This is a genomic window from Armatimonadota bacterium (assembly GCA_039679645.1).
Classification (GTDB): Bacteria; Armatimonadota; UBA5829; order UBA5829; family UBA5829; genus UBA5829.
This window is the reverse complement of sequence record JBDKUO010000025.1, coordinates 1-57,671: the sequence shown is the minus strand read 5'-3', so window position 1 is coordinate 57,671 and position 57,671 is coordinate 1. Positions and strand designations below refer to the sequence as shown.

The window sequence follows — 57,671 nt, the reverse complement described above, 5'->3', positions numbered from 1 at the left end:
ACCCTTTTCAGCAATTATATCAGCCGCTCCAAGAGCTGTCCCTACTTCCGAACCGGTAGCGATCAGCACAACATCGATCTTATCGGCATCGCGCACAACATATGCGCCTTTGGCAAGCTGCTTGGCCTTTGCAGGGTCGTCGTTTACCGGGCTGAGGTTCTGTCTGGTGAGAGCGAGCACTGTCGGGCCGTCCCTGTGCTCCAGCGCCCATGTCCATGCCATCGCAGTCTCGGCTGTGTCGGCAGGCCGGATCACTGTGACGTTCGGGATCATTCTCATGGAAGCTATCTGCTCGATAGGCTCATGAGTCGGGCCGTCCTCACCGACAAAGATGCTGTCGTGAGTAAATACATAGACCACCTGCTGCTTCATAAGGGCGGCCAGGCGGATTGTCGGGCGCATATAGTCACAGAAAACCAGGAATGTTCCGCCGTAGGGGATTACGCCGCCGTATACGGCCATTCCGTTCATCGCCGAACCCATAGCGTGCTCACGGACACCGAAGTGAATGTTTTTGCCGAGCGGGTTCTCTTTTGAAAAGTCTCCGCCGCCTTTGACATCCGTCTTGTTGCTTGGGCAGAGGTCAGCCGATCCGCCCCAAAGTGATGGGACCAGCTTGGCGAGTTCCTGAATCGCTGAACCGGATGAAGCGCGGGTTGCGGTAGGCTTTACACAGTCGAGCTTACCCAGAAGCTGGTCAGCAAGGTCAGCGGGAACTTCTTTGCTCATCATCTTATTCCAGAGGTCGGCAAGTTCCGGGAATTCCTGTTTATATTTCTTGAACATCTCCTGCCATGCGTCATAATCGGGTAAAAGCTCCTTGGCGCGAGCGGCGAAGAGTTCTTTTACTTCATCGGGGATATAAAACGGCTTGTCTGTGGGCCATCCGGCGCATTCCTTGGCAGCTTTTGCCTCATCGGGTCCGAGAGGTTCACCGTGAGCGCATGCTTTTCCACACTTGTTGGGAGCGCCGTTGCCGATCTTGGTTCGAGCAATAATCAGGCTCGGTTTATCGGTTACTGCCTTAGCCTTGGCAAGAGCTTCGGATGCGGCGCACCTGTCGTGACCGTCAATCATCTGCACATGCCAGCCGTAGGACTCAAAGCGCATCTTTACATCATCCGAATATGTCAGGCAGGTAGAGCCTTCTATACAGATCTGGTTGTCATCATATATCGCTATGATATTTCCCAGGCCGAGATGTCCAGCCAGACTGCACGTTTCGTGGCTGAGGCCTTCCATCATGTCGCCGTCACCAAGGATCACATAAATCCAATGGTTGATCACGTCATAGCCGGGCTTGTTGAATATTGCCGACAATCGGCTTGCTGCCATGCCCATACCAACGGCATTGGCAATTCCCTGGCCAAGCGGGCCGGTTGTAGTTTCGATTCCTCTGTCAAGATCGAACTCAGGGTGGCCTGGTGTGGCGCTGCCCCACTGTCTAAACTGCTGCAGCTCTTCGTAAGGTATATTAAAACCGGCAAGATGAAGCAGCGAATACAGCAGCATAGAGCCATGGCCGCCGGAAAGGACAAACCTGTCTCTGTTCGGCCATTTTGGGTCCTTTGGGTTGTAGCGCAGAAACTTTGTCCATAGCACATAGGCATAGTCTGCCGCGCCCATTGGCAGACCTGGATGGCCGCTCTTAGCCTTTTCGATGCCGTCGACCGCCAGGAACTTAATTGTGTTTACGGCGAGGTCGTCGAGCCTCGCGTCTATAATCGCTTGCGACATTAATTCACTCCAGAGTATGTTTTTGTCTAAACCTCATATATTGTAGCGCGTATTGGCCGAAGTGTCGATGGAGGCGCTAAGCGAAAAGTGCTATAATAATTTTGGAAAAATGGAGCAGCATACACTCAAAGTTCTTGAGTTCGAAAAAATAATAACGAAACTGCAGAGCCAGGCGGCCTGCGCCCTGGGGCGGGAGGTCGCCAGCCTTTCGTACCCGACCACTCATCTGGATATTGCCAGGCGCAAGCAGCAGGAGACGAGTGAAGCCCGCGCAATACTTCAATACGAGGGCAATATACCATTCGGCGGGATCGAAGATGTGCGGAACTATGTCGAGCGAGCGTCTGTCGAAGCGCTGTTGCAGCCTTCAGACCTGCTCGCGATTCTCAACACTCTGCAGGGCACCAAGCGCCTCGGCACATTTCTGCGCAGACAGGGTGAGAAATACCCTATCATGGGCGGGCTCGGCAGTGAGATCGAGTTCTTCGTGCCGATTGAGAACGCTATCTCCGGCTCAATTGCGCAGAGCGGGGATGTGCTCGACTCCGCGAGCGCCTCTCTTGGTCGTGTACGCTCAGAGCTTCGGACGGTCCAGTCACGCCTTACTGAGAAGATGAACTCATATCTCCAGGGCAGCGCTTATAAGACAATTATTCAAGAGCCGGTCATAACAATCCGCAGTGACCGCTATTGCATCCCGATCAAATCCGACCACAGGGGCCAGTTCCCAGGAATAGTGCACGATGCCAGCGCATCCGGCGCTACACTCTTCATAGAACCGGCGGCTGTAGTCGAACTCGGAAACAAACGCAAGCAGCTTGTCGTGAAAGAGCGCGAAGAGGTCGAAAAAGTACTTGCAGGGCTTACATCTCGTGTTGGCGAGTATGGCAGTCGAATTCTAGCCACGCTAAATGTAGTCGGCCTGATCGACGCCATCGCAGCCCGAGCTAAACTCAGTATCGAACAGCGCGCGACTTCACCATTTTTGAATGACACCGGCATGATCGATCTGATGTCGGCGCGCCACCCCCTGCTTGAGGGCGAGGTTGTCCCTATTGATATGAGCCTGGGCAAAGATTTCAATGCGCTGCTCATTACCGGCCCCAACACGGGCGGTAAGACGGTTGCTTTGAAGACTGTCGGCCTGCTTACCCTTATGGCTGCCAGCGGAATGCATGTTCCGGCTGAACCGGGCACAGAGCTTGCGATCTTTGAAAATGTTTACGCAGATATTGGTGACGAGCAGAGCATCGAGCAGTCCTTGTCGACCTTTTCTTCGCACATGAACAATATCGTGCGCATCACAGGCGGATCCAATAGAAATACGCTGGTGCTGATGGACGAAGTAGGTGCGGGGACTGACCCAGCCGAAGGTGCGGCGCTTGCAAAGTCTATTGTCGATTATCTGCTTAACAAAGGCTCGCGTGTTATAGCGACGACTCACTACGGCGAGCTTAAGGAATATGCGTATCTGCGCGATGGTGTTGAAAACGCATGTGTCGAGTTCGACCCTGAAAGTCTGCGGCCCACATACAGGCTGATGATAGGTATTCCTGGCAGCAGCAATGCGTTTGCTATTGCCGGGCGTCTTGGCCTGGATAAGTTGATAATAGATGCCGCAAAAGAGAGCATCGGCAATCAAGAGCAGGCATCAGAAGAGCTTATCCGCCAGATTGAGGAGAGCCACAAGGCGGCAGCAGAGCAGAGAAAAGCCGCGGAGCGCCATGCCCGTGATGCCGAACTTCTGCGTCAGCGCTATGAGCAGCAGCTCGGCGGAATAGAGAGCATAAAGAGCCGCGTCGAGACCAAGACCAAGCAGCGCGCCGAAAGCATTATCGAAGCCTATTCCAGAAAACTCGAAAACACTCTCGAACAGCTCGCAGCGCAAAAGGCGGATACAAAACGCGCCCAGGATCTCAAGAAGAAAGCCGAGAAACTTATAGACCAGCTCGATGAGCAGACAGTCAAACGCGTAGAAGTTGCCGAGCAAAAAGAAGAGAAACTGGATAATGGCACGGCTCTATCGCCCGGGACCCGCGTAGGAATAGCCGGAGTAAACCAGGACGGTGAGATAGTGGAGCCGCCGGAAGCCGGTAAGGTCGTAGTTATGATCGGCGCTATGCGGGTAAGTGTCCCGCTATCGTCACTGCGCAAGCCGCGCTCGCAGTCCGTGCAAGAGATTCGTCCGCAGAGATCACAGGAAAGTATCAGTCTGCAAAAGGCACGGGATTTTCATTCCGAGATTCATCTGCGGGGCATGCGTGTCGAGCCTGCTCTGATCGAGCTGGACAAATATATTGACGATGCGCTGGCGGCGGGAGCGATGTCCGTTCGCATAGTGCACGGCAAAGGGACCGGCCAGATGCGCCAGGCCGTCTGGGAGTATCTGCGGACTCATAAGGGAGTGGGCTCATACCGTCTCGGCGAGCAGGAAGAGGGCGGTTCCGGGGTCACGATTGCAGAGATGAAAAGGTAGTTTATTATTATGAAACACAAATTCGTTCTGGCGATATTGATTCTGTTGTATGTTATCGCTAGTCCGACCGCCTGTCTGGCAGCAGGCAGCGCGAGCGCATCGCCCGATCATGTCACACTGACCTGGGCAGACAACCCGGCAACCACGATGACAGTCACATGGCGGACCGATAATACTACAGCAACAGGCTCAGTTGAGTATCAGAAATATCAAAAGTCAGCAGCGTTTACTGCCAATGCCAAGTATGCAACCTCTCACTCAGCGGACTTCACTACCGACCTTCAGGCGACCCATCTCTTTACAGCCACACTTAAAGGTCTCGAACCCAACACCAAGTATCTGTATCGAGTCGGAAATCAAGGCCATTGGAGCGCCAACCATTCATTTACAACCGCTAACCCGAGTTCCAAGAGTTTCAAATTTCTTGTCTTTGGTGACAGCCAGAGTGTTGCCGACGGCAATTTTCCGTATGGAGTCTGGAGCAAGACTCTGCACAATGCCTATAGCGCAAATCCTGACGCCAGGTTCTTTGTAAATATGGGAGACCTCGTCGACACGGGTCAGAGCGGTGCGCACTGGAATGCATGGTTTAGCGCTGCAGCCGGGGTTATCGACACAATCCCGATAATGCCTGTGGTAGGCAACCATGAAACGCGCGGTTCTTTGGATACGAGAAGACCTGCATACTGGAAAGCCCAGTTTTATCTGCCGCAAAATGGCCCGTCGGACCTGAAAGACCAGGCTTATTCGTACGATTATGGCCCCGTCCATTTTGTGGTTCTCGATAGCCAGCAGAGTGAAGAAAAGCAGTATGGCGACATACTTACTCCGCAGAAGAAATGGCTTGCCGCCGACCTTGCCGCATCCAAATCGCCCTGGAAGATTGTCTTCCTGCACAAAAGCGCTTACTCGCTTATGGTCGGCCGAGAGAACAAAGACATTCGGAATGCATTTTGTCCTGTATATGACCGATATCATGTCGATGTCGTATTCAACGGACACGATCATTCAGTAGGGCGCACATTTCCGATTAAGAATGAGGCCTATATGTCAAAGCCGTCGCAGGGGACTATATATTACAGCGCCGGGCGCAGCGGCACTAAATATTACAATCAAGTATGTAAAAGAGACTGGAGCAAGTTCTTTTATAATCCGACGGATCAGCCGGACTATCTGGTCGTAGAAGTGGCCGGCGCTAAGCTCACAATCACAGCGTTAAAGACTGACGGCGCCATAATAGATGAGTTTTTTATCGATAAAAAGAAAGATATCAATTCGGATACTTCGCATAGTTTGGGGAAGAGGTAAAATGCCAGTTTCCCGGGAAGACATACGAGGATTATTAACAGCGGCGCGAGAAGCTCGTGAGAACGCATATGCGCCGTATTCTGGTTTCAAAGTCGGCGCTGCCGTCTTGTGCGATTCGGGCAAAGTATATGCGGGCTGCAATGTCGAGAATGCGTCATACGGTCTGACTGTCTGTGCGGAGCGCATCGCCATCCTGAAAGCTGTGTCAGAAGGCGAGAGACATATAAAAGCGGTCGCGATAGTGACGGACGGCCCTGAGATTGCGCGCCCATGCGGAGCGTGCTTGCAGGTGATCGCCGAGTTTAGTGATGAGAATGATCCTGTTGTCATTGCATCGGGTAATGTGAGATTGGATTATGATATCTTCGATCTGGCGGATTACCTGCCCAGGCCGTTTCATCTAAATAAATGTGAGGATTGAAAGTCGATCGTCGGGGATTTGAATCCCAGACGCCTGTTACCGGAACTTTAGTCCCTTAGTCAATGTAGAAAGATGCAGGACTAAGAGGGGATGTATATCCCCCATACATAGGTCCAGGATTCAAATCCTGGACCATCAAAAAAACAGCTGACTGAGCGGTTACGAGTCAGGACTCTTAGCTCTCCACTCTCCACTCTCAGCTATCTTGGGAGAGTATTGTGAGAAAGGCAATTCAGTTCGGAGCCGGCAATATCGGGCGAGGTTTTGCAGGGCAATTATTCAGCGAGTCCGGCTTCGAGGTAGTGTTCGTAGATGTCGTGAAGGACTTGGTCGATCTTATAAATGAGCGCAGGTCATACCCGATCAGAATGGCATGTGATCAGCCGTGGACAGTAACTATCAACAATGTCCGGGCAGTGAGCGGGCTGGATATCCCTGCAGTGGCAGAAGAGATAAAGACAGCCGACCTTATGTGCACTGCAGTAGGTGTAAATGTCCTACCTAAGATTGCCCCGACTATAGCAGCCGGCGTTAAGGCGCGGGCCGAAGCGGGTATCGATAAACCGATCAACATAATCATCTGCGAAAACCTGCAGAATATGGGTCCGTTCCTTAAGGGTGAGGTCAAAAAGGCTCTGCCCGAGGAGTATCATGCCTATCTTGAGGATAAGATAGGCTTTGTTGAGAGCGTGGTCGGGCGGATGGTTCCGGTTATGAGCGCAGAGCAGAAGAGTGAAGATCCGCTGCTGGTCATAGTCGAGCCTTATAAGCATCTGCCAATATCCAAAGCAGCCATCAAGGGCGAGTGGTTTGATATAGCGAACATAGAGCCTGCGGACAATTTCCAGAGTTTTGTGGACCGCAAGCTTTATGCGCATAACGCCGGTCATGCGACAGCCGCCTACCTGGGCTATCTCAAGGGCCATAAATTTGTTTGGGAAGCTATGGGAGATGAGCAGATAGCCAAAGAGGTCAGAGCCGCTATGGAAGAGACGGGCAGAGCGCTGGTAAAGAAACACAATCTCGACCCAAAGGCTCACCAGGCACATGTAGACGATCTGCTCAGCCGGTTCGCCAATGCAGCGCTGGGCGACCAGGTCGCAAGGGTAGGGGGCGATCCTATGCGTAAACTCGGTCCAAATGACCGTCTTGTGGGCGGCGCGAAACTTGTTGAGGAGTGCGGCATGTTCCCTGAGCATATGTGCAGAGCGATCGCTGCAGCGCTTCATTTCGACTTGCCGACCGACCCTACAGCCCCAAAGGTTCAGCAAATCGTTAAAGAACGTGGTGTGGCAGGAGCGCTCAGCGAGATCAGCAAACTGTCGGAAGACTCACAGATAACCAATGAGGTCGTAAGGCAATACGACCTGGTGCATAAGCAATAAACGCCATTGAACGCGGTTTAATGGTGTGAAGTAAAGAAAGAGGAAAGTAATATGTCGTACATGTTCGATGAAGTCCATGCCCAGCCCGGTATCGTAAACAAGCTTGCGAAAGAAGAGCTGGAAGCGGCTGCCAAATTGGCTGCCGAAATCAAGGCAAAGGACGTAGACAAGATTTTGATTGCCGCCCGCGGCACATCGGATCACGCAGCGATCTACGGCAAGTATCTGTTCGAGATCAATAATGGTCTGACTACAGCGCTTGCAGATTGCTCGTCGTTTACTCTCTATCACGCCAAGATGAAGCTAGACAAGGCGCTTGTCATCGGTATTTCGCAGTCCGGTGAAGCTACCGATGTCGCCGAATACCTAGAAGATTCAAAAAAAATGGGTGCGATCACTCTCACGATCACTAACGAGCCCGGCTCCAAGTTGACCAAGGTTGCTGATCATACTCTGCTTTGCCATGCCGGCAAGGAATTGGCGGTTGCAGCAACAAAAACTTATACTTCCACACTGGCAGTGCTCTATCTGTTGAGTGCATCACTCCGCGATGATAAATCAGAAGTTGAAAAGCTATCTGCTGCTGCGTCTGCAATGCAGGCTGCATTTGAAACTGAAGAGCAGATTAAGGACCATGCCGAGCGTTTTAGATATATGGGAAACGGCTATGTGATTTCTCGTGGCCTCAACTACTGTAATGCAAAGGAAATGTCTCTGAAGCTGGCTGAGACCTGCTATGTAGGTATGCTCGGCTATTCATCTGCTGATTTCCAGCATGGCCCGATTGCTGCAGTCCAGGAAGACCAACCGTGCTTCCTGATTGCGCCTCCAGGCAAGGCCTTCGAAAACATGAAAGAGATTGCTCAGAAGTTGAAAGAGCGACATGCGGAGACCATTATAATCAGCAGTGAAGATGAAATCTTGGAGCTGGCCACAAGGCCGATCAAGATGCCTTTTACCGTCGATGAAGAACTCAGCCCGCTGGCATATATCATACCGGGACAGTTGATTGCATACTATCTTGCAAACGCAAAGGGTTACGACCCGGACCGACCGAGAGGACTGAGCAAAGTAACGCTTACCATGTAAAAAGCAATAAACATAAGAAGCACCAGCCTGTGCTACACATCCTGCCCTGTTTCAGATCCCGCATATTCTGGGAAAAAAGCAGTTAATGCAGGGTGGGAGGTTGTTGTAATGGCGACTATTGCAGTTGTTTTGTTGAGCGGGCTGGTGCTTCTTACGGGCATTTCTATATACAGCGCATTGATGCTGTCCAAGCGCACTGATGAGATAGTAACAAACAAGGATGATGAGGATGAGTCGCCATCGCCCCTAATTGTCCACTTTCCGGATTCTGTAATGCGTACTGGTGACCTTGGCTAGCTACTTCTTTCGCCTTCCACGACCTTCTTTGATAATCATTACGGCGCTGATAAGTGCGCAAGCGTACGCCAGCCAGTCTCCTGAGCGTGTGTATGGGGTGAGATCAGTCAGCGGCTCGATCTTGCCGGATACGATTCCCCGCTTGAATATGCCGAGGTCGGTTCGCACTCGCCCGTATGGGTCGATTATAGCCGAGATGCCGGTTGCAGCTCCCCGCACGACATAGCGCCTGTTTTCGACAGCTCTCAACTGTGACATCATCAGGTGTCCCTGCGCAGCCGAAGTGCGCTCAAACCAGGCGTCATTGGTTATCACAAACAGGGCATGCGCGCCGTTTTTCGTTTCGTTGCGCGATATATCGGCAAACAAAGACTCAAAGCAGATGCTGACACCGATCCTGCCGATACTTGTTTCTACCAGATGGTGAGATCTTCCAGGCAATACATCCTGATCGCGAATGCCGTAGTATTTCAAAAACGGCAGGTAATTCCTCAAGGGCACAAACTCGCCAAACGGCACCAGACGCACCTTGTGGTATGTCCCCATATTCTCTCCATCTGGGCCATAGCACATAGCGCTGTTATAGTTCAGCGGATTGTGCGGATCGGACGATGGAGTGTAGCAGCCTATGATATAAGTCGCCTTGCTTTTATATGCGAGGCCGGAGAGGATACTTCCCCAGGCGGAGTCGGTTATTGTTGTAGGAAGAGTAGTCTCGGGCCACACTATAATTTTTGCGCCCTTATCGACTGCATCACTGCTCATTGTGGAGTATGTGACGTATGTGTCGGCGAGATAGTCCATATCAGGCACCACATCCTGATCGACATCGCCCTGGATTATCGCGACTTTTGTGTCCGGATGCATGCGGGGCGCCATCCGTATTATGGCGGTTCCGGCGCTCCATGCCGTCAGCAGTGAAATAAGTGCAATTGCTGCTGCGCATACTCGTCTTTTAGATTTGGATAATATACTTTCCGCCAGTGACAGGCTTACAAGGCAGACGAGAAAGTCTATAACCCAGGGCCCGGCCAGTGAGGCAAGCTGCAGTATGGGAAGATTAGCGGCCTGTGTGTGTGCGAAGCTTCCCCAATTGAATGCGTATGGGCCCAGTGAGCGCAGCCACTGCAGAGTTGTCCATACGGCTGGCACTACAATGTATCCTATTGGTCCTATTCTTCGAGGCGCGAATTTGGTTACGGCAGCAGCAAATGCAGCAAAAATCGCTGCTTCTATTATAGCGACCAAAATCCACGGCAGATATCCGAATATTGATATCCAGTATAGTATCGCGCCGAAGTAAATCAGTCCCGTAATAAGGCCGCAGAAAGCAGCCTGACGCATTCTTTTATTGTTGATCGCTATAAGCAGAGGCGCAAGTCCTATCCATGCCAGGGGCCATATTCCCGGCCTGGGCATGGACAGCGCCAAAATCAGTCCCGATATGATTGCTAATAAGAGATTACGTTTTTGCATTCTTTGCGTTATAATGGCTCCATAAGCTCATGAGTAGACTTCGTATCGCATCATTAATAATAAGCATTACTATTATATTATATACGCTGACAGGCTGTGCAAAGTATCCCACCACGGCTGTGACAACCGGCAGGCAGCTCATAATAACCCTGAAAGTCCGTGGAAGCATATCTACCACAGATTCTGTATATCCTGGACTGGTGCACCACTATTTCGTTGCAATCGATAATGACAACGACTCCACCACAGGGCCTCTGGGGGCATTTTATTCGCCTTACGGCGGCACGGGTTGGGTTACCTCGTCAGACGCCGCACACAGCGTCGGTATGACCTCATTCATCGAATATGACGCCGACAATCCTGATGGTTATATATACGGCGTGCTTTCCGGCAGTTATTTTTTGAACCGCACTTCTCCGCAGCCTCTCATCAGCCATGATCTTCAGGACGGCGGTTCCACGATCAGGCTTGTAATCGACTTCAGCCAGATTGGGACGACTGCCATTCCAGCGGACAAGATCACACAGCTCGATATTAACTTTATCACAGCCAATGCGCTTCCCACAAATGCCGGGCAGGTGATTAATGGCCGTGAGATCGATGGCCTTGGTTCCGCCGGGCAGGATTATATCACAATTTCCACCACAACGGACCAGACATATTCGGGTGATGATACCGACTCATCGAATCTCGTTCCATCAGACGCCGATCTTGACATCGAGTCCTGGCGGATAGAAGTGCAGACAGTCTCATCGCGATAGACTTTTGGTTGACTGTCCCCTCACGTTTTAGATATAATGCTACGGTCGATGGAACGGGAGCATTGCGGCGGTAATATGAGCAAGAATGATCTCAAAGAGGCTTATGTTGAAAGCCTCTTTTCGTCTATTGCGTCCAAGTATGATCTGCTCAACAGCGTATTGAGCCTGACCAGGCACAGGGCGTGGCGGCGGTTTGCAGTATCGAAGTCCGGGATAGAGCAGGGCGGTCATGCGCTGGATGTATGCTGCGGGACAGGAGACTTTGCGTTCGAGCTTGCACGAGAAGTGGGCCATAATGGCAGTGTTATCGGAGTGGACTTTTCAGTCCCAATGCTTGAGATCGCAAAGAAAAAGGCACAGCGTATCGGGCTTACGAATGTGGATTTCTTCGCGGCAAATGCATGCGCGCTGCCTTTTGCAGACAATTCGTTTGACTGCGCGACAGTGGGCTTCGGCCTGCGCAACGTTGCGGATCTATCAAAGGCGCTTGACGAGATGACACGGGTGGTGAAACCCGGGGGCAGAGTGGTTAACCTGGAGATCAGCCGCGTTCGTTCGCCTCTGCTGCGGCCATTATGGAAGCTTTATTTCTATTATTTGACGCCGCGCACTGCATCGTTGTTTCGCGCGAAGCGAAGCGCTTATGAGTATTTGCCGGAGTCCGTGCGAGGGTTTATCTCACGCGAGGAACTGGCGAAGCGCATGGAGTCGAGCGGGCTGCGAGATGTGAGGTTTTATGACCTCATGTTCGGCGCCGTGTGTGTGCATGTCGGCAAAATGCCATAAACAGGTGCAAAAGATAACGCTTCACATTTAGTCATTCCGAACGAATGTGAGGAATTTGCTTTGAACCTGACGCTGTAAAATACAGGTTTTTCGCTGTACTTGAAATGGCGAGTTTGTAATTACTCCCATGATAAAAGTACGGCTGCAAGATTTTTGGAGTTGCTGATGAACGCTCGTGTTCTTAGTTCGAGAAGCGAAGATATATGCTGCCCTTGGGCTGTGCCAATTGCTACTGAGATGGACCAGGTCGAACGGATAATAGAATCCGCGATAAGGTCCGAAGTCTCAGTGGCATTTGACCTTTCCATGCATCTTTATTCGGCGGGCGGCAAACGAATTCGGCCCACGCTTGTATTGCTCAGCGCATTGGCCTGCAATGCAAATGCGGATATGGACAGGGCCGGCAGTCTAGCCGCCGCCACAGAGCTTGTCCATATGGCCTCGCTCGTGCATGATGATGTTGTAGATGAGACGCATGAGCGTAGAGGTGAAAGCACTGCAAACAGCGTCTGGGGCAACAAGATGAGCGTGCTGGGCGGTGACTTCATGCTCTCGAAGGCATTCTCTCTGCTTGGTGCAAATGGCGACATAGAGATATTGCAAGCGCTTTCTGGGATGGCTGTTGGCATGGCGGAAAGCGAAATGCTCCAGGCTCAGAGTGAAGGCAGCATTGAGGCGTGGCAGGAAAACTATGACAGGATAATCCATGGCAAGACCGCCTCTTTTATGCGCGCATGCTGCGAGTGCGGCGCGATGCTGGGAGGGGCGGATGTCGAGGCGCGGCAGGCGCTTGCCGAATATGGCCTGCTGCTCGGTCAGGCTTTTCAGATCACGGATGATGTTCTGGATATCGTTGGCGACCCTGCGCAGACAGGCAAGGATGTGGGGTCGGACATCATCAACGGCAAGTTCACGCTTCCGGTGCTGCTTGCTATAAAGAAGCCTGCGTTCGGACCAGTTAAGCCGCTTCTGCTGGAAAAGCCCGCAGTATATGAAAACGCGGCATTTATCGCGCGTCGGATTATAGAGTGCGGGGCAGTAGACGAAGCGCTTCAATCGGCACGCCGGCTCGCATCCGACGCCTGCACTCGACTCAAAAAGCTGCCTGTATCCGATTACACCTTGGCGCTGGAATCGCTGGCTGAGTTCGTTATCAGCCGTAGAGTATAAACCTCAAATCCCTATGTGTGCTATAATGTAAGTGCATTGTTACGTTGGTTTGGCACTGGCCTGGTTGTTCGCGAAAAAATCGGTCCCACTGGTTCACTCGTTTCAAGCCTCGAATACAATAGTATAACAACCGACCAGGAGTATATTGATTGAACTATCAGGACAAAATCTGCGTCTGCCGCGATTGCGGGCAGGAGTTCACGTTCAGCGTGAAGGAGCAGAAAGAATTCGCCAGACTGGGTTTTAACCCGCCGACCAGATGCGTGGACTGTCACGAGCGGCGCAGCGCCAGGCGCAGGCACAGCCGTGGAGGCGATTGCACAACACATGTAGTACAGTGCTCAATCTGTGGAAAAGATGCCATTCTTCCTTTCAAGCCGTCAGATGATAAACCCGCATATTGTGCCGACTGCTTCAAGAAGCAACTCGCCGCTAAAGAAAAGCCCATACGCAGAAAATTCGTGCTGCGCAAGTCGGATAAACCGGCTCAGGAGACCGCATCGGCTGCAACTGAGTCGACTTTCGGCAGCTTCAAATTCGATGCACGTCTTGAACGCGCGATTCGTGATGCAGGATATGAGACTCCCACGCCTGTGCAGGCGGAGGCTATCCCTATTTGTCTGGCCGGACGTGATCTCATAGGCACTGCTCAGACCGGCACAGGCAAGACAGCCGCGTTTGTGCTGCCTATCCTCCAGCATTTGCTCGATAACCCGGTGAACACCGCGCGCACAAGAGCCATTGTGTTGACGCCTACCCGAGAGCTTGCCGAGCAGATCAACGAATCGTTCAAGCAACTGGGCAAGTATGCTAAGATCAAGAGCGCAACCGTTTATGGAGGGGTCAGCATGATTCCTCAGGAACGTGCGCTTCGAGGTGGAGCCACTGTGATAATCGCATGCCCGGGCAGGCTGCTCGATCATATGGAACGCGGCAACACCGACTTCTCGAATGTTGAAAAATTGGTAATCGACGAGGCGGACAGGATGCTGGACATGGGCTTTCTTCCATCCATCAAGCGTATTATTAAGCGTCTGCCGCGCAATCGCCAGAACATGCTCTTCTCTGCTACATTTGCGCCCGAGCTTACAAAGCTCGCGGCGGATACTCTTAATGATCCAAAGCGTGTGAAAGTGGATATCTGTGCTCCCGCGAAAACCGTTGCGCACGCTCTATACCCTTGTCCTCAGCATTTGAAGACTTCTCTGGTCCTTAAGATTCTCGATGAGGCCGATACGAACTCAGTGCTGATCTTCACTCGCACAAAGCACCGGGCAAATCGGGTGGCTGAACAGATCGTGAAGGCGGGTTATGGCGCATCCGCGCTGCACTCAAACAAGTCTCAGAACCAGAGACAGGCTGCTCTGGACGATTTTCGTCTGGGCCGCTGCCAGATATTGGTTGCGACCGATATTGCGGCGCGCGGGCTGGATGTGGACAGCATATCGCATGTAATCAACTACGATATCCCGGATACGGCTGACACATACATTCATCGGATCGGGCGAACGGGCAGGGCAGAGCGTGAGGGCGATGCGATCACTCTGATAACAAAAGAAGACGCAGGTATCGTCTGGGATATAGAGAAAGCTCTCGGCGGGCCTATAGAGCGTAGAAAACTCGATGATTTCGACTACTCGGCGCGCCCTACAACACTAACCGAGTTCAAGCGCGGTCCTATTCAACAGGGCAGGCCAAGATCAACCAAACGGAATGGAATGGTTTCGGTTCACGCAAGGCATTAGTTAGATGTGATGAAGTCTCTTCTTCAGCGCATCCAGCGCTTCCTTTGCTTTCAAGTAGTCTGGGTCAATTTCCAGCGCGCGTTCGTATTCAAACTCAGCTTCGGACTGTATACCGCTCGCTTCGTAGGCCTGAGCGATATTATAGTGAATACTCGCGACGCCGGGGGCTATCTGCTCGGCTGTCTTGAACGCTCCAATTGCCGCGTTGTAGCGCTCCTGTGCCGAATATGCCGCTCCAAGATAGGTAAAAGCCTTGTAGTTTTCGTGATCCATGTGGGCTGCGGCTTCAAGCTGCTCAATAGCGGTCTCGATATTACCCGCCTTGAATGCTTCGACTCCGAGCTTGTAGTGTTCCATTGCTTCCGCCATTTTGGGTCACCAATGGTGAGTAGTGATGGCTGTATGCCATCCGGTTTCAGTATATCCGAGGCCAACAGCAGTGTCAATGGCATGAGAGAAGGCATGAGAGAAGACTTGACGAAAAGGGGTCTATATGAGTATACTTGTGAGGAGTGATCGGGAGGATTCAATTACAATGGATAAGTTGCAACTCGAAGCGAATTACCGCTCGGATACGAGCAAAGGCCGCACTAAAGAGCTCAGGCGCACAGGCTTTGTGACCGCGAACGTCTTTGGCCACGGTTCGGAATCTGTAGCAGTTGAAGTAAATCTCCAGGATTTGCTGGACCAGATAAAAAAAACCGATACGGGTGTCAAGTCTCTTATTGATCTCAAGATCAATGGAGCGCCCAAAAAGTCGGACGGCACCGTTATTATCAAGAATTTTATCAAGGACCCGCTTACACGTAAGCTGTTGGATGTTCAATTCCAGCGGGTCTCGATGAAAGAAAAGATACATGTCGGGGTTCCGATCGAACTGATCGGTGAGGCGCCGGGAATAAAAAGCGGCGGCACACTTGAGCAGATGCTCGACGAACTGCCGGTAAGCTGTTTACCGGGCGATATTCCTTCTAAAATCGATGTGGATGTAAGTGGGCTTGAATTGGGTTGCCATATCCGAGTTGACCAACTTCCTATTGCCGAAGGTGTCGATGTGCTTGCCGATCCTGAAACACTGGTCGTTAATTGCAGGGCTCCTCACGCGGCTGAACTGGAAGAGGCAGAAGCGGTTGAAGAGGAAGCGCCGGGCGCTGAGACCACCGCTGAAGGCGAAGCTTAGTAATAAAATCAATGAGAATGTATGGGAAGCCGCTTGGCTTCCCATATTTTAATTATGCTGCCATATCGAGGTCTGAGGTCCACTCCTCGGTGTTTTTTTTCTCCATTGCGCTCGCGATTGCAGGCGCGGCTGCGCCAGCGATTATGGTCAGCAGTCGAAGCCGCTGTCGAGTCAATTGTTTGCTGTCTTCGAAATACAGGTTCACGACTCCTATCGGTTTATCGCGAGTGACAAGCGGCAGAGAGACCGCGCATCCGTCATCAGCAGCGACCATTCTCCAAGGTATGAACTCCACATCCACGAAGACATCATTGACGACTTGCACTTCCTGGCTGAGGAATGCCTTTGCAGTGTGGCCGGTATGAAATCCCGGCCAGCGATTGGCTGAAATGACCGGATACTTCTTGCCGATTGTGCCGGGGCAATCGGCCGGACCACGAATCGCGAACAACTCCAAGTTTTCACCTGCCTCGTCCGCAAGATAGACAGCAGCTACTTTAACCCCGAGCTGTTCCTGATGCGTTCGCGCATAAAGATCAAGCAAATCGTGCAGGGTTCCCGTGCCGACGACCGACCAGGACACCTGATGCAGAGCGTCGAGTTCTTGCAGCCGATCCTGACCTTCGCGCTGCATGATGGCATTTTCAATGCAAAATCCGCTCATTAGAACGAACCATGATAGTGATTGAAGGGCTGAGCTTATTGTCCACCAATCATCAAATTGGACTTCGGAGGCCAGCCGAAAGACAAGGCTGACAAGCAGTGGAACAAATGAGAAACACAGCATCCCGGCCATGCGATCGTTATGTGTATTAGTGCGGCGGCGGAAACCGACAAGCGCAATTAAATAGAGCATGACGGCAGCCAGTTTTGCAAATATACCTGCTGTCATAAAAGGCAGAGATTGGTTCGCCGCGGTTGCAAGATAGGCGCTCAGGGATCCATCTATCACATATGGCAGTGCAATCAGCGGGCATAGTAATACGAGCAGGCATGCTATCAGAGATTGAACAAATGCGGCTCGGCGCGAACTTGCTTTGCAGGTGGTATTGGCGTATGCCGAAGAAGCGAATAGTATACCGGATATCGTCCAGGCTGCCGATGACACCCATCCGGCCGATGATGATCCTGGCGTGCGCATGTTTACAACAAGTTGTAGCCCAAGCCCTCCGCCGATAACGGTAAAGGCGGTTGCAAGGACCAGGTGTCGAAGCTCACAAGTGAGAACGAACCTGGCAAACAGATATGTGGCGCCGCCAAATCCCGCGCATGCACCCGCGAAAAGCATCAGAGTTGATATGCTCCTAAGAGCATCAAAACAGCGCTCAGGCAGCATCATTTTGGCCGCAATAGATACTACTACGGTCATCAGTATCCCCGCTATAAGACGGCGATACGTGACCCTGCGTTCATGCAGGGATTCAATGTTTGGATTGGCGCTCCTTTTGCCTTCGGTTACTACCAACTTACTCACCTTCGGGTGAGACTCGATTACACCGCTCCGACGTAGAGCGGCAGTCTGCATTGCTGCTCTAACTTGTATTTTTGGCATTTTTGCGGTGCAGCTTAATGTTTGAAAGGCAAAAAGGTGCTATTTTTCGTGACAAATTGTTTTTTGCGAACATTGCAATCGAGTTTGACTATATGCCTGAGTTCTGGAATCATTGTATTGGCTCATTTATTTTTCCGGAGGGTAAGCTGTTGAGAATCCTTCTCTTGCATCCGCCTGCGCTAAGTGAGATTGCGGGCTATACGAGCGAAAGCCTTGGCATAGGCTATATGGCCGCTGTGCTCAGGCGTGAAGGACATGAGGTTGAAGTGCTCGATGCGCAGCTTCAGCGTTTGAGTGTAAAGAGCATAATCCGCGAGGTTCTTGCGCGGGATTTCGATTGCCTGGGAATCACCGCAATGCATAAACACAGAGTTTCGCTGACGGCTGTCGCCCGCGCGGTTCGGGCACACAAAAAGAATGCGACTGTTGTCGCCGGAGGTTATCTGCCGACTTTAGCCGCCGAGCAACTACTCCAAATATGTCCTGAAATAAGCGTCCTGGCTAGAGGAGAAGGAGAAAACGTTGCTCCGGAGCTGTTCGGGCGGATTGCGCGCGGGCAGGACTGGCGCGATGTCCCAGGCATTGCGTATCTTCAAGACGGTATTCCGGTTCTCAACCCGATGCCACCTCTGATTAAGGACCTCGATTCGATCCCGTTTCCCGCGCGCGACGCTCTCAGTCAATCACCCGAGTTTGATATGGCAGCCATAAGCAGCAGCAGAGGATGCTATCACCGGTGCTCATTTTGCTCGGTCAACTCATTTTTTGCGCTCTCAGGCGGGCACGCGGCGCGCTTTCGCAGCGCTGAAAATGTCGTTGATGAGTTGGAATCAGTGGTCGCGTCAACAGGCCTGCGCAAGTTCGTTTTTGTTGATGACGACTTTATTGGACCGGGTGAGAAAAGCCGTGAGCGCGCAATAAAAATAGTCGAGGGTATACGTGATCGCAAACTCGACATCACATTCACTATCGACTGCCGCGCCGACGAAATCGATGAGGATGTGCTCAAACTCCTCAAGGAAGCTGGCCTGACATGTGTGTTTGTCGGTATCGAATCAGGTGTCCAGCGGTCTTTGGACACGTTTAACAAGCAGATCACGGTTGTGCAAAACAGGCGGGCATTGGATGTTCTAAAGAAGTTGGATTTGCAGGTGGAACTCGGCTTTATTCTGTTCGATCCATATACGACCATCGAGGAACTGCAGGAGAATATGAAGTTCATGCGGGAGTTGGGTCAGGTCGCGCCGGTCCATAGAATTGAACTCTTCCAGGGTGTGCCGCTTGTGGAGCAGCTTAGAGCCGATGGACTGCTTATAGAGAAGGGTATTAAGCTTGATTATAAATTCAAGGACCCTCGTACACGTCTGGCATGGCAAATCGCGAATACATTCAAACATGGCGCTAGCTTTCTTCACCGGCTGCAAAAAATGATTGGAAATGGGTGAGATTGCAGCCTATATTAATAAGCGCACCCGACTATATATCGGGTGCGCTTTTGTTTGTGCAGTAGGTTCAGGATTCGGAAATCATAACACAGTACATACATAAACAATCCCTCCAGGTAAGATACCAGGAGGGATTGTTGTGATTGTTATTGTGATAGTCAATCTACGAAGACGCAGACGATTGCGACTCCATAGGCAGCGCCTTGAGGTCTGCAGCCTTGGTGAAGAATATCTTGCCGTCTTCGAGTTCCGCACGGATCGTGTCTCCTGCGCTGAACCTGCCCAACAGAATCTCTTCTGCCAATGGGTCCTCAATCAGCCGCTGCACTGCGCGCCTAAGAGGTCTTGCGCCGAACTGAGGATCGAACCCTTCCGCCCCAAGCAGTTCCTTGACCTCGCGAGTGACCTCGAGTTCCATACCCTGGCTGGAGACCTGCTTGCGAACCCTGTCAACCATCAGATCGACAATCTGCAGGATCTCGTCGCGTGTAAGCTGATGGAAGACAATTACGTCGTCCACACGGTTCAAGAACTCTGGTCTGAATGTCCGCTTCATCTCTTCTGTGATGCGGTGCTTCATACTCTCATACGCCCGTTCAGACTCTGTAGGCGACTCCTCCGGTATGAAGCCGATGGATGGTCCACCCTGGATCGACTGTGCGCCGATGTTGCTGGTCATGATTATGATCGTGTTCTTAAAGTCCACTATCCGGCCCTGCGAGTCAGTAAGCCGGCCGTCCTCCATAACCTGCAGCAGGATGTTGAAGACCTCAGGATGGGCTTTCTCGATCTCGTCGAGCAGCACCACCGAATACGGTCTTCTACGCACGGCCTCTGTGAGCTGGCCGCCCTCATCGTAACCGACGTATCCGGGAGGCGCTCCGACCAGTCTGGACACGGAGAACCTCTCCATATACTCGGACATATCGATCCTGATAATCGCATCTTCAGTCTCAAAGAGATACTGCGCCAGCGCTCTGGCCAGTTCCGTCTTGCCGACGCCTGTCGGGCCGAGGAATACGAAGCTGCCCATCGGCCTCTTCGGGTCCTTCATACCGGACCGCGCTCTTCTGATAGCCTTAGATACTGCTACAACCGCGTCGTGCTGGCCTATGAGCCTGCCGTGCAGGACATCCTCCATCTTAAGGAGCTTGCTCGACTCGCCCTCGACCAGTCTTGAGACAGGGATCCCGGTCCAACTGTAGACTATGTGAGCGATCTCATCTTCACCCACAACTGTCGACTGGCTCGCCTTGTCCTCTTTCCACTTGCGGTCGAGTTCATCTACTTTTTCGCTGAAGTCGTGCTCTTTTGCCCTTAGTTCGGCTGCCTGGTCATAGTTGGACCCGGCGGGTATCGAATTAAGCTGAGACTGTATGCTCGCCAACTCCTGCTTGGCATGCCTGAGTTCAGCCGGAGGCATTGCCATCCGAAGTCTTACTCTGGATGATGCCTCGTCGATCAGGTCAATCGCCTTGTCCGGCAGCGCTCTGTCGGTAATATACCTGTCGGAGAGCTGCGCCGCCGATATCAGCGCGATGTCTTCTATGGTTACGTTATGATGCTTCTCATAGCGGTCGCGCAGACCCTTGAGAATCTGGATCGTCTCTTCAATGTTCGGCTCACGGACCTGGACCGGCTGGAACCTGCGCTCCAAAGCCGCGTCACGCTCGATGTATTTGCGGTACTCGTCCATTGTGGTCGCGCCGATGCACTGCAGTTCGCCTCGCGCCAGCGCAGGCTTAAGTATGTTGGAGGCGTCGATTGCCCCCTCGGCTGCTCCCGCGCCTACCAGAGTGTGCAGCTCGTCGATGAAGAGGATCACTTCACCCGCGGCCTTGCGCACTTCTTCCATAACGCGCTTCATTCTCTCTTCAAACTCACCGCGGTATTTTGTCCCCGCGACCAGCCCGGCAAGGTCTAGAGCGACAATCCGCTTATCTTTGAGAGTCTCGGGTGTGTCGCCGCTGATGATCCTCTGCGCAAGCCCTTCGGCGATAGCCGTCTTACCGACACCCGGTTCGCCTATAAGACATGGATTGTTCTTGGTCCGGCGCGAAAGGATCTGGACGACGCGTTCGATCTCAGTGTCGCGTCCGATGCACGGGTCCATCTTCTCCTGCCTGGCAAGTTCGGTGTAATCTCTGCCGAACTCATCCAGCGTAGGTGTTCTGGAACGCGTGCGGGTTGAGGTAATAGCCGTTGTCTCGCCGTCCTGCAAGTTCATCACCTCTCTACGAGTTCGTTCGAGGTCTACTCCAAGTCTCTGCAGAACGCGGGCAGCCATTCCTTCTCCCTCGCGTATAAGACCCAGGAGCAGGTGTTCCGTGCCGATATAGTTATTGTTCAAATTCCTTGCTTCGTCATAAGCAAGGTCGATAACTCGTTTTGCTCTCGGGGTGAGCTGCATATCCTGCCCCAGACGCCCGTCACCCCTGGTGACCTGGCGCTCTATATCGGAGCGGATCCTGCCCAGACTCACGCCCATTCTATCTAAAATTCTGGCGGCAACGCTGTCATTTTCCCGCACAAGACCTAAAAGCAGATGCTCGGTTGATACATAGTTCTCTCCCAACCTACCCGCTTCTTCCTGCGCGAAAAACACGACTCTACGCGCTCGTTCGGTAAATCTTTGCCACATCTTACAGTTTCCCCCCTTTACTGATGGGATTCTCAACGCTTCGCTAGTTAAGAATTGAGAATTAGGAATTAAGAATTCCAAAGGCCGGCAAGCGCTATAATTCTTAACTCTTAATTCTAAACTCTTAATTAATTAGACGGCCATAATTGTTTGCTTGTTCTGTTCGGCGTTATTAGTATACCCGAGCTAGCCGGGTAATATGTCGACATCGGTCAATTTCTTTCTAAGCAATGCCGCCCGTTCGATACTAACGCCGCCGTCATCACCTGCGCCAGCCTGCATTCCAATCAAAAGTTCATTCATCAGCGCGCCGGTGCAGTTTTCTACCAGTCCAAGCGCTGCCGCAAGACGAATTGGTGACATCAAAGTCACTGCCTCCTGCGGCTTTACAGACATCGCGCTCTTTAGTGTTTTAAGAGACCTTCGCGCGATATCCAACAAACGACTTCTCTCTTCGTTTAATAGTTCCTTCCGCGCAAGCCTCTCTTGGGCAAGTAAATATTGCACGACTGACCGCACTCTCTCGACGATTTCCTGCTCGCTCACGCCCAAAGTAACTTCGTTGGAGACCTGAAACATGTCTCCCAGCCATCCGGTGCCCTCGCCGAAGAGGCCTCTGACCGATACTCCAAGGTCATATGCCGCTCTGAGCTGCGTATTGACCTTCCGCTTAAGCGAAAGTCCGGCAAGGTGCATCATGGTCGATACTCTCAGGCCGGTCCCGACGTTGCTCAGGCTCGCGGTAAGATATCCATACTTTCCCGAATGACCGTAATTCAACCCCTCTGCAAGGACATCGTCCGCCCAATCAACCAGTTCCCAAGCCTGCCGGCATGCCAGTCCCGAGAGAACCGTTTGCAGCCTTACATGATCTTCCTCATTTATCATTATGGAAAGTGTGCCGCTCGGCTCTAGTATGACTGCCCGTCCATTTCCGCCACTTATTTGTTCCACGCTCGCTAAATGTGAGTCCAGCAGGAAATATTTATCCTGTTTGCTGAGTTTGTCGACATTTATCAGCTTTAGCTTAGGGAAACGAGAAGTCAGTCCCGAACTGGCTCTGCGCACTTCGGACACCACCATGGATAAATCTTCCCCACTGGCGCGCGATGGAAACGGATAGTCCGCCAGACTTCTGGCTAACCTGGCTCGGGTGGAGATTACCACATCGGCATCGGGACCGCCGCCTTTTATCCAATCGGGGAGATTATCACTCATCATTTGAGCGACTTGCCGACATGAAATGTGCTGCCCTGCGCAGCTTTCAGGGCATGCTCGATTTCACCGGCAAACCGAGCGTAACACAGACAGCATCCGGGCTTGCCGTCAACAACAATATCAGCCAAAGTCGTTCCACAGAACCTACAACTGTATGCAGAAGACTCAGAGACCTCAGATTTTTGCACAGTCGATACTATGCGATCGATATTCAAAGAGCCGCCCGCATAAATCCTGGTGCGTTCATTTGCGCACCCTTCGCAAACAAACGTTCGGTATATATCTTCACCCCTGCGGCGGACCATAACTACCTTTGCCGGCTGGCTGGCACATATCTCACATTTTACAGGGTCGCTGATCAAGAGAACCTCCGTCACAAAGTCATAATGTCACAACGTCATAACGTCGAGACGATTTGACGCACGACGCTATGACGCATGACGTTATGACATTATGCCTGACTTACCGCATATTCGTGGAAGACCTTCATAAGCTTCTTGGTGATCGGTCCTGGTGTTCCATCGCCTATCGGACGCTTATCCAACATTGTCATCGGTATAACCTCTGCGGCTGTGCCGGTAAGAAACGCTTCATCAGCCGAATACAAGTCAAAGCGCGTATAGATTCCTTCAACAACTTTGATGCCCATCTCTTCGAGCAGAGCCATAGCCGTCTGCCGGGTTATACCCTCGAGGATTCCGAGGTGAGCGGCAGGAGTATTTACGACGCCGTTCTTTATAAAGAAAATATTATCGCCGGTGCACTCAGCCACATGGCCGTCTTCGGTGAGCATCAGGCCTTCGCCTGCGCCTGCATGGTTGGCTTCAAGCTTTGCCTGAATATTGCCGACGTATTTACCCAGCGATTTGATCCTGGGCTCCAGCACCTGCGGGTTCGCCACTCTGGTGGCCACTGTGACCACTTCGAGGCCGTTATCATACATCGACTGCGCGTAGAGAGAGAGCTTGTCGGTCGAGACAACGATTGTCGGCTGCCCCTTGACGTTTCTCGGGTCCAGACCCAGAGCCAGTCCTCGCGAGATGCTTACTCTTATATAGCCGTCGGTCACTTCATTCATTTCCAGAAGCTTTTCAACGCTGCCTGCGAATGCAGCCTGATCCATCGGCATCTGGATCCACAGCGCTTTAAGAGAGTTAAATATACGGGCTACATGCTCCTTGAGCTTGAATGCCTTGCCGTTATATGCTCTTATGCCTTCAAAAGCGCCGTCTCCATAGAGAAAGCCATGATCATAGATCGAGAGGTGTGCATCTTCGGAACGCACAAAATCGCCATTGAGAAAAACCCATTTATCCATTGAAATGCTCCTGATGATATTAGTATAACACACTCATATTCTCGTCACAAACAACGAGGCATGAGGGAAAACCCGATGTGAGCGCGTATGCTTTATTTCTATATCGCTCACCCATAGTCAAACAATCAAATAATCAATACAAAATCCCAAATACTAAATGTATTAGGCCCACCACATTTCGCCGGGCTGCTCGGTGATAATTGCTTCTTTAAGGAGGGAGACAGCCTTCTGGAAGCCTTCGTTGACCGACATCAGACCGTCTTCGTGTTCGATGGACAGAACAAAATCGTAGCCGACCGACTTGAGCGTGCTCACAATGTCCTTCCAAACCTTAAGGTCGTGCCCGTAGCCGATAGTGCGAAAGACCCAGCTCCTGCCCAGTACATCTCCGTAGTGTTTGGTATCATTGCAGCCGTTGATCGAAGTGTTGTGCTTATCAATAAGGCAATCTTTGGCATGTGCATGATAGATAGCGCCACCTAGCTTGCGGATAGCCATGCACGGGTCAACGCCGTTCCAGAAAAGATGACTTGGATCAAAGTTACAGCCTATGGCTTCGCCGCATGCGTCGCGCAGCTTGAGCATAGTCTCTACATTATATACACAAAAACCTGGATGCATTTCCAGAGCGACTTTGACGCCGTTATCCTTTAGGAATTTGGCCTGCTCGCGCCAGTATGGTATCAGGATTTCGTTCCACTGCCAGTTAAGTATGTCTACATAATCGGGCGGCCATGCGCATGTTACCCAGTTAGGTCCGGTAGCATTGGGCCCATCGCCGGGGCAGCCGGAAAAGTTGGCGACCACCTCGACCCCAAGCTCTCTTGCCAGCCGAACGGTCTTGTTGAACGTGTCGCGGTCTTTGGCGGCGAAATCTTTGTTTGGGTGGACGGGATTGCCGTGGCATGACAGCGCGCTGATCTGAAGCCGTCGTGAACTTATAGCGTTGAGCAGGTTCTTTTGAGCAGCAGAGTTTCCGAGAAGCTCATCGACATTACAGTGCGCATTTCCCGGATAATTGCCGCAGCCCAACTCGACCATCTGAACGCCGGAGGCTGCTATATAGTCAAGAGCCGCCTCGAACGGCTGCCCGGCAAAAAGCACTTCAAACACGCCTATCTTCATATTATATATTCCGGCCTCCCCATTTGATTGCCATTATGAGGAATTATAGTAACTTTATGTGCGTAAATCAAGTCATCATTGCCGATTGCTTGATTGGAGGATATACTGTCTTGTAATACTTCCCAGTAGAAACGGAGGATATGACCGATGAAAATCGCATTCTTTGGATCGAGCCTGGTTTCTGCACATTTTAACCCGCCTGCGGCTTATTTTAGGGGAATTATCCGAGCGCTGCATGATCGCGGACACTCCATTACATTTTATGAACCTGACGCATTCGACCGCCAACTGCATCGTGATCTGGACGAGCCTGACTGGGCGCGTGTGGTCGTATATTCGGCTGATGGCGAAGACGGTGTTCACAGTGCCCTGGACGACGCGCGGGATGCCGATGTGATTATAAAAGCGAGCGGGGTAGGGGTTTTCGACGAACTGCTTGAGGCAGCAGTTCCTTGCATGAAGCGGCCGAATTCTATATGTGTCTTTTGGGACATCGATGCGCCGGGCACACTGGACCGCATTGAAAAGAGTCCGAATGACCCTCTTCGCGCACAAATATCTAGATATGACCTTATACTTACTCACAGCGGCGGAGATGCGGTACAAAACGCATATGACGTATTAGGCGCACGAAAGTCCGTTCCGATACACGATGCAATTGATCCGAAGGTTTATCACCATGTCAGTCCTGAAGAAAGATTCAAAGGCGATTTGGGTTTTTGCGGTGACAGGCTGCCGGGCCGTGAGATCCGAGTAGATGAGTTCTTTTTCGGCGCTGCACGGGAAATGCCTTATGCCAAGTTTGTGCTTGCCGGAAGCGGGTGGGGAAGCAGACATATGCCTGATAACGTGAAACTGGCGGGAGAGATATATTCATGGGATATCAACGCATTCAACAGCACCCCAGTCGCAATTCTAAATGTCGCATGGGAGGCTGTGGCGCATTACGGTTTTTCACCTGCTGCGCGAGTATTTCAGGCTGCCGCGACTGGCGCCTGTATTATCAGTGAGCGTTGGGACGGTCTGGAGAAGTTTTTTGAGCCGGGAAAGGAGATTCTGACGGCCCAGAGCGGAGTCGAAGTAGCCCATCATATGCGTGAGCTGAACCCATCTCGTGCCCTTCTGATAGGCAGGGCTGCACATGAGAGGGCTATCGCCAATCATACTTACGCTCACCGTGCTGTGGAGGTAGAGACAGCGCTTAGCTGCTGAATTGGTTAAGAACCACGGCAATAACGAACCAAGCGTGTTAGCGGTTGAAACAAAAACCATGTGAGGTCGGATTTTAATCTTGTGGTGGGGACGATGAGAGTCGAACTCATATGAGCGTTAAGCTCACTTGGCCCTCAACCAAGCGCGTCTGCCATTCCGCCACGTCCCCATGGCAGATATATTTTACTATCGGATGCTCTGAACGTCAACACTTTTTTTAGCTGATCTTGACCGCAGTAAACACATTAAAAGGAATTGAGACCTCCGGCGGCGAAAATATAGGCATCGTCGGTTGTGGCTGACCCAAAGTCCATAACGCAAATCAACATGCACATAATCCTATTCATATAATCAATATTAAATATCAGATACAAAATGATTATTGTTGGCGTATTGCTTGCCTGCGCTTTTTTGATAATGATTGCACATTGGTGGTCGGAGGGAATGATCGAGTTCTCGGACGCAGTTATCCTTGCGTCTATTTTGTGCTGGACATCGCTTGGGCTGGCTAAAGCGCATACATTTTGGCAGTGGGTGGTTGCTTTCTTTCCACTTGCCGGTGTCGGGGGGTATGTGGCCTATTCGTTCAGGATAGGCGGCATGAGATCTTTTTATAAGGGCCAGATGGATAAATATGTGGACACAGTGCATATAGATCCCACCAATGTCGCCGCCAGGCAATATCTGGCAGATACTCTATACAAGCTGGGTGAGCTTGACCGATCAATAGATGAGATGCAGGTTGCAGTCGATATGGGCGCGGGGATGGAATGCGAGTACATGCTTGCGGCATGGTCGCGGGAGCGCCATATAAGAGACACTGTGAACCCATACTGCAAGATATGTCTTGTCGACTATCCCAGCGGCACGCGTGTCTGCAAGAAATGCGGATCGCATCTGTCATATCAGAGTTCGTTCAGCAGGTGGCTCTCCGGCGGCAGTGCGCCGGGAATTCGCTATTATATACTTTTACTCTTTGGTGTTGCTTTGGTCGGTATATCGGTGATGCTGCTGCCGCTCAAGTATGCGCTCATTCCGGCTGCGCTGCTTTGTGCGGCGATGATCGGGTGGTCGATGATAAGTTCGGCTCGATCATAAAAACAGCCCCTGCTTTTCGTTTGAACGCTTTCAGCGGTCGGGTAAGCTAATAATGAGCCACAGTAGTGACCTCACAGTCATTATGCTAAGGAGGTACACGACAGTGAATAAATCGCCGGTTACCATCAGACGCAACGTTGAATCATACACCGACCCTTATATCGACGAGGAGTCCATAGAAGAGAACAGCATTTGTGGAAAGTGCGGCTTTGTATATACGGCTGGGCGCTGGTATACGCAGGCTGATCTGACTAAAGAAAAAAGAGCTGAAGGAATTCAGCATGAAACGTTGTGCCCGGCCTGTAGGAAGCAGAGAGACCATGTTCCAGGCGGCATACTAAAGTTGAGCGGCAGGTTTATAGACGCTCATAAAGATGAAATTTTGAGCCTTATCCGCAATGAAAGCAATCAGGCGCTTGCTGATAATCCTTTGCAGAGGATCATGAGTCTGGAGACGGTAAGGGGCGGCATCGAGATAGCGACGACAAATGAAAAGCTTGCACAAAGGTTAGGCAAGGCGATACACAGGGCATACAGAGGCAGCATTGAATATAAGTGGCCTGGAGACGATAAACTGGCAAGAGTAAACTGGCACAGAGATGCATAATATCTAACTTCTAGATTTAGGGGGTATGGCGCGTTGAATATGATGGACCTTATTAAAAAATCAATGAACTTTGGCCTTGGTGCGGCGGCGCTGAGCGCAGAAAAGCTCAAGCAATTCGCGGATGAGGCCGTCTCCAGGGGTGAAATGAGCTCTGATGAGGCAAAGCAGTTCGTCGATGATGTCACCAAAAAGGCTGAAGAGGAGAAGAAGTCCGTGCAGGAGTGGCTGCGTGAGCAGATGTCGAAAATGCTCCAGCAGGCTGGAGCCGCCGAGTCGGCAAAGGTGATCGAGCTGGAGCAGGAGATAGACATGCTTGAAAAACGCCTCAGCCATCTTGAAAAGCAGGTCGAAGAGATCGGCATTGTGTGTCCTTCCAAGTGCGAATAATATTGGTTGATGATGTTGATCGGGCCGGATGCTTTCCGGCCCGAAATAAATTCAGCGCTTGATACATTTCGAGAGTGAATATTCCCTGATTAATGTAGATTATCGAGGGATATGAGTATCCGAAGCCCTTCATTTGAGCAATATAGTGCAAGCTGCGGGAACTTGTGAACGTTGAATATTGGGGGAGTAAGTGAAAAGCGTCATTCCCGCAGCATAGGAAACAGTAAATATCATGTTGATCATCATTTGGACTATGTGGGGTTCTTTAGTCCTGATACTATTACTCAACTTGCCATGGCTTATACACATGACTCGCAATGAAGTAAGGCAGTCGGGCATACGTGTTTTATTGAGAACTCAAAATGTCTGTCTCTCGCCTGGTGTACATTTAGGAAATGAAGAACTACGTGAGATAGCTTCTAATGTAGTCAAGAAATGGCGCGTGTGGACGCCGCATTATCTGCAGGCAAGTGAACGAGAAAATATAGATGTGAGTCGATTAGGCAGCAAGCAATTCAAGATTGTTGTAGCATGGAACTTTATGTATTCTCTAAAGATACGTGATGTTGAGGGCATCACTGTTCTCAGTGTTTCTAGAATGCCTGTTTTCCGTCTGATTATCCCGTTGGCATTAGGTGCATCAGCAGGATTTTGCCATAATAGCCCGTCCGCCTGTTTTACCGGTATATTGGGACTTGTTATAACTTGTTGCACCGATCTTGGGGGCTTAGGAAGTATGCTGGCAAGAGATCTACAACATGCCGCGGAACTCAGAGTTAGTGAATATCGTTGAAATAGCGTAAATCGCCATTCTCGCGGCATACAAAAATGTTGCGATTTCAAATTGCAGAGTTTTTTGCGGTCGCGATCAGATATCGCGCCCGATCATTGGGTATAACTGAGTGGTGTCTGTTCCGGGCTCTCCACTCTCAACTCTCCGCTCTCCACTTTAAGGAGTAAATAATTGTTACTCGACAAAAGCCGCCGGCATCTTCAGCGATACCGGCAGATAGCGAGAATTCTGGCCAAACACGGCTGGGGCTGGATGGTCGGCAGGCTTGGTCTTGCTGAGCATCTGGGTAAAGTCCCGCATATTCAGGAGAAAGTCGGTGCTCCTGCTCATATCCGCGAAATACTCGAAGAGCTGGGTCCGACTTTCGTCAAGATGGGCCAGATCCTCTCAACACGTCCCGACATAATCCCCGAGCCGTATATAAGTGAGTTAGCCAAGCTTCAGGATACGGCGCCGACGGTCGATTTTGCGCAGATTCGAGAGGTTATCGAGTCCGAGTTCGGAATTGGTCTTGAGGAGCTGTATAAGGAGTTCAGTGTCGAGCCGCTTGCTGCAGCATCTCTTGCACAAGTCCACTGCGCCAAACTTCTCGACGGCACGCAGGTGATCGTAAAAGTCCAGCGGCCTCATATACGCGATGTTGTCGATACGGATCTGGAGATCATGTACAAACGCGCCCAGTTTCTGGAGCAGCATTGGGAGAGGGCTCGTACATACGGCATTCTCGATATTGTGGATGAGTTCGCAATCACGATACGCGAGGAATTGGATTATAGCCGCGAAGCCAGAAATACGGATCGCCTTCGTGAGATCATATCGGACGAGCGACATGTGCATGTTCCGCACGTATACTGGCATCTGACGACCGGAAAAGTGCTTACCCTTCAGGCAATCGACGGCATTAAAATAACGGAAGTCGCACAGAACCCGATTCCAGGCGTGGACAATAAAGAACTTTCAAAGCGTTTTGCCGCGTCTTTCTTTGAACAGGTCTTTGTCGATGGATTTTTTCATGCTGATCCGCATCCTGGTAATGTACTGGTCACAAAAGAGGGTGAAATTGCTCTGCTCGACTGTGGTCAAGTAGGTCATCTCGACCCAGAGAACAGGGCGGGCGCGATCAGGATGCTGATGGCCTTTGAGCAGCAGGATGCGCGTATACTTGCCGACGAGATACTTAATCTCGGTATATCTCAAAATGAGGTCGATGTTCGCAGATTTACTCAAGACCTGGGCAAGGTGCTGCGTTCGTATTATAATGTCCCTGCGCGTTCTGTAAATATGGGTCAACTGCTGACCCGTGTGCTGAATGTTTCGGCGAGTTATAAAGTCCGTCTTCCGGCAAGTTTTGCCGTGTTAGGCAAAGTGTTTGCCAACGTGGAGGGAATTTGCCGCCAGCTCGACACGGACTTCAATTTTACGGAGGTAGCCCGGGGCTATGTGGGGAAGGCTGTAAGGAGCGAACTGCGTTCCGAAAACAATGTAACCGAGCTCTTTCGCGCATTGGTAGCTGCCAGAGACTTTCTATTTACTCTGCCGGAACATCTTGACAAGCTGGTCCGTAAGGCTGTTGAAGGGACACTGCGTGTCGAGTTCAAGCATCAGGGGCTTGATGAAGTCTCGCGCACATTCCAGAGCGCAGCAAATCGCATATCCATAGCACTGATTGTCGCGGGCACGATTGTAGGCTCATCGCTGGTAGTCACTGCGGGAAAGGGGCCTGTTTCACTTTTCGGCCTGCCGACTCTTGGCGTGCTCGGCTATATAGTAGCCCTGGTATTCGGCGTCTGGCTGATAGTGGCGATAATGCGGTCCGGTAAGCACAAGTAAGACACTACAATAACAGGATGGGTGAGTCATTGATACTCCGCTACTTTGCTGCAGTTATTTTCTTGGCTATCTGTATTTCGTCGCCTCTGGCTGCGAGTGGGAAGTTGACTGTCGATCCGAACTCAGGTCAAATGGCCGCATCGGAACCGATACTCACAAGTGACGATGTCGCGCAAAAAGTGACATATGAGGCAAGACGGAAGACTGTTTTGTCGATACTAGCCGATCTGAGCAAAATGACGGGCGTCAAGCTCTATGCCGGTTACAACAATCTAGACTGGCAGGTACGCGACCGCAAAATGAACATTTTTGCTAAGGATATTCCACTTGCGAGCCTTATGAACTCGATTGCCGGTGTGATGAAGTTTAAGTGGAGCAAGAGTGATGACGGCGGCGTAGTTAGTTACAGATTATATATGGATCGCAAGACTCTGCTGGGCGCGGATCGCCAGAGGTTTATTGAAGAGGAGCGTCTCAAAAAAATAGAAACAGAAGGGCGCGCTAAAGTCCTGGACGATCTTACAACGGCGTCTACTATGAATGCTGAGGAGATAGAAAAGCTCAAGAACGATAATCCATTACTTTATATGCAGTGCAAAATGGGATATCAAGAACTGCTGCCGGCTTTATTCGAGCAAGTCCCTGCGGCTAAACAGGCATGGCTTTCCGGTGAGATGCTGCGGTTGAATTCTTCTGACATGTCTCCCGAGGTCCGGCAGTCTATACTGAATGTTCTTCAGGCCAGAAATACCATTACCAAAGAACTCACAGGTAAAGGAGCAGACAGACCGGTAAGCGCTTCAGATAGTATTGATCAAACTGCAATTTTAATCAACTATGCAAAAGAGGTAATGGGGTATAGAGGCGACACATATATTGGTGATGTATATCTTTCCTGCCAGGGAAAAGATGGAGCCTATGGTCTATTTAGGAGTCCGGACGATGAATCTGCAAAAGCAAAAGCTATAGGTGAGATTCAGATGTTGGACGGCATGACTGTCAATCCAGATCAGATGAAACCTAAGGATGAGCAGAAGACGGATTTCGGAGAGCCATTGATCGAGCATGAAGCTGATCCTGCTCTGGATGTGAAGGTGAAGCTGAACATGGAGGGGAGCAGTTTTGTCGATCTGTTGGCAGCGCTGGCAACAGCATCCGGATACACGATTGTCTCTGATAGTTTTTGGTCCTATTCCAAGTATCAATATTCCAAAGATGTCGATAAACGACTTAAAGATATTTTATATGTGATCGAGTCCAGCCGCCACAACTGGCAAAAGCAGGGCTCAATTATCGAGTTCAGAGACAGAGACTGGTTCAGAAAGCGCGCTGCACAGATTCCCGAGGCATGGCTGGAGGCGTGGCGTAAAAGTTTGAAGAACACAGGCACACTGGATATAGACCAGCTTGGCCAGATTGCGGCGCTTGACTACGACCAGTTTTCAGAAAATATACTGCCTGATGAGATTCTTGGAAACGTGGATATTCCGTTATCCTGGCTGACTTTCAAAAGTGGTGATACAATTAGAGCCTGTGCCTGCCTGAACGAGGTTCAAAGTGCTGCTTTCTATTCAAAGGAAGGGCTTGACCTAAGTACAGTGATGCCTGCTCAGTTTGATACAATATCCAGGGTCTTTCGTGGTAAAGCAGCATTTACGAAAGATCCTTATGCAGATATCAAGCTTCGTGGCAGGCGTGAGCAGGTAGGAAAGCAATTCAAATACACCCTGACAGCCACCGCTAGCGATATCGGTTCTTCCATAACATATTCGTTTATAACACCCAAATATTTACCGCCAAAGATTGAAGAACCAAAAGACAATAGGCCAAAAGAAGACAAAGGCCGGCAATAGTATCTAGTTTGGAGTAACATATTATCAGTCATGAGCAGTTTAACACACGCCGAGGTCGATCTCTCGGCAATAAGAGACAATATAAAAGCAATACGCGCACGTGTCGGTGAGCGCGTTAAGATAATGCCTGCAGTCAAGGCAAACGGATATGGTCATGGCGCAATTCAGGTCAGCCGGGCATGCATGCAGGCAGGAGCGGATGCGCTGTGCGTTTCATGCGTGGAGGAGGGGATTGAGCTTCGAGATGCGGGTCTGGATGCGCCGATACTTATACTCGGCTGTTCACTGCACGACGCCGCAGAGCCTATCGTCGAGTATGGAATATCCACCGCGCTCTGCGATCTTAACTTTGCAAAAGCACTTTCCAGCGCATCGGCCAAGATCGGCAAAAAGGCGTCGGTCCACATCAAAGTTGACACAGGAATGGGCCGCATTGGCGTGCGCCCGGACGAAGTTGTCGATCTGGTCAAAGCAGCCGCATCCCTGCCTGGAATAAAAATAGATGGAATGTTCACTCACTTCCCCTGCTCGGACGAAACGGACAGATCATTCACGCTTTCACAGATCGAGACATTCAGGCAGACAGCAATACGTCTCAAACACATCGGTATCGAGATCCCGTTGCTGCACACATCCAACAGCGCGGCCATCCTTGCGTATCCCGAGGCCTATTTCAATGCCGTGCGCCCGGGTATTATGGTCTACGGCTACTATCCGTCTAATGAAGTGGTAAAGAGTATCCCTATCCGTGAGGCTCTGACGCTTAAGAGTCGCATTGTCTTTCTTAAGGAAGCCGAGCGCGGCACGAGCATCAGTTATGGCCGCACGCATATACTAAAACGCCGGTCAAAGATTGCGACCGTCCCCATCGGTTACGGCGACGGCTATTGTCGGTACTTCTCAAACAAAGCCGAGGCGGCGATAAATGGGGTCAGAGTGCCTTTGATCGGGCGGGTGTGCATGGACCAGTGCATGTTTGATGTCACAGACGTCCCGGATGTCTCTGTCGGCGATGAAGTAGTTTTCTATGGCGGCGGATATGATTATCTGAGTGTCGCGCGCATAGCCGATATGATCGGCACTATATCTTATGAGGTTCTGTGCGATATCGGTCAGCGCGTCCCGAGAGTCTATCTGAATGAGTGACTCCTTTTTCTATGCGGTAAGCGGGCAAGAATGCCCGCGAAGATTAGTCGGAGGCAGGAACACCCCCGACCATCGTGTAACTTAAAACTCGTAACCCAGACAATCAGGTAACCCATAACTCACAACTCATAACCCATAACTCATAACGCAGGTAAATATGAATATAGCAGTAATCGGATCGGGAAGCTGGGGCACTGCCTTGGCTGTAGTGTTAGGTAAAAAAGGATATAATGTCAGGCTTTGGAGCAGGCGCAGGGAGCTAGCGGACGCTATTGAACGCGACCGTCAGAATACGCAGTATCTGCCGGATGTCCGGCTGCCTGAGACAGTCGTGAGCACTTCGTGTTTTGACGAAGCGCTGAACGGAGCAGACGCTGTTGTTCTTGCGGTGCCCAGCACGGGCGTACGCGAAGTGGTTTCTGCAATCCGCGGCAAGATCGACGCCGACACACTTCTGATTCACGCGGGTAAGGGCCTTGAGAGCGAGACCGGCTTGAGCGGTTCGGAAGTGATCTCAGAGGTCTTGGGCGATGAGATCGGCAGAGGATGCGTAGCATTATCAGGTCCGAATTTGGCAGTGGAGCTTGCGCACGATATACCCACCGCGACCGTTGTCGCGTCTTTCGACATGAACCGCGCCGCAAAAGCGCAGGAGCTTTTCTCGTCGCAGAGCCTGAGGGTCTATCGCAACCCGGATATTATCGGCGTAGAGCTTGGCGGCGCGCTGAAGAATGTCTTTGCCATAGGCGCGGGGATATCCGACGGCATGGGTTACGGCGACAACACCAAGGCTACTCTTGTCACTCGCGGCCTGGCTGAGATGACCCGTTTGGGAGCGGCTCTCGGAGCAGACCCAAAGACATTTACGGGCCTGTCCGGCTTTGGCGATCTTATGGCTACATGCGCAAGCCGTCTCTCTCGCAATTTACGTCTAGGTTTGATGTTGGGGCAGGGGAAAGGGCTCGATGAGAGTTTGCATGCTCTCGGTCAGGTCGCCGAAGGCATGCCCACATGCGAGGCTGCATATCTACTAAGCAAAAAACATGGCGTCTACATGCCGATTACCGAGCAGATCCATGCAGTCCTGTCCGAGGGCAAGTCACCAAAACAGGCAGTTTATGACCTGATGTGTCGTGATCAGAAAGATGAGCTGAGTTAGCTCATTTTTCGTGTATGATGGTCTGTGCCCAGTTGACAATATTCTCGGCAATTCGCAGCGCTTCCAGGTATTCTTCCTCAGTTACAGGTTCGAATTCGCCGGGATATCTTGTAGCAACCGCATAAGGATTGAGAAATACTGATTCGGCCAGGACAGGATTATCTGAGAGTTCTTGCGGAAGAATATCGATCAAGGGCTGAAGATTGTGCGTGAACGGAAAGTCGATTCCAACTTTCAACAAGACAGCCTTTATGCTTTTTTCTACTGCTTGCTGTGCATGGAAGCACAATTGTTCATACATTCCGCCTTGAGGCAGTGTTATCTTTGCAATCGCAAGGTCGGCGCAGGCTGTATCCAGCCATCTCAATGGTGAATCTGCTCGATCTGAGTTATGCTGCATATAGCTCTCGCCCTTCTTTAATTGCCTCACGATATACCAAACCCGGTGAGCCGCCATATAGTTCTAAGTCTGATGGTGTTGCGACAACAACATCGACTGGAATGCCAAAGCCGAGCAAACGACTGTATATATGCTGCGCTGACTTTCGTCTGTGCATACCTTCATTCACAACGACCAGAACATCGATATCGCTATAAGGCCCAGTATCGCCCCTAGCGGTTGAGCCGAACAGGATGATGCGCAGAGGCTCAACAGCTTCCACGATTCGCTTTACCAAATCGGCAATCTTATCATCTGTGAGCATTGGTACAATCTCCTCGCGCAAAAATAGGCCCATTGGGTCTAATAATCCTCGACAGCATTATAGCATATGTTTTCCCTCGTACATATACCGGAACTAATCAAAATTTGGCTTCGTCATATTAACAACTACCCTCAATGGGGTATATAAGTTAAGGATGTGCTTGCAGCCGGGCGAGTCCGGTAGGTCACACCACTAATGCGCAACTAGCGGGCGGTCGGGAAACCGGCCAGGGGGCAGTGGAAAGAGGTATAACTATGCGTTGCAGGTGTGGAAATGAGATAACACATGTTCCGGAGCACCTTCGTGATCTGGCGAACTGGGTGTGTCAACAGTGCACTAACGTTGCTCCGAAAGCAACTGCGGTTGCTGATGAGGAGAAGAAAAGACAGGCTGTTCTGTCGCAAAAGAAAAAGGCAGCATAAAATCTTACAAGAAAGTAGACCGATAAAAGACTTGGGGGTTCGTCCAAATGGGCGGACCCCTTTTCGCTTAGGTAGTTAGGACTTGTTCTCTCAACCATTATTTCATCCAGTTTAGCTACTCGATATAGTGAATCTCCATTCCACTGCACGCGTAATTACTCTTGAGCCTCTGGGTTATGGCGATCATGCCGGGTCTTTCTGTCTCGAAATGGCCTGCGTCGATAATAGCCAGCCCATATGCGTTTGCGTCCAGTATGTCGTGATGCTTGGTGTCGCCGGTTACAAATACGTCCGCTCCGGCGCTCAGCGCATCTTTGAAGTGCGATGAACCGCTGCCCCCCAAAACCGCGACCTTTCGTATCGGTTTTTTGAAGTCGCCATCCACTTTCAGGCATTTCACAGCCAGATCAGTGCGCACCTTCTCGGCAAAGTCCTTAAGGCTCATCTCGCGTTCAAGCGTGCCGACGCGTCCGTAACCGTATATAATCGGGTCGTTTGCGAGCTGATAGAGATCATATGCGACCTCATCATACGGGTGCTTTTCTATCATAGCTTCCACTACATTATCCAGCCACGACTCCGCACATATCATTTCAAGCCGATATTCTTCGACCTCTGCAAGTTTGCCTATATCACCCACATAGGGCTCGGCCATCGGCAGCGGCACGAACGACCCTGTCCCGCTCACACGGAAGCTGCAGTGAGTATACTGGCCTATCCTGCCCGCTCCGGCCTCGGCCATGGCGTTGCGAACACTCTCCACGGCTTCTTCCGGGACAAACGTTACTATTTTATAAAATGCATCCTGCTTGCGGTTTGTAAGGGGCTTGCACCCGTTGACGCCAAGCAGATCAGCCAATATATCGTTTATACCGGCGGGTGCGGTGTCGTAGTTTGTGTGCATTACATAGAGCGCTGTGTCGGCCTTAATAAGCTTGATCACGCGATCAGCAACTATTTCACCGGGCGACAGCGACCTGAGAGGCGCATATATCAGCGGGTGGTGCGCGACTATCATGTCGGCTTTCATCTCCAGAGCGCAGTCTATGATCCTGGGCGATGTGTCGACACATACGCAGATTTTCGTTACACCGCGGCTCTTATCTCCCACATGCAGCCCGATAGGGTCACCATCTTCAGCAAGATCTGGCGGCGCCCAGGTTTCCAGTTGTTCTATTATGTCGGCTATAATCGGCATCAGCGAACCTCCGCTCTTATGTTCCCCTTTTTGGCTTCAAGCACCTTCTCTGAGATAAAAGCCAAATTACCTTGTAGCTTGCCACATTATTGATGGAATGATTTATATAGTGCACAATTTCCGGAATTAACGCTCCAAGGAAGGTCTTTTTGCCTGATGTTTGTGCTCGTCGGAATAGGTATAGTATTCGCCAGTATTTTGGTGGGATATACAATGCACGGGGGCAAAGTTGCCGCCCTCATGCAATATACTGAGTTTATTATTATAGGCGGCGCCGGGTTTGGAAGCGTTGTAATAGCCTACTCTCTCAAAGACGCCATAGGTATGCTCACAGTGGGCATGAAGCTCATGAAGGGCAACCCATTCAAGAAGGAAGTCTTCCTCGAACTCCTTCAGGCTATGTATGAGTTTTTCATGGTCGGCCGCAAAGGCGGACTCATCTCGCTGGAAAAGCATGTGGAAAATCCGGAAGAATCCGAGATTTTCCAGAAATACCCATCGTTTCTAAAGAACCACCATGCTCTCAATCTCTTTGCAGACACGCTCAAACTGGTCGTAATGGGCGGCATCAGCGTCTATGATCTTTCGGATATGATGGATATCGACCTCGAAGCGCAGCATGAAGAAGCTATGAAGATGAGCGGCGTTCTCACTATGGTGGCCGATTCCATGCCGGGTTTCGGAATTGTGGCCGCAGTCCTTGGTGTTGTCATCACCATGCAGGCAATCGGCGGTCCGCCGGAGATCATCGGTGAAAAAGTTGCGGCAGCTCTTGTCGGCACGTTCCTTGGCATTCTTTTAGCCTATGGGCTGTTCGCGCCTATGGCAAAAGCCTGCGAAGCTATCGCCAAGTGCGAGGCGCAGTATCTGGCTTGTATCAAGAACGCTGTAGTGGGGTTTGCCAGAGGCGATGCGCCGCTGATATGCGTTGAGTTTGCTCGCCGAAATATCGAACCTGAGCTCAGACCCAGCTTCTCAGAGATGGAAGACACCTGCAGAGGCCGCAACAAAGCCGAAGGCGCAGAAGAAGCAAAGAAAGCCGCATAGCCGGAAAGAGAAAAGTAATTGGCTGAAAAAAATACAGCGGAAATCCGAGTGATTAAGAGGGGAAAAGCGCATGCCGGCCATCATGGCGGAGCATGGAAGGTCGCATATGCCGACTTTATGACTGCTATGATGGCGTTTTTCTTGGTAATGTGGATTTCCGGTATGAGCCAGAATATTAAAGAAGCTGTGGCCGGTTACTTCAAAGATCCTGTAGGTTTCATGAGCGCTGTCAATGGTGGTAAGTCGCCATTCAGTGTTTCTAACCTGGATAAAGGCGGACCTGGCACCAAACCTAAGGAACAGGCAGCGGAAAGAGTCCGTCTGGCAAAGACAAAACAGGCAATCGAAAACATTATCGCGGCAACCCCTGAGTTTAAAGAGGTAAAAAAATATGTAGAGATCAAGCTTGTAAACGAAGGGCTTGAGATCGACCTGCTCGATGCGGAGAAATCTCTGTTTTTCGACAGTGGCAGCGCTAAGATCAAGCCTGCTACAAAACAGCTTTTGGCGCGCCTGTCTGAAGAACTTAGAAAGCTGCCCAATAAAGTGATTATCGAAGGCCATACGGACAGCAGACCGCTGGCTCGCACTGACGGCTACACAAACTGGGAGCTTTCAGCCGACCGCGCCAACAGGGCAAGGCAGATAATGGAAGGCTCAGGCCTAAGGCAGAAGCAGATCGACCAGGTCCGCGGCTATGCTGCAACTCATCCGCGAGACCCTGCACACCCGGAGCATTTTTCCAACCGACGTGTGAGTATTATTGTTGTGATGGATGGTATGGGTGAAGTGCCTGCCGTCGGCACAGCAGTCGATAAGGCAGTGGGAACAAGCTCTAAAGGCGTTCAATCAGGCATAGACTCGTCAGACCCCATCGGCATGAGCGGCTCCAATTAATACTCAATCCTTGCACGTACATTCTCGTTTTGCTACCATGAATACAGCTAATCCACCTGTAACTGGAGCAAAATGACCGTCACTGACCGCAAATTTATCATATTCACCTGGGGCTGCCAGATGAACGAGGACGACGCCGAGCAGATAGCAAACCTTCTCATGAGCATGGGCTATTCGCCGACTCAAGATGAGCAGGAGGCCGATATAGCGATGCTCGTCACATGCAGCGTCCGCGAAAAACCTGAACAGAAGGCCAAAAGCAAACTCGGCATACTTCGCGAGATCAAAGCCGATAAGCCGGATATGATCATCGGGGTGTGCGGATGCATGGCCCAGCGCGAGGGCGAAAAGCTCAAAAAAGGCCGGCCATATCTCGATCTCGTAATTGGCACTGCTAATATTTGGCAGATCCCCAGCCTGATTCAAGAGGTTCAAAGCAATCGCAAGTTCAAACATGCCCTCGATCTGCCTGAGACTAAAGCCGATGCTCTGACGGTTCCTCCCAGAGTAGACAGGGCAGGGCAGGCTCTGAAGAGCTTTGTGCCTGTGATGTATGGCTGCAACAACTTCTGCGCATACTGTGTGGTGCCGTATGTTCGTGGTCGTGAGAGAAGCCGTCATCTGGCGGATGTCGTCGCCGAGGTCGAAAGACTGACATCAAACGGGCGCAAAGAAATCACTCTCCTTGGCCAGAATGTCAACTCATATGGGGCTACACTTGACGAGCATGTCGATTTTGCCGATCTGCTGCGTGCAGTGAGCGCCGTTCCCGGGATCGAGAGGATCAGGTTCACCACATCTCATCCAAAAGACCTTTCGGACCGCCTGATAGAGGCCATGCATGACCTGCCCAATGTCTGTGAGCACATTCACCTTGCCGTCCAGTCCGGCGATGACGAGGTCCTGCGGCGGATGAACCGCAAATATACATCAGAGCACTTTCGTGAGCGCGTCGCTGCTCTGAGAAATGCCGTGCCGGATATTGCAATTACCACCGATTTCCTGGTAGGCTTTCCTGGTGAGACAGACGAGCAGTTCGCAAACACTCTGCGCCTGGCTGAGGATATCCGGTTCGATGCGGCGTTTATGTTCGCCTATAACGTGATCCCAAACACTGCTGCCGAAAAGCTCGAAGGCCAGCTCACGAAGAAAGTCAAAAATGAGCGTCTTGGCCGCCTTATAGACATTCAAAATCGCATCACCTGTGAGATCAACGAGAGTCAGGTCGGCAATGTATACGAGGTTTTGGTAGAGGGAGTGAGTCAGAAGGACCGCACGCGAGTCACAGGCCTCACCCGCCAGAACAAGACAGTGAACTTCAAGGGTGATGCAAGCCTTGTCGGCAAGCTGGTGATTGTTAGAGCAACCGAAGGGCATTTGTACGGATATGTTGGGGATATCGTTTGATGGTTTGATCGTCTGATCGTGTATCGATATTGTCGATCAGCAATGTGGTTGGATTTCACGTCAAAGCTTTAGTCCTGTCATTCCGAACGAATGTGAGGAATCTGCTTTTGAAGCTCGTCGGATATGGTTATCACTATGGTTCAAAGCAGATTCCTTGTCGTTCATCTTTCTAAGAAAACGTCTATGTGCGGATGACAAACAAACGGTCTTATGCCTCCAGGTATCCTACCTGGAGGCCGGAGAAACCCTCCAGGAAAGATTCCTGGAGGGATAAACAAAAAAAGATTTCGTGCTTTCGCTCTTTCGTGTTTTCGCGATTAAATCTCTGGAGAATCTGATTGGACGCAAAAAAAGTAACTCCTATGGTGGCTCAGTATCAGGCCATCAAGGAGCAATATCCTGATGTTATACTGATGTTCCGCCTCGGCGACTTCTATGAGATGTTCGGGGACGATGCCGCCACTGCCAGCCGCGAGCTTGAGATCGTGCTTACCAGCCGGTCCCAGGGCTATGCTGTCGATGTGCCTATGTGCGGCTTTCCGCATCATGCCGTCGAGAGATATGTCGCCAGGCTTATATCCAAGGGCTATCGCGTCGCGATATGCGATCAGCTCGAAGACCCAAAAAAGACCAAGAAGATAGTTAAGCGCGGCGTCACCCGTGTAGTCACACCCGGCACAGTCCTCGAAGACGGCATGCTTGATGCAAAGGCAAATAATTATCTGGTCGCATTGGCCAGCGAGCCTGATATATACGGAGTGGCGGTGGTCGATATCTCCACGGGCGAGTTCGCCGTGACCGAGATCGACGCCAAGCACGGCTCTCAAAAGCTCATTGAGGAGCTTGGCAGGCTCTCTCCCGCCGAAGTTCTGATAAAGGAGATGGAGCTTGACCTTTCCGATCCGATACGCCGCACGACAGGCGCGGCAGTCACTCGATACGAGGACAACTCTATCTATCGCAAAGCCGCCAAGGAGATGCTAACCGAGCACTTCCACACGGATTCACTGCGCGGCTTCGGCGCTGAGGATATGACTGCTGGCCTCGAAGCGGCTGCAATGGTCCTGGATTACCTCAAGCAGACCAATGCCAACGCGCTGCAGTCCGTCTCTACTATGTCCACATACTCGACCAGCGGGTTTATGGTTCTGGACGCGGCCGCACGCCGAAATTTGGAGCTAACACACTCTATGTCCGCCGAGACTCGCGGCGCAAGCCTCCTTTCGATTATAGATAAGACCTGCACGGCGATGGGCGGACGCACCCTGCGCAAGTGGCTCGATCAGCCATTGCTGGATATCCGACAGATCAACAGGCGTCTGGATAGCGTTGAGGAGCTTTATAACGATGCAATGATGCGCGGCGAGGTCCGTGAGATACTGGGCGGCGTGCAGGACCTCGAAAGGCTGATGTCGCGAATAGTTGCCGAGAGCGCTAATGCTCGCGATCTGGTCGGTCTGGCGCTCTCACTTAAACAGCTTCCGAGGCTCGTAACCGCCCTTCAAAATGTATCGACAGAGCGCTTAAAGACTCTTTCGTCGGCAATCGAGTTTCTCGACCCGCTGGTTGAACTGATCGACAAAGCTATAGTGCCCGACCCTCCGATTCAAATCCGTGAGGGCGGGATCATCGCCGAGGGTTATAATACCGACCTGGACGAGCTTCGTCATGCCTCACGAGACGGCAAGAGTTGGATAGCAAGCCTGGAGGCCGGCGAGCGCGAGCGCACATGCATCAAGAACCTCAAGGTTGGCTATAATTCGGTCTTCGGCTATTATCTGGAGGTCACCAAGCCCAATCTAAGCTTGGTGCCCGAGGACTACATTCGCAAGCAGACCACCACCAACGCCGAGCGCTTCATTACTCCGGGTCTGAAGGAGATGGAGGCGAAAGTTCTGGGTGCGGACGAAAAAGCCGCCGACCTCGAATACAAAGTGTTTTGCGAGGTGAGGAGCTCCGTTGCAGATGAGGCTCTCAAGGTCGCAAAAGTAGCGCGGGCAGTGGCAGAGATAGACGTATTGGCCTCTCTTGCCGAGATAGCCTCTATAAAAGGTTTCGTAAAGCCGGTCGTTACCGACGGCGAGGAACTCAGGATCGAAAATGGACGCCATCCTGTGGTCGAGCACTTCATAGAGGAGCGCTTTGTCCCGAACGACACGCTGGTCAACTGCGATTCGGATGAACTATTGATCATCACCGGCCCGAACATGGCGGGCAAATCGACGTATCTGCGCCAGGTCGCGCTGATCGTGCTGCTGGCTCAGATGGGAAGCTTTGTCCCGGCGGATGAGGCTCAAATCGGCGTGGTGGACCGCATATTCACACGCGTCGGAGCACATGATGAGCTTGCCAGTGGCCAATCGACGTTTATGGTCGAAATGAACGAGACCGCCAACATCTTAAATAATGCCACACGCCGGTCTCTGATCGTGCTTGACGAGATAGGGCGGGGGACATCCACCTACGACGGCCTCTCGATTGCATGGGCAGTTGCTGAAGAAATCAACAAACTCAGCGCAAAGACACTCTTTGCTACGCACTATCACCAGCTCAATGACCTTGAAAAACAGCTCAAGGGGGTCAAGAACTATCGTATTGCAGTGCGCGAGGAAAAAGACCGGATAGTATGGCTGCGCAAGATCATGCCAGGCGGCACGGATAGGAGCTACGGTATAGAAGTCGCCCGGCTTGCCGGCTTGCCAAATGACGCAATCGAGCGGGCGAAAGAAATCCTCAAAGACCTTGAATCCAATGGTGCAGGCTCTAAAGCCACCGGCAAAGGCGCAAAAGTAAACGCCAAGCGCGAGACTCTTCAGCTTACTCTTTTTGAGGGTGAGAAGCACCCGGTAGTTGATGAGATCGAAAAGTTGGATATCGCTACCATGTCGCCGATTGAGGCTATGAATAAGCTCTATGAGCTGCAGAAGCAGATAGTGAAGAGTTGAGAGTGGAGGGTGGAGAGTAAAGAGTCCAGAGCGGAAAGCTGAAAGTGGAAAGTGGAAAGTCCGAATTATCATGACGTGGTTCCGCATATGTCATTCCGAACGCGGCGAAATATGACGTGGCGCTCGAAGCCATGCGTATTAACTCGCCGAACGTGAGGGGTCTGCTTTTAACAATTCTGATTTGTAATAAGTGCCCCGATGGTCCGGGATTTGAATCCCGGACAAAAATATCAAGGATTTTAATCCTTGGCAAGTTATCAATAAACTAGACGCCGGTTCGAGGACTAAAGTCCTAATACGTGCGTCGGGGATTAAAATCCCCGACGATCTGCAACACAACTGATCGGATATCGCGCCCGAACATGGGCATTTGAAAAATAATTTCGTGTTTTCACCCTTTCGTGTTTTCGTGATAAGAAAGAATTATCTTTGGAAAGTGTAACGCACAACAAAATATCCCTCCTCGACGAGCACACCGCAAACCGTATAGCGGCGGGCGAGGTTGTCGAACGCCCGGCTTCGGTGGTTAAGGAGCTTGTAGAGAATTCGATTGATGCAGGGGCATCTTCCATCAGCATCACCCTTGAAGAAGGTGGCAAGGACCTTATCAAGATAGTCGATAACGGCTGCGGCATGGGTCGTGACGATGCAGTGCTCTCCCTTCAGCGCCACGCCACTTCCAAGATCAGGGACGCGGAGGATTTGGAGTCTATCAGCACCCTGGGTTTTCGCGGTGAGGCCCTGCCGAGTATTGCCTCAGTTTCGGTGATCGAAATGATTACCAAGAGCGAATCGTCAGACGGCGTCCGGCTGGAGGTGGAGGCAGGGACTATCACCAATCTAGAATCAGTCGGCGCACCGCAAGGAACCGCAATATCTGTAAAGAAACTCTTCTTTAATACCCCGGCGCGGTTAAAGTTTTTGAAATCTTCTCAAACAGAGTTGTCCCACATAGCCGAGATTGTCGGCTGGTTTGCCATGGCGTATCCGTCTATCCATTTCAGGCTGATCCATGGCGGCCGCGAAGTCTTGCTCTCACCCGGGACCGGCATTCGCCTGAACAGCATCACTCAGGTTATGGGAAAAGATATCGCCAGGCAGCTTGCGCCGGTCAAGTTCGAGACAACCGTGATGAAAGTCGAGGGTTTTGTATCCAACCCGCAGCTCACCAAGATCAACCGCCGCGACCAGGTCTTCTTTGTAAACGGCAGGCCGATAAAGAGCCGCACGATTACTCACGCTCTCGACCAGGCATATCGCGGTCTGCTGCAGCCAGGACGCTTTGCTGTCGCCGTGCTCTTTATTGACCTTGTGCCCGAGCTTGTCGATGTCAATGTCCACCCCACCAAGACTGAAGTTAAGTTCTCCAGCGAAAATGAGATACACAGCGCGGTTCACAGAGCGGTGAACGAGGCTCTGATGGAGGGCGCAGCCGCTCCGACGATTTCCAACACCGGTTCGGCACAGCAGCATCGCCCAATCCCCGATTTCATGCCCAGGCAGGCTCATCAGGGCAGCCTGATAGAGCCGTCAGAGACCGATCTGGAGGCTTTTAAGCAGGCTTTGGCAGAGAGACGTGAGGTCGCCATATCCGAGTCAGCAACTGATGATCCATTCGTCTGGACAAAAGGGCAGGGCGTCCCCATTGAAGAGTCACCTGTACCGGAGGCCGATTTTGATGCAGCGCGTGCAGTATCGCTCCATGGAGTAAAAGTAATAGGTCAGGCTAGAAACTTATACATACTTGCACAGTGCGACGACGGCGTACTCATCATAGACCAGCATGTCGCGCATGAGCGGGTGCTCTTTGAGCGTATGATGAAGTCACGTGAAGAGCGCGGGATCGCTATTCAGGGTCTGGTTGTTCCAATTACGCTCTCACTGAGCGCAAAGGAGAGCGCAATCGTCAAGCAGAGGTTGGAGGATATCCACAAATCAGGCTACGAGCTTGAACCTTTTGGGCAGAACACATTTGTTATGCGCGGCGCGCCCGCCAATGTAAAACTCGAAGAGGCCGAAAGCACTCTGCGCGATATGATCCAGGAACTAGTGGATTTGAGTATATCCAAGCACTTGCTCGTTCGACCGGACCAGGTCTTGATCACTGCGTCCTGCAAGATGGCGATCAAGGCTGGTGAGCAACTCTCAATGCCTGAGATGGAGCGGCTCGTCGAGGACCTCATGCAGACCGACAACCCCTTCGTCTGCCCGCATGGCAGGCCGATAATCATCAGTCTGTCAAACTGGGAACTCGACCGCAAGTTTCATAGAATATAGGTAACAGGCAATAGGGCACAGGCAACAGTTTCGGTCAACGACATGTTGATCGGGCGTTATATCCGATGACGCCCGAAACAGAACTTTGGGGATTTGAAATCCCGAGATTTCGTTTCGCACGCGATCAGATATCGCGCGCAATCAACAATCCGATAATCAATACAAAATCCCAAAATACTAAACTACTTGTTTGACTCAAACCCCGCTCTATGGTACCATCTGATTCGTAAACAAGGGGAAAACGAATCACATGGATAAACCGTTAGTAGCAATAGTCGGTAGGCCGAATGTAGGCAAATCGACTCTCTTTAATAGGATAGTGGGCCGCAGGATCGCAATTGTCGAGGATACAGCCGGGATCACTCGTGATCGGATCTATGCCGAGGCAGAGTGGAACGGCCGCGAGTTTGTGATGATCGACACCGGCGGGATTCTGCTCAACGAGAGCGACCCGCTCAAGTCGGAGGTAACGATTCAAGCGCAGGTCGCGCTGGACGAGGCCGACGTAATAGTTTTCATGGTGGATACCACCACCGGTATCACTCCTGGCGACGAAGACATAGCCGAGCAGCTCCGAGGGTCACACAAGCCGGTGCTGCTGGCCGCCAATAAGGCCGACAATACCGCTCGCGAACAGGACGCCGCAGAGTTTTATGCACTGGGCCTGGGCGATATTCACCCGGTCTCATCTCTTAACGGCAGGTCTGTTGCCGATCTGCTCGATGAAGTCGTCAGAGCACTGCCTGATGAGGGAAAAGAACCAGCATATCCTGAAGACGCGATCAGAATAGCGATCATAGGCCGCCCGAATGTCGGCAAGTCATCGCTGGTGAATGCCATTCTCGGAGAGAAGCGCGCAATAGTCTCGGATATACCCGGCACCACGCGCGATGCTGTCGATACTGTCCTTCGACGCGGCGATGACGAACTGGTGCTAATCGATACCGCCGGGATCAGAAAATCTGGCAAGATCCAGGGCTCGGTGGAGTATTATACAGTCCTGCGCGCGGTCCGAGCGATGGAACGCGCGGATGTGGCAATGGTAGTTATCGACGCGTTCGACGGTCTGCGTGACGGCGACAAGCGTGTCGCGGGTTTCGCCCATGAGGCGGGCAGGGCGTGCGTTGTGGTTGTAAACAAGTGGGACCTGGTCTCGGAAGAGGACATGCATGCGTTTGCGGAAAATGTGAAAAGGCAGATACCATTTTTAGACTACGCTCCGGTTGTTTTTACATCGGCTTTGAAAGGGACCGGCATCACCGATGCGGTCGATACGGCGATTGACGCCGCTGCAAATCACGCTCTGCGGATTTCCACGGGCGAGTTGAATAGAATATTGCAGGATGCTGTAGACGAGCACCCGTATTCGCGCAAAGGCAAGGACTTTCGCGTGCGCTATGCGACCATGACTGATGTCAAGCCGCCGACTATCGTGATCTTCGTCAACAATCCTGACCTTGCGCATTTTTCGTATGTGCGATATCTTGAAAACAGGATAAGGCGGGAGTATTCATATGAGGGCACTCCTCTGAAGCTAATCATACGAAAGGCGAAAAAGGAGAGATAGTTGAAAACTGCGCTCATACTCGCACTCTGTTATTTGATAGGTTCCATCCCATTCGGCGTGATAATGGGCAGGCTGCGCGGGATCGATATACAAAAACATGGTAGCGGCAATATAGGCGCGACCAACGTCCTCCGCACACTGGGCGTTGTCCCGGCGATCATTGTTTTCATTCTCGATGCGATGAAGGGTTGCGCGGCGGTTTTGATCTGCGACTCACTGCATATGGGTCAATATATAGTGGTCGCCGGCGCGCTGCTTGCGATTGTTGGTCACACATTCTCAGTGTTCCTGAAGTTTACCGGCGGTAAGGCCGTTTCAACCAGTCTCGGTGTGATTATAGGCCTTAACTGGATCATAGCGCTGATCGCTTTTCTAGTCTGGTGCGCGTTGGTGGCGATCACCAGATACGTGTCGATAGCGTCCATGATTGCGGCTATGTCAGTTCCGGTGATGATGATTTGCTGGAAAGCTCAGCATGTGCCTCCGGCATATCAGGCTTTGGCTGTATTGGCCGCTCTCGCGATAGTAATAAAGCACAAATCCAATATGAAGCGGCTTATGCAGGGCACCGAATCAAAAATCGGCCAGAAAGTGGATACTTCGAAAGCAAAGGAAGAAATCTCTCAATGAACAGTCCTCATGTCATGCTCGCGATGACTGCTATAGAAAATTATCTGCGAGAAGGCAGCCTGCCGGGTGTGCCTGCGAATACTCCTAGTGAATTGCTCGCGACCCGGGCAGGGGCGTTCGTATGCCTCAAACGCGACGGCCAGCTTCGAGGTTGTATCGGCACGATTGAGCCTGTGATGGATAACCTCGCTCTTGAGATTATGGAGAATGCAGTAAGCGCAGCAACACGCGATCCTAGGTTTATGCCTGTTGAGACGCGAGAGCTTGACGGGATAGAGTGCAGCGTGGATGTTCTCAGCCCGTCTGAGCAGGTTCATGACCTCAGGAAACTCGATCCCAAGAGATATGGCGTGATAGTGGAGAGCGGAGGACGGCGCGGTCTGCTGCTTCCTGATCTGGATGGAGTCGACACAGTTGAGCAACAGATAGACATAGCCCGTCGAAAAGCATACATACGCAGCAATGATCCGATCAAGCTCTACCGTTTTGAAGTGCTGAGATATTATTAACCTCAGCCATATAATCACATATAATTAACACATTAATATTGAATCTCTGCAATTGGCACGATTTGTGCAAATTGGTTTTGTGGCTGGGGGGCTATACAAAACAGGAGGTTGATATTCATGTTTGTGCGCACTGTTTTTGTGGCCGCCCTGCTGGTGGCAATGTTTGCTTCAGGAGCCATAGGCTCCATAGGCTGCGATGTCCAAAGTTCCGGCGGCAATACTACCTACACTTACTCCTATCTCAACACTGAAGAGTCCTCCGACACCATCACCGCACTTCACGTTTATGCGCCGGTCGACTCGACTCTGATTACAGGCTGGAGCGCTGATACCGGATGGAGCTTCAGTGTTGAAGTCGACCCTACGGGAGCGTCCGACATCTATTGGTATACAAGCAATCCAATAGTCAGCGGCATTGATTACGGCGAAATTCTTACAGCCTCTATGACTGTTCCGTCGGCTTACACAACCAAAGTCGACGACTATGTTCTGGAAGACTTTCCCGTAGGCAACTGGGGTTACGATTCGTTTACAAGCGGCGGCACGTTGGTAATGCTCGGCAGTGTCGCTGTACCATCGGGCAGCGCCCCCGAGGTTCCCGAGACCCCTGAGCCTGCAAGCATTGTTGCGCTCATATGCGGATGCGCGGCGCTTGTTGCGAGACGAAAAATGCGGTGATCATACAGCGAATTGCAAAACCGCAGACCAATCAAATATAGTCATTCCGAACGAATGTGAGGAATCTGCTTTGAACCAGACATCTCAAAAAGTAGATTTCTCACTATTTTTTATTTTGGCACCAGTCTCAATTCGCCATTTGCAATCAATCTTGTACGATCTCGATGCCGAAGCCGCTATGTTCCTGTGACTAATCATGGCAATCGGCCATGTGCTATCATGCCCCCGTTCGCACAAAAATATTATGTGGTTTTATAGCTGCTCCAATATGCACTCAATGTTATCCTGCTACAATTTATGAGAGGGATGCAAAGCACATCCCAAGGGAGGGGTTAACGTGAAAGATACAACAATTTTTGACAACTGCCCGGTTTATAAGTCAGGCCATTTCAAGCTTCGATTAGTTGAGCAAGAAGACGCGGAGAATTTGCATCAATGCTATTCCGACCCCTCGGCTGTCCGATTAATGAATTCAGATAACTGCTCATGCGATTTTTATTTCAAAACGCTAAACGAGATGACTGAGATGATCCGGGGATGGATTGGGGCATATGAATCACGATGGGGAGCGTATGAAGGGGGCGCGTGCATACGGTTCTCAATCATCGATACTCAGAACAATACAGCCGTCGGCACTATCGAGATGTTCGACAAGACCAAAGACATCGGCATTCTTCGTCTTGATCTATGCTCGGCTTATGAAAAGCAGGATTATCTCATTGAGCTTATCGAGCTGGCAACTGAGAAATTTCACAATGCGTTTGGCGTAAAGCAAATCCTTACAAAGGCCATAGCAGAAGCTGCGGTACGTATTTATGCATTACAAGCTTGCGGTTATAATAGCACAGTTATACCCCGTGGTGATATATGGTGGACTTGGATTGATGGGAAGAAGGTGCGTGACCGCAAACTCATGCCTTACGGTGATTACTACGTACACGACGGGTGCTAGTTCAGCCGGTTTTGAATGCCTTCAGATTAAAAGTTTGACACTTCTCTTCTAGCTGGATAAAATATATAGGTTTAGGAAGCCCGGCAGCTTATTGAGCCCCCGGGCTATTTTGGCACGTATAAATCCAGCCCACAAACAACCGATGACAGGAGGAACGAAAACAAAATGTCAGTTAAAGTCGGAATCAATGGATTCGGCAGAATCGGCCGGTTGTCCCTCAGAGGGATGCTAGAGAATTATCCCAACGATATCGAAGTCGTTGCCATTAACGATCTGTTCGACTCCAAAACAAACGCCCATCTCTTCAAGTATGACAGCAACTATGGTCCCTGGAAGGGAACCGTAGAGGCAGTCGAAGACGGAATCATCATCGACGGCAAGAAGATTGCTGTTTATGCCGAGAAGGATCCTGCGAACATTCCGTGGCAGAATCATGGTGTTGAGATCGTTGTCGAAAGCACCGGTGTATTCACAGACGCCACCAAGGCTGCCGCTCACAAGCACGGCACAGTAAAGAAAGTCATCATCTCCGCCCCTGCGAAGAATGAGGATGCCACCATCGTTATGGGCGTGAACGAAGACGTCTACGATCCGTCCAAGGACAGCGTCGTGTCGAACGCAAGCTGCACAACCAACTGCCTTGCTCCGTTCACAAAGGTCCTCAATGATGCCATTGGTATTGAGAACGGTTTCATGAACACGATCCACTCATACACCAATGACCAGAAGACCGCCGACCAGGCTCACAAGGATCCAAGACGTGCCCGCGCAGCCGCCGTCAATATCATCCCGACCAGCACAGGCGCTGCCAAGGCCATCGGTCTTGTTATACCTGAGCTTAAGGGCAAACTGCACGGTCTTTCACTGCGCGTCCCGACACCGACCGTCTCCATGGTTGACCTTACCGTCAACTTCAAGAGAGCGACCACGGTTGAAGAGATCAACGCCGCTGTCAAGGCCGCTGCCGATGGTCCTATGAAGGGCATCCTTGGTTACACCGAAGACGCAGTTGTTTCGACCGACTTCAAGGGCGACCCCAGAAGCTCGATCTTCGATGGTCTGTCCACAATGATGATCGGCGACAAGTATGCCAAGGTTTTGAGCTGGTATGACAATGAGTGGGCATACTCCATGAGAGTAGGCGACCTCATCATGTTCATGGTCAAGAAGGGTCTCTAAGATGAATAAGAAGACCGTAAAGGATATCGACGTTCGCGGGAAGCGCGTTCTGGTCCGTGTGGACTTCAACGTGCCGCTGGATTCGGACCGCAACATTACCGATGATCGGCGAATCGTTGCGGCGCTTCCTACCATCAAATATCTGATAGATAATGGCGCCAGGGTGATACTAATGTCTCACCTTGGCCGCCCTGAGACCGATGAAAACGGCAATGTGACCCCTGATTCGGTTAAAAAGTTTAACCTGGACCCTGTCGCCCAGCGCCTTTCGGACCTGCTGGGTAAGACCGTCAAGAAAGCCGACGACTGCATAGGCGACGAGGTAAAGCAGGCAGCGATGAGCCTTGCGGACGGCGATGTGCTGCTCCTTGAGAATGTCAGGTTCTACAAGAAAGAGACCAAGAACGATCCGAAGTTCGCCGAGCAGCTTGCAAGCCTTGGCGAGCTTTACGTGAACGACGCGTTCGGCACCGCTCATAGAGCGCATGCTTCCACTGAGGGCGTGACCAAGTATCTGCCGGGCGTCGCGGGCTTTCTTATGGAGAAAGAACTCGATTACCTTGGCAGGGCCATAGGCAACCCCGAAAGGCCATTCTTGGCGATCCTTGGCGGCGCGAAAGTCGCTGACAAGATCCCTGTAATCGACAACCTGCTCACCAAAGTGAACAGCCTGATTATAGGCGGCGGCATGGCTTATACTTTCTTCAAGGCGCAGGGCTATGAGATCGGCAAGTCACTTCTGGATGCCGAGGGCCTGGACCTCGCTAAGAACGCTATGGCAAAAGCCAAAGAGCTTGGCGTAGAGCTTGTTTTGCCGGTAGATGTGGTTGTGGCGACTGAGTTCTCAAACGATGCAGAGCGCAAGGTCGTTCCTGTTGACGGCATTCCCGCCGACTGGATGGGTATGGACATCGGTCCCGCCTCGATCGAGAAGTTCAAGGCAGTGATCGCAAAGTCCAAGACTATCGTCTGGAACGGCCCGATGGGTGTCTTCGAGATGCCTAACTTCGCGGTCGGCACAAAGGCAGTAGCTGAGGCTCTGGCCAATGCTTCCGCAACCACGATCATCGGCGGCGGTGACTCCGCTGCTGCAGTCGAACAGATGGGCTTTGCAGACAAGATGAGCCATGTATCCACCGGCGGCGGCGCCTCTCTCGAATTCCTCGAGGGCAAGGAACTGCCGGGTGTGGTCGCTCTGCAGGATAAGTAAGATAGGCAATTGGCAACAGATCCCCTTCCGTCTCCCCGTTGGCGGGAGAGGGAAGGGGTTTGGTGGATACAAGCAAAAGGCGTGCTGCAATGGGTCTTGAAGAACTCGACAGAATGTCTCCAGAAGCAAGAGAAAAGTATCTGGAGATATTGCGAAGCATTCCAATCGGGCGCAAGCTGGAGATTACGGCGTCGTTCTGTGATGCGATGCGTGAGATGGTCATATCTGCAATACGCTCTGAAAATCCTGACGCGTCTGAGATGGACATACTCAAGGAGCTTTCCATGCGTGTTTTGCCGGAGGATATTCGTAAAAAGGCATACGGATGGTAGTCAGCCAAACTGCAGTTATCGAAATGGTGATATCGGCTCTGAATGAAGAGCGCATCTCATATATGATCGTCGGTTCAATGGCTGCATCCGCTTATGGTGAGATACGTGATACGCACGATATGGACATGGTGATCGTGCTGGATGTCGATTCCATGCACCGACTTGCCAGGCGTTTGGGCAATGAGTTCTATTTCGACACTGAAGCAGCCGAAGAAGCTGTCAGGAATGTTGATATGTTCAACATTATTCATTATGCAAGCAGCTTCAAGGTGGATTTTTGGGTGCTAAAGGATGATGAGTTGAGCCGGACACAGTTTGCCCGCAGACAGTCAAGTAATGCTTGGGGGACGTTGCAGGCATATGTCGAGTCTGCTGAGGATACGATCATATCAAAACTGCTCTGGAACCAAATCAGCCCATCAGAGAGACAATTGAAAGATATTGCAGGTATACTGAAGATCAGGAAAGAGAAATTGGATTACTCCTACCTGCGAGATTGGGCGGCAAAAAAAGCCGTGCTCGATACGTTGGAAAGACTTATAGAGGAAAACTAATGTCAAGAAAACCGTTTATAGCTGGAAACTGGAAAATGAACAAGACCATTGACGAGGGCGTCGCCCTGGTCAATGAGCTTAAGGGTCTTGTCGCTGGTATCGACAATGTAGACATAGCCGTGTGCCCGACTTTCGTGTCGCTCGCTAAGGTCGGTGATGCGATCAAGGGTTCAAACATCATGCTCGGCGGTCAGAACACATTCTGGAAAGAGTCCGGCGCGTGGACCAGCCAGGTCTCACCGCAGATGCTGGTGGATGCAGGCTGCCAGTGGGTCATTATCGGTCACTCCGAGACCCGTGGACGCTTCGGCACTGTTGATGGCGAGCTTGCCAAAGTCCTCGCATATTTTGGTGAGAGCGACGCGACTGTGAACATGAAAGCCAAATTCGCATTTGCCGCCGGTCTCAAGCCGATCATTGCCTGCGGCGAGATGCTCTCTGAGCGTGAAGCCGGTAAGACCGATGAGGTTATTTCCGCACAGATGAAAGCCGACCTCGCCGGTTTCACAAAAGAGCAGGCTATGCAGATGGTAATCGCATACGAGCCTGTGTGGGCTATCGGAACCGGCAAGACCTGTGATGCTGATGAGGCCGACAGAGTTTGCGGCGTGATCCGTGGAGTTGTAAAGGAGATGTACGGCGCTGATGTGGCGGATGCGGTTCGCATTCAATATGGCGGCAGTATGAAGCCGAGTAATGCTGCTGAACTGCTCAGCAAGCCAAACATTGATGGCGGTCTGATAGGCGGCGCTGCTCTTAAGGCTGCCGATTTCACTGGGATAATCAAGGCCGTAAAATAGAGATCAACACATACAAATAAGACAAAAGGGTGCCTTTGGGTGCCCTTTTTTGTGTTTTCCTCACCCTCACGGTGAAAAGCACTTTGACAACCTAGCGAACATGTAGTATAACTCTGTCAAGATACTATGCGTATTCAAATATGAGGTAATTTGAAATTTGAACATGCATAGAGCGCGCTAATTGTAAGAGCCAGAATGAGAGGACATAGAATGAATAGGCATAGGCGCATTATAACAGCTTTGATATCAATCTTTGTGTTGTCGATGACTCTGCCGACATTCGCAGATGTGATTCTGCCCGTAGGGTTTCTAGAGCAATTCTGGAATAATGACACATGCGGCAAGGGCTCCTGTGGTCCGGCTTCGACAGCCATGTGCTGCCGCTATGTTTGGGGTTATTCCGGCATAAGCGGGGTGCCAGTGACACAGGATATTATAAATATTTGGAATTACCTGGGCGGCAACCCAAATGGAAACGATTCGAATGGAACCAGCTTGAGTCAGTTGGTAAGCGCTGCGAATGGAGTTTTTGGTATAGGCACTGTCTATCAGACTACATCTACTCTCGCGAATATCAAAAACGAGATAGCCGCCGGAAATCCGGTTCTGGTCCATGTAAAAGCTGGTGATTTGACTAACCGCGGCTACACCTACACCGGGGGCCATTACATAGTGGCTGTCGGGTATAATTCCGACTACCTTATCTGCAACGATCCTGGAACCTATCTGGGGTATCGCAAATACTACAGCAATGCAGATATGATTAAGGCAATGAATGATGCAGGTTGCGGAGTATTAAAAGGCTTCTACAACACGCCGCAGCCCCCACCATCCGCACCCAATCCCGGATCAGGTGCGTGCATCCAATATGTAGCACATGTTGCAAATATCGGATGGCAGAGTTGGGTCCAGAATGGCTCTACTGCCGGCACAACAGGGCAAAGCAAGGCAATACAGGCTCTTTGCATACGCTCACTTAATACCACTGTTTCCTACCGTGCCAACGTGCAGAGTTATGGTTGGCAAGGTTGGGTATCAAATGGAGCAATGGCCGGCACTACGGGTATTAATCGAAGGCTTGAAGCCATACAGATCACAGTCGGCACAGGTTATTCGGTCAGCTACCAGGCCAACGTTCAGGATATCGGCTGGCAGCCCGTTGTTGCGAATGGCGCTGTTGCAGGAACCACGGGGCAGAGCAAGCGTCTTGAAGCGCTTCGTGTGTGGATTACAGACATCGCCTCGCCGACGATCAGTTCTTCAAGTATAAGCCCCGCAATGGCTGCCAAAAGCGACACCGTCAGTGTGACGGTCAATGCGGCGGACAATGTAGGCGTCACGTCCGTTACGGCCAACGGCACGGCTCTGACAGATTCGAACGGCGTATGGAGTGGAAATATCGCCGCTGATTCCACACTCGGCCTGCATTCTGTAGCAGTTGTTGCTCGTGATGCGGCTGGTAACCAGGTAACGAACTCCAATCTCAGTTACCGAACCGCTGAAGTTGTAGGCGTAAATGGACGCCGCATTAAAGACGCCATATCGAGCACTGCCGGTCAGTACTATCTTTTTAAGGTCTGGGGAAAAGTAGAGAACCCAAATACAAACTACTTCGACATCGATGACGGCTCCGGAACGAAGATCAGAGTATATGCGCCCGGATACACCGGTATTACGACCGGTAATTACATCTCGGCCAGAGGCATATTGAATACGTCCACAAGCCCCATAACGCTGACTTGTAACCCTGAATATCTCCAGAAGTATAAGTGACGGCGTCTTGTAAGTGTCGGCCTGCTGTGCTATACTAACGCAAGATTTGAAGCAGATTAAGGGGGAACAGTCGTTGAAGGTTATATGCGCTAGAAAGGATATATTCGAGGGCGTGCAGACAGCGGGAAGAGCGGTCAGTCCACGCACGTCACTTCCGATTCTCGGGCACTTGCTGATTACGGCTGAGGAAGACAAGATCAGAATCGCCGCAACCGACCTTGAGATCGGCATGGAGTGTGTGGTGGAGGCAAAGATTGAGGAGCCGGGCCAGATGGCGGTCCCGTCTAAGACTCTGACTGAAATCCTTGCGGCGCTGCCGGATACGGACGTGACCCTTTCGGTTGATGATGCAAATACGATCAGCTTGCAGTGCGGAACATCCGATTATTCGATTCTTGGCTTGCCTGCTGAAGAGTTCCCAATGCTGCCTGAGATACACGAAGATGTCAGCCTGACAATTGAGCACGATGCTCTGCGCGACGCGATCAAGAGAACGTCCTTTGCGATCAGCCAGGACGAGTCCCGCGCAATCCTCACAGGGATCCTGATGCAGGTTACCGATGACGGAGCCAAGCTGGTATCGACGGACGGCCATAGGCTGTGCCTGCAGGAGTGCGCAGTTGCAGAGAGCCATGGGAGTGTGAATGCGATAATCCCCGGCAGGGCAATGAACGAACTGACACGCATCGTCCCGGAGGGCAAGGGCACAATCGAGATCAAGATCGCTGCGAGTCAGATTATGTTCCAGATAGGCGAGACAAGCCTTATTTCCAGGCTGATCGAGGGCCAGTTCCCGAACTACGAGAAAGTTATCCCTCAGGAGCATAATAAGAAGCTTACAATTCCCACAGACCAGTTACTGCAGAGCGTAAAGCGCGTCGAGATCGTCGCTCGCGAGAACTCACACAAGACTATTCTAAGTATCGAGGACGGTACTCTGACGGTTACCGCTGAGAGTGGAAACGTCGGCAGAGCGCATGAAGAGGTCGAGGTCATTAAAGAGGGCGACGACATTAAAATGGCTTTCAATGCTCGTTACCTGCTGGATGTTTTGAATGTGATCGACACCGAGGCGATTGATGTAGAGCTTTCAGGCGAGTCCAGCCCGGCAGTTATCAGACCGCAGGGACAGTTTGATTATACATATGTCCTTATGCCTATGCAGATAGATTAGTTGGCTGTCGGCAGTCGGCAGTTAGATTGTGAAATATTGATAGGCGGCGATCTCCGAATCGCCGCCTTTTTGCACAGGGCGAACGCATCAAAATGCTATCCACCTTGTTTTGGCCTCTGCGGTTAAAACCGCGGCTAAGAAAAACACGAAGTGTCCCTTCGGACACTGAGATTTCAGTCGGCGAAGGCCGACTTTGTGTAT

51 protein-coding genes and 1 tRNA gene (1 of these 52 running past the window's edge) are annotated in these 57,671 nt (G+C 51.3%); 39 read left to right on the top strand and 13 right to left on the bottom strand.

Features of this window, described 5'->3' with window-relative positions:
* Positions 1-1,737, bottom strand: partial view of a transketolase gene (tkt, locus tag ABFD83_05190; GenBank protein MEN6356463.1) — the 5' portion only. Its footprint begins 270 nt before the window's first position; only the first 1,737 of its 2,007 coding nucleotides appear in the window; the start codon lies at positions 1,735-1,737; its stop codon lies beyond the left edge, outside the window.
* A gap of 109 nt (positions 1,738-1,846) precedes the next feature.
* Here tkt and ABFD83_05185 point away from each other — a divergent pair, with 109 nt between their 5' ends.
* From ABFD83_05185 to ABFD83_05160, 6 genes are all read left to right on the top strand, one after another.
* On the top strand, positions 1,847-4,213 hold the full coding sequence (locus ABFD83_05185) for an endonuclease MutS2 (protein ID MEN6356462.1): 2,367 nt from the start codon (positions 1,847-1,849) through the stop codon (positions 4,211-4,213).
* Between the two features lie 9 nt (positions 4,214-4,222).
* Positions 4,223-5,521, top strand: a complete 1,299-nt coding sequence (locus ABFD83_05180) for a metallophosphoesterase family protein (protein ID MEN6356461.1) — start codon at positions 4,223-4,225, stop codon at positions 5,519-5,521.
* Between the two features lies 1 nt (position 5,522).
* Entirely contained in the window at positions 5,523-5,942 is a 420-nt protein-coding gene (cdd, locus tag ABFD83_05175; protein ID MEN6356460.1) for a cytidine deaminase, read from the top strand.
* 218 nt (positions 5,943-6,160) lie between these two features.
* A complete protein-coding gene (locus tag ABFD83_05170) occupies positions 6,161-7,327 on the top strand; it encodes a mannitol-1-phosphate 5-dehydrogenase (GenBank protein MEN6356459.1) in 1,167 nt (388 codons plus the stop codon).
* Positions 7,328-7,378: 51 nt separating this feature from the next.
* Entirely contained in the window at positions 7,379-8,416 is a 1,038-nt protein-coding gene (locus tag ABFD83_05165; protein ID MEN6356458.1) for an SIS domain-containing protein, read from the top strand.
* Between the two features lie 108 nt (positions 8,417-8,524).
* Positions 8,525-8,713 (top strand): hypothetical protein, encoded by a 189-nt coding sequence (locus ABFD83_05160; GenBank protein MEN6356457.1) that lies wholly within the window; start codon positions 8,525-8,527, stop codon positions 8,711-8,713.
* Here ABFD83_05160 and lnt read toward each other — a convergent pair whose 3' ends face one another.
* The gene (gene lnt / locus ABFD83_05155; protein MEN6356456.1) at positions 8,714-10,189 is read right to left on the bottom strand and encodes an apolipoprotein N-acyltransferase; all 1,476 of its coding nucleotides are present in this window, start codon (positions 10,187-10,189) and stop codon (positions 8,714-8,716) included.
* Positions 10,190-10,218: 29 nt separating this feature from the next.
* Between lnt and ABFD83_05150 the strand changes: the two genes are divergently transcribed.
* From ABFD83_05150 to ABFD83_05135, 4 genes are all read left to right on the top strand, one after another.
* A complete protein-coding gene (locus tag ABFD83_05150) occupies positions 10,219-10,950 on the top strand; it encodes a hypothetical protein (protein ID MEN6356455.1) in 732 nt (243 codons plus the stop codon).
* Between the two features lie 75 nt (positions 10,951-11,025).
* Positions 11,026-11,736 carry a bifunctional demethylmenaquinone methyltransferase/2-methoxy-6-polyprenyl-1,4-benzoquinol methylase UbiE gene (ubiE, locus tag ABFD83_05145; protein MEN6356454.1) on the top strand — a complete coding sequence of 237 codons (711 nt, stop codon included), beginning with the start codon at positions 11,026-11,028 and terminating at the stop codon, positions 11,734-11,736.
* 165 nt (positions 11,737-11,901) lie between these two features.
* Positions 11,902-12,906 carry a polyprenyl synthetase family protein gene (locus ABFD83_05140; protein MEN6356453.1) on the top strand — a complete coding sequence of 335 codons (1,005 nt, stop codon included), beginning with the start codon at positions 11,902-11,904 and terminating at the stop codon, positions 12,904-12,906.
* A 149-nt stretch (positions 12,907-13,055) separates the two neighbouring features.
* The gene (locus ABFD83_05135) at positions 13,056-14,651 is read left to right on the top strand and encodes a DEAD/DEAH box helicase (GenBank protein MEN6356452.1); all 1,596 of its coding nucleotides are present in this window, start codon (positions 13,056-13,058) and stop codon (positions 14,649-14,651) included.
* Here the strand turns inward: ABFD83_05135 and ABFD83_05130 are convergent, their stop codons facing one another.
* Positions 14,652-15,020 (bottom strand): tetratricopeptide repeat protein, encoded by a 369-nt coding sequence (locus ABFD83_05130; protein MEN6356451.1) that lies wholly within the window; start codon positions 15,018-15,020, stop codon positions 14,652-14,654.
* A gap of 166 nt (positions 15,021-15,186) precedes the next feature.
* Between ABFD83_05130 and ABFD83_05125 the strand changes: the two genes are divergently transcribed.
* Positions 15,187-15,831: a 50S ribosomal protein L25 gene (locus ABFD83_05125; protein ID MEN6356450.1), complete on the top strand. Its 645-nt coding sequence runs from the start codon at positions 15,187-15,189 to the stop codon at positions 15,829-15,831.
* A gap of 52 nt (positions 15,832-15,883) precedes the next feature.
* Here the strand turns inward: ABFD83_05125 and ABFD83_05120 are convergent, their stop codons facing one another.
* Positions 15,884-17,383, bottom strand: a complete 1,500-nt coding sequence (locus tag ABFD83_05120) for a GAF domain-containing protein (protein MEN6356449.1) — start codon at positions 17,381-17,383, stop codon at positions 15,884-15,886.
* A 149-nt stretch (positions 17,384-17,532) separates the two neighbouring features.
* Here ABFD83_05120 and ABFD83_05115 point away from each other — a divergent pair, with 149 nt between their 5' ends.
* Positions 17,533-18,828, top strand: a complete 1,296-nt coding sequence (locus ABFD83_05115) for a radical SAM protein (protein MEN6356448.1) — start codon at positions 17,533-17,535, stop codon at positions 18,826-18,828.
* A gap of 163 nt (positions 18,829-18,991) precedes the next feature.
* Here ABFD83_05115 and ABFD83_05110 read toward each other — a convergent pair whose 3' ends face one another.
* The 5 genes from ABFD83_05110 to ABFD83_05090 all read right to left on the bottom strand — a co-directional run bounded on the left by ABFD83_05110 (position 18,992) and on the right by ABFD83_05090 (position 25,130).
* On the bottom strand, positions 18,992-21,469 hold the full coding sequence (locus ABFD83_05110) for an ATP-dependent Clp protease ATP-binding subunit (protein MEN6356447.1): 2,478 nt from the start codon (positions 21,467-21,469) through the stop codon (positions 18,992-18,994).
* Between the two features lie 186 nt (positions 21,470-21,655).
* On the bottom strand, positions 21,656-22,690 hold the full coding sequence (locus ABFD83_05105; protein MEN6356446.1) for an ATP--guanido phosphotransferase: 1,035 nt from the start codon (positions 22,688-22,690) through the stop codon (positions 21,656-21,658).
* The gene (locus ABFD83_05100) at positions 22,687-23,049 is read right to left on the bottom strand and encodes a hypothetical protein (GenBank protein ID MEN6356445.1); all 363 of its coding nucleotides are present in this window, start codon (positions 23,047-23,049) and stop codon (positions 22,687-22,689) included. The genes ABFD83_05105 and ABFD83_05100 overlap by 4 nt, the downstream gene beginning before the upstream one ends.
* 89 nt (positions 23,050-23,138) lie before the next feature.
* Positions 23,139-24,005, bottom strand: a complete 867-nt coding sequence (gene ilvE / locus ABFD83_05095) for a branched-chain-amino-acid transaminase (GenBank protein MEN6356444.1) — start codon at positions 24,003-24,005, stop codon at positions 23,139-23,141.
* Positions 24,006-24,167: 162 nt separating this feature from the next.
* Positions 24,168-25,130, bottom strand: coding sequence for a sugar phosphate isomerase/epimerase (locus tag ABFD83_05090; GenBank protein MEN6356443.1), 963 nt, complete (start codon positions 25,128-25,130; stop codon positions 24,168-24,170).
* Positions 25,131-25,277: 147 nt separating this feature from the next.
* Between ABFD83_05090 and ABFD83_05085 the strand changes: the two genes are divergently transcribed.
* Positions 25,278-26,342, top strand: a complete 1,065-nt coding sequence (locus ABFD83_05085) for a glycosyltransferase (protein MEN6356442.1) — start codon at positions 25,278-25,280, stop codon at positions 26,340-26,342.
* A gap of 82 nt (positions 26,343-26,424) precedes the next feature.
* Here the strand turns inward: ABFD83_05085 and ABFD83_05080 are convergent.
* Positions 26,425-26,511: transfer RNA gene (locus ABFD83_05080), tRNA-Leu, on the bottom strand.
* Between the two features lie 206 nt (positions 26,512-26,717).
* Here ABFD83_05080 and ABFD83_05075 point away from each other — a divergent pair.
* From ABFD83_05075 to ABFD83_05040, 8 genes are all read left to right on the top strand, one after another.
* Positions 26,718-27,440 (top strand): hypothetical protein, encoded by a 723-nt coding sequence (locus ABFD83_05075; GenBank protein ID MEN6356441.1) that lies wholly within the window; start codon positions 26,718-26,720, stop codon positions 27,438-27,440.
* 103 nt (positions 27,441-27,543) lie between these two features.
* Positions 27,544-28,047: a BCAM0308 family protein gene (locus tag ABFD83_05070; protein ID MEN6356440.1), complete on the top strand. Its 504-nt coding sequence runs from the start codon at positions 27,544-27,546 to the stop codon at positions 28,045-28,047.
* A gap of 39 nt (positions 28,048-28,086) precedes the next feature.
* A complete protein-coding gene (locus ABFD83_05065; protein ID MEN6356439.1) occupies positions 28,087-28,434 on the top strand; it encodes a polyhydroxyalkanoate synthesis regulator in 348 nt (115 codons plus the stop codon).
* 232 nt (positions 28,435-28,666) lie between these two features.
* Positions 28,667-29,227, top strand: coding sequence for a hypothetical protein (locus ABFD83_05060; protein MEN6356438.1), 561 nt, complete (start codon positions 28,667-28,669; stop codon positions 29,225-29,227).
* 171 nt (positions 29,228-29,398) lie between these two features.
* Positions 29,399-31,057, top strand: coding sequence for an AarF/ABC1/UbiB kinase family protein (locus ABFD83_05055; GenBank protein MEN6356437.1), 1,659 nt, complete (start codon positions 29,399-29,401; stop codon positions 31,055-31,057).
* Between the two features lie 29 nt (positions 31,058-31,086).
* On the top strand, positions 31,087-32,910 hold the full coding sequence (locus ABFD83_05050; GenBank protein MEN6356436.1) for a hypothetical protein: 1,824 nt from the start codon (positions 31,087-31,089) through the stop codon (positions 32,908-32,910).
* Positions 32,911-32,940: 30 nt separating this feature from the next.
* Positions 32,941-34,056, top strand: coding sequence for an alanine racemase (alr, locus tag ABFD83_05045; GenBank protein ID MEN6356435.1), 1,116 nt, complete (start codon positions 32,941-32,943; stop codon positions 34,054-34,056).
* A gap of 157 nt (positions 34,057-34,213) precedes the next feature.
* Complete coding sequence (locus ABFD83_05040) at positions 34,214-35,215, top strand: NAD(P)H-dependent glycerol-3-phosphate dehydrogenase (GenBank protein MEN6356434.1); 1,002 nt, start codon at positions 34,214-34,216, stop codon at positions 35,213-35,215.
* Position 35,216: 1 nt separating this feature from the next.
* Here ABFD83_05040 and ABFD83_05035 read toward each other — a convergent pair whose 3' ends face one another.
* Positions 35,217-35,582 (bottom strand): HEPN domain-containing protein, encoded by a 366-nt coding sequence (locus ABFD83_05035; GenBank protein ID MEN6356433.1) that lies wholly within the window; start codon positions 35,580-35,582, stop codon positions 35,217-35,219.
* Positions 35,583-35,604: 22 nt separating this feature from the next.
* On the bottom strand, positions 35,605-35,919 hold the full coding sequence (locus ABFD83_05030) for a nucleotidyltransferase domain-containing protein (GenBank protein ID MEN6356432.1): 315 nt from the start codon (positions 35,917-35,919) through the stop codon (positions 35,605-35,607).
* A 254-nt stretch (positions 35,920-36,173) separates the two neighbouring features.
* On the opposite strand from ABFD83_05030, the gene ABFD83_05025 reads away from it, so the two are divergent.
* Positions 36,174-36,341, top strand: coding sequence for a hypothetical protein (locus ABFD83_05025; GenBank protein MEN6356431.1), 168 nt, complete (start codon positions 36,174-36,176; stop codon positions 36,339-36,341).
* Between the two features lie 115 nt (positions 36,342-36,456).
* On the opposite strand, the gene ABFD83_05020 is transcribed toward ABFD83_05025, so the two are convergent.
* Entirely contained in the window at positions 36,457-37,539 is a 1,083-nt protein-coding gene (locus ABFD83_05020; protein ID MEN6356430.1) for a Nif3-like dinuclear metal center hexameric protein, read from the bottom strand.
* A gap of 156 nt (positions 37,540-37,695) precedes the next feature.
* Here ABFD83_05020 and motA point away from each other — a divergent pair, with 156 nt between their 5' ends.
* The 17 genes from motA (at position 37,696) to dnaN (ending at position 57,470) form a co-directional block, all read left to right on the top strand.
* Positions 37,696-38,586: a flagellar motor stator protein MotA gene (motA, locus tag ABFD83_05015; GenBank protein ID MEN6356429.1), complete on the top strand. Its 891-nt coding sequence runs from the start codon at positions 37,696-37,698 to the stop codon at positions 38,584-38,586.
* 18 nt (positions 38,587-38,604) lie between these two features.
* The gene (locus ABFD83_05010) at positions 38,605-39,483 is read left to right on the top strand and encodes a flagellar motor protein MotB (protein MEN6356428.1); all 879 of its coding nucleotides are present in this window, start codon (positions 38,605-38,607) and stop codon (positions 39,481-39,483) included.
* Positions 39,484-39,555: 72 nt separating this feature from the next.
* Complete coding sequence (miaB, locus tag ABFD83_05005) at positions 39,556-40,890, top strand: tRNA (N6-isopentenyl adenosine(37)-C2)-methylthiotransferase MiaB (GenBank protein ID MEN6356427.1); 1,335 nt, start codon at positions 39,556-39,558, stop codon at positions 40,888-40,890.
* 362 nt (positions 40,891-41,252) lie between these two features.
* A complete protein-coding gene (gene mutS, locus ABFD83_05000) occupies positions 41,253-43,835 on the top strand; it encodes a DNA mismatch repair protein MutS (protein MEN6356426.1) in 2,583 nt (860 codons plus the stop codon).
* Between the two features lie 429 nt (positions 43,836-44,264).
* Entirely contained in the window at positions 44,265-46,112 is a 1,848-nt protein-coding gene (gene mutL, locus ABFD83_04995; GenBank protein ID MEN6356425.1) for a DNA mismatch repair endonuclease MutL, read from the top strand.
* A 250-nt stretch (positions 46,113-46,362) separates the two neighbouring features.
* Positions 46,363-47,679, top strand: coding sequence for a ribosome biogenesis GTPase Der (gene der / locus ABFD83_04990; protein ID MEN6356424.1), 1,317 nt, complete (start codon positions 46,363-46,365; stop codon positions 47,677-47,679).
* Positions 47,680-48,309 (top strand): glycerol-3-phosphate 1-O-acyltransferase PlsY, encoded by a 630-nt coding sequence (plsY, locus tag ABFD83_04985; GenBank protein ID MEN6356423.1) that lies wholly within the window; start codon positions 47,680-47,682, stop codon positions 48,307-48,309.
* A complete protein-coding gene (gene amrA, locus ABFD83_04980) occupies positions 48,306-48,818 on the top strand; it encodes an AmmeMemoRadiSam system protein A (GenBank protein MEN6356422.1) in 513 nt (170 codons plus the stop codon). The genes plsY and amrA overlap by 4 nt, the downstream gene beginning before the upstream one ends.
* A gap of 117 nt (positions 48,819-48,935) precedes the next feature.
* Positions 48,936-49,496 carry a hypothetical protein gene (locus ABFD83_04975; protein MEN6356421.1) on the top strand — a complete coding sequence of 187 codons (561 nt, stop codon included), beginning with the start codon at positions 48,936-48,938 and terminating at the stop codon, positions 49,494-49,496.
* A 337-nt stretch (positions 49,497-49,833) separates the two neighbouring features.
* Positions 49,834-50,448 carry a GNAT family N-acetyltransferase gene (locus tag ABFD83_04970; protein MEN6356420.1) on the top strand — a complete coding sequence of 205 codons (615 nt, stop codon included), beginning with the start codon at positions 49,834-49,836 and terminating at the stop codon, positions 50,446-50,448.
* A 165-nt stretch (positions 50,449-50,613) separates the two neighbouring features.
* Positions 50,614-51,627, top strand: a complete 1,014-nt coding sequence (gap, locus tag ABFD83_04965; GenBank protein ID MEN6356419.1) for a type I glyceraldehyde-3-phosphate dehydrogenase — start codon at positions 50,614-50,616, stop codon at positions 51,625-51,627.
* Position 51,628: 1 nt separating this feature from the next.
* The gene (locus tag ABFD83_04960) at positions 51,629-52,837 is read left to right on the top strand and encodes a phosphoglycerate kinase (protein MEN6356418.1); all 1,209 of its coding nucleotides are present in this window, start codon (positions 51,629-51,631) and stop codon (positions 52,835-52,837) included.
* 62 nt (positions 52,838-52,899) lie between these two features.
* On the top strand, positions 52,900-53,169 hold the full coding sequence (locus ABFD83_04955; protein MEN6356417.1) for a hypothetical protein: 270 nt from the start codon (positions 52,900-52,902) through the stop codon (positions 53,167-53,169).
* Complete coding sequence (locus tag ABFD83_04950) at positions 53,163-53,723, top strand: hypothetical protein (GenBank protein MEN6356416.1); 561 nt, start codon at positions 53,163-53,165, stop codon at positions 53,721-53,723. Before ABFD83_04955 ends, ABFD83_04950 begins: the two co-directional genes overlap by 7 nt.
* Entirely contained in the window at positions 53,723-54,523 is an 801-nt protein-coding gene (gene tpiA / locus ABFD83_04945; protein ID MEN6356415.1) for a triose-phosphate isomerase, read from the top strand. Before ABFD83_04950 ends, tpiA begins: the two co-directional genes overlap by 1 nt.
* Positions 54,524-54,733: 210 nt before the next feature.
* Positions 54,734-56,296 carry a C39 family peptidase gene (locus ABFD83_04940; protein MEN6356414.1) on the top strand — a complete coding sequence of 521 codons (1,563 nt, stop codon included), beginning with the start codon at positions 54,734-54,736 and terminating at the stop codon, positions 56,294-56,296.
* 73 nt (positions 56,297-56,369) lie between these two features.
* Positions 56,370-57,470: a DNA polymerase III subunit beta gene (dnaN, locus tag ABFD83_04935; protein ID MEN6356413.1), complete on the top strand. Its 1,101-nt coding sequence runs from the start codon at positions 56,370-56,372 to the stop codon at positions 57,468-57,470.
* The last annotated feature ends 201 nt before the right edge of the window (positions 57,471-57,671 follow it).

What these genes read in the sequence shown, in the direction of transcription:
- ABFD83_05185 (MEN6356462.1), top strand. Translation starts at nt 1,847, where the DNA reads ATGGAGCAGCATACACTCAAAGTTCTTGAGTTCGAAAAAATAATAACG.
- ABFD83_05180 (MEN6356461.1), top strand. Translation starts at nt 4,223, where the DNA reads ATGAAACACAAATTCGTTCTGGCGATATTGATTCTGTTGTATGTTATC.
- cdd (MEN6356460.1), top strand. Translation starts at nt 5,523, where the DNA reads ATGCCAGTTTCCCGGGAAGACATACGAGGATTATTAACAGCGGCGCGA.
- ABFD83_05165 (MEN6356458.1), top strand. Translation starts at nt 7,379, where the DNA reads ATGTCGTACATGTTCGATGAAGTCCATGCCCAGCCCGGTATCGTAAAC.
- ABFD83_05160 (MEN6356457.1), top strand. Translation starts at nt 8,525, where the DNA reads ATGGCGACTATTGCAGTTGTTTTGTTGAGCGGGCTGGTGCTTCTTACG.
- lnt (MEN6356456.1), bottom strand. Translation starts at nt 10,189, where the DNA reads ATGCAAAAACGTAATCTCTTATTAGCAATCATATCGGGACTGATTTTG.
- ABFD83_05150 (MEN6356455.1), top strand. Translation starts at nt 10,219, where the DNA reads ATGAGTAGACTTCGTATCGCATCATTAATAATAAGCATTACTATTATA.
- ubiE (MEN6356454.1), top strand. Translation starts at nt 11,026, where the DNA reads ATGAGCAAGAATGATCTCAAAGAGGCTTATGTTGAAAGCCTCTTTTCG.
- ABFD83_05140 (MEN6356453.1), top strand. Translation starts at nt 11,902, where the DNA reads ATGAACGCTCGTGTTCTTAGTTCGAGAAGCGAAGATATATGCTGCCCT.
- ABFD83_05130 (MEN6356451.1), bottom strand. Translation starts at nt 15,020, where the DNA reads ATGGCGGAAGCAATGGAACACTACAAGCTCGGAGTCGAAGCATTCAAG.
- ABFD83_05125 (MEN6356450.1), top strand. Translation starts at nt 15,187, where the DNA reads ATGGATAAGTTGCAACTCGAAGCGAATTACCGCTCGGATACGAGCAAA.
- ABFD83_05120 (MEN6356449.1), bottom strand. Translation starts at nt 17,383, where the DNA reads ATGCCAAAAATACAAGTTAGAGCAGCAATGCAGACTGCCGCTCTACGT.
- ABFD83_05110 (MEN6356447.1), bottom strand. Translation starts at nt 21,469, where the DNA reads ATGTGGCAAAGATTTACCGAACGAGCGCGTAGAGTCGTGTTTTTCGCG.
- ABFD83_05105 (MEN6356446.1), bottom strand. Translation starts at nt 22,690, where the DNA reads ATGATGAGTGATAATCTCCCCGATTGGATAAAAGGCGGCGGTCCCGAT.
- ilvE (MEN6356444.1), bottom strand. Translation starts at nt 24,005, where the DNA reads ATGGATAAATGGGTTTTTCTCAATGGCGATTTTGTGCGTTCCGAAGAT.
- ABFD83_05090 (MEN6356443.1), bottom strand. Translation starts at nt 25,130, where the DNA reads ATGAAGATAGGCGTGTTTGAAGTGCTTTTTGCCGGGCAGCCGTTCGAG.
- ABFD83_05085 (MEN6356442.1), top strand. Translation starts at nt 25,278, where the DNA reads ATGAAAATCGCATTCTTTGGATCGAGCCTGGTTTCTGCACATTTTAAC.
- ABFD83_05075 (MEN6356441.1), top strand. Translation starts at nt 26,718, where the DNA reads ATGATTATTGTTGGCGTATTGCTTGCCTGCGCTTTTTTGATAATGATT.
- ABFD83_05065 (MEN6356439.1), top strand. Translation starts at nt 28,087, where the DNA reads ATGATGGACCTTATTAAAAAATCAATGAACTTTGGCCTTGGTGCGGCG.
- ABFD83_05060 (MEN6356438.1), top strand. Translation starts at nt 28,667, where the DNA reads ATGTTGATCATCATTTGGACTATGTGGGGTTCTTTAGTCCTGATACTA.
- alr (MEN6356435.1), top strand. Translation starts at nt 32,941, where the DNA reads ATGAGCAGTTTAACACACGCCGAGGTCGATCTCTCGGCAATAAGAGAC.
- ABFD83_05040 (MEN6356434.1), top strand. Translation starts at nt 34,214, where the DNA reads ATGAATATAGCAGTAATCGGATCGGGAAGCTGGGGCACTGCCTTGGCT.
- ABFD83_05030 (MEN6356432.1), bottom strand. Translation starts at nt 35,919, where the DNA reads ATGCTCACAGATGATAAGATTGCCGATTTGGTAAAGCGAATCGTGGAA.
- ABFD83_05025 (MEN6356431.1), top strand. Translation starts at nt 36,174, where the DNA reads ATGCGTTGCAGGTGTGGAAATGAGATAACACATGTTCCGGAGCACCTT.
- ABFD83_05020 (MEN6356430.1), bottom strand. Translation starts at nt 37,539, where the DNA reads ATGCCGATTATAGCCGACATAATAGAACAACTGGAAACCTGGGCGCCG.
- motA (MEN6356429.1), top strand. Translation starts at nt 37,696, where the DNA reads ATGTTTGTGCTCGTCGGAATAGGTATAGTATTCGCCAGTATTTTGGTG.
- miaB (MEN6356427.1), top strand. Translation starts at nt 39,556, where the DNA reads ATGACCGTCACTGACCGCAAATTTATCATATTCACCTGGGGCTGCCAG.
- mutS (MEN6356426.1), top strand. Translation starts at nt 41,253, where the DNA reads ATGGTGGCTCAGTATCAGGCCATCAAGGAGCAATATCCTGATGTTATA.
- der (MEN6356424.1), top strand. Translation starts at nt 46,363, where the DNA reads ATGGATAAACCGTTAGTAGCAATAGTCGGTAGGCCGAATGTAGGCAAA.
- amrA (MEN6356422.1), top strand. Translation starts at nt 48,306, where the DNA reads ATGAACAGTCCTCATGTCATGCTCGCGATGACTGCTATAGAAAATTAT.
- ABFD83_04975 (MEN6356421.1), top strand. Translation starts at nt 48,936, where the DNA reads ATGTTTGTGCGCACTGTTTTTGTGGCCGCCCTGCTGGTGGCAATGTTT.
- gap (MEN6356419.1), top strand. Translation starts at nt 50,614, where the DNA reads ATGTCAGTTAAAGTCGGAATCAATGGATTCGGCAGAATCGGCCGGTTG.
- ABFD83_04960 (MEN6356418.1), top strand. Translation starts at nt 51,629, where the DNA reads ATGAATAAGAAGACCGTAAAGGATATCGACGTTCGCGGGAAGCGCGTT.
- ABFD83_04950 (MEN6356416.1), top strand. Translation starts at nt 53,163, where the DNA reads ATGGTAGTCAGCCAAACTGCAGTTATCGAAATGGTGATATCGGCTCTG.
- tpiA (MEN6356415.1), top strand. Translation starts at nt 53,723, where the DNA reads ATGTCAAGAAAACCGTTTATAGCTGGAAACTGGAAAATGAACAAGACC.
- ABFD83_04940 (MEN6356414.1), top strand. Translation starts at nt 54,734, where the DNA reads ATGAATAGGCATAGGCGCATTATAACAGCTTTGATATCAATCTTTGTG.